57 protein-coding genes, 3 tRNA genes and 1 pseudogene (2 of these 61 cut by a window edge) are annotated in these 54,479 nt (G+C 69.3%); 24 read left to right on the forward strand and 37 right to left on the reverse strand.

Going from position 1 to position 54,479, the window contains the following annotated elements:
- Both EXE42_RS02995 and EXE42_RS03000 read right to left on the reverse strand, forming a co-directional pair.
- Positions 1-1,592, reverse strand: partial view of a DHH family phosphoesterase gene (locus EXE42_RS02995; protein ID WP_137705863.1) — the 5' portion only. Its footprint begins 601 nt before the window's first position; the window shows 1,592 of its 2,193 coding nt (coding positions 1-1,592); its start codon is at positions 1,590-1,592; the stop codon falls past the left edge of the window.
- A 74-nt stretch (positions 1,593-1,666) separates the two neighbouring features.
- Positions 1,667-2,287, reverse strand: coding sequence for a YIP1 family protein (locus EXE42_RS03000; RefSeq protein ID WP_092920397.1), 621 nt, complete (start codon positions 2,285-2,287; stop codon positions 1,667-1,669).
- A 151-nt stretch (positions 2,288-2,438) separates the two neighbouring features.
- Here EXE42_RS03000 and EXE42_RS03005 point away from each other — a divergent pair, with 151 nt between their 5' ends.
- A complete protein-coding gene (locus EXE42_RS03005; RefSeq protein ID WP_137705864.1) occupies positions 2,439-2,900 on the forward strand; it encodes a type IV pilin in 462 nt (153 codons plus the stop codon).
- Between the two features lie 102 nt (positions 2,901-3,002).
- On the opposite strand, the gene EXE42_RS03010 is transcribed toward EXE42_RS03005, so the two are convergent.
- Positions 3,003-4,127, reverse strand: a complete 1,125-nt coding sequence (locus EXE42_RS03010; RefSeq protein ID WP_137705865.1) for a Gfo/Idh/MocA family protein — start codon at positions 4,125-4,127, stop codon at positions 3,003-3,005.
- 127 nt (positions 4,128-4,254) lie between these two features.
- Positions 4,255-5,226, reverse strand: coding sequence for a sugar phosphate isomerase/epimerase (locus EXE42_RS03015; RefSeq protein ID WP_092920400.1), 972 nt, complete (start codon positions 5,224-5,226; stop codon positions 4,255-4,257).
- A 148-nt stretch (positions 5,227-5,374) separates the two neighbouring features.
- Here EXE42_RS03015 and EXE42_RS03020 point away from each other — a divergent pair, with 148 nt between their 5' ends.
- Positions 5,375-6,274 (forward strand): PspA/IM30 family protein, encoded by a 900-nt coding sequence (locus EXE42_RS03020; RefSeq protein ID WP_092920401.1) that lies wholly within the window; start codon positions 5,375-5,377, stop codon positions 6,272-6,274.
- A gap of 63 nt (positions 6,275-6,337) precedes the next feature.
- On the opposite strand, the gene EXE42_RS03025 is transcribed toward EXE42_RS03020, so the two are convergent.
- Together EXE42_RS03025 and EXE42_RS03030 are read right to left on the reverse strand one after the other, a co-directional pair.
- Entirely contained in the window at positions 6,338-7,384 is a 1,047-nt protein-coding gene (locus tag EXE42_RS03025) for a dipeptide epimerase (RefSeq protein WP_092920402.1), read from the reverse strand.
- Positions 7,381-8,499: a DUF1611 domain-containing protein gene (locus tag EXE42_RS03030; RefSeq protein WP_092920403.1), complete on the reverse strand. Its 1,119-nt coding sequence runs from the start codon at positions 8,497-8,499 to the stop codon at positions 7,381-7,383. The genes EXE42_RS03025 and EXE42_RS03030 overlap by 4 nt, the downstream gene beginning before the upstream one ends.
- 152 nt (positions 8,500-8,651) lie before the next feature.
- Here EXE42_RS03030 and arsN2 point away from each other — a divergent pair, with 152 nt between their 5' ends.
- On the forward strand, positions 8,652-9,095 hold the full coding sequence (gene arsN2 / locus EXE42_RS03035) for an arsenic resistance N-acetyltransferase ArsN2 (protein ID WP_092920404.1): 444 nt from the start codon (positions 8,652-8,654) through the stop codon (positions 9,093-9,095).
- 58 nt (positions 9,096-9,153) lie between these two features.
- Here the strand turns inward: arsN2 and EXE42_RS03040 are convergent, their stop codons facing one another.
- A complete protein-coding gene (locus tag EXE42_RS03040; RefSeq protein WP_092920405.1) occupies positions 9,154-9,471 on the reverse strand; it encodes a DUF5785 family protein in 318 nt (105 codons plus the stop codon).
- Positions 9,472-9,600: 129 nt separating this feature from the next.
- Here EXE42_RS03040 and EXE42_RS03045 point away from each other — a divergent pair, with 129 nt between their 5' ends.
- Entirely contained in the window at positions 9,601-10,068 is a 468-nt protein-coding gene (locus EXE42_RS03045; RefSeq protein ID WP_137705866.1) for a hypothetical protein, read from the forward strand.
- Positions 10,069-10,083: 15 nt separating this feature from the next.
- Here the strand turns inward: EXE42_RS03045 and fdhF are convergent, their stop codons facing one another.
- Complete coding sequence (fdhF, locus tag EXE42_RS03050) at positions 10,084-12,228, reverse strand: formate dehydrogenase subunit alpha (RefSeq protein WP_137693641.1); 2,145 nt, start codon at positions 12,226-12,228, stop codon at positions 10,084-10,086.
- 211 nt (positions 12,229-12,439) lie between these two features.
- Here fdhF and EXE42_RS03055 point away from each other — a divergent pair, with 211 nt between their 5' ends.
- Entirely contained in the window at positions 12,440-13,609 is a 1,170-nt protein-coding gene (locus EXE42_RS03055; RefSeq protein WP_092920408.1) for a glutathione-independent formaldehyde dehydrogenase, read from the forward strand.
- Between the two features lie 51 nt (positions 13,610-13,660).
- Here the strand turns inward: EXE42_RS03055 and EXE42_RS19195 are convergent, their stop codons facing one another.
- Positions 13,661-13,828: a hypothetical protein gene (locus EXE42_RS19195; RefSeq protein WP_167603307.1), complete on the reverse strand. Its 168-nt coding sequence runs from the start codon at positions 13,826-13,828 to the stop codon at positions 13,661-13,663.
- A gap of 142 nt (positions 13,829-13,970) precedes the next feature.
- On the opposite strand from EXE42_RS19195, the gene EXE42_RS19200 reads away from it, so the two are divergent.
- The gene (locus tag EXE42_RS19200; RefSeq protein WP_167603309.1) at positions 13,971-14,123 is read left to right on the forward strand and encodes a hypothetical protein; all 153 of its coding nucleotides are present in this window, start codon (positions 13,971-13,973) and stop codon (positions 14,121-14,123) included.
- On the opposite strand, the gene EXE42_RS03060 is transcribed toward EXE42_RS19200, so the two are convergent.
- On the reverse strand, positions 14,120-15,241 hold the full coding sequence (locus tag EXE42_RS03060; RefSeq protein ID WP_137705867.1) for a GTP-binding protein: 1,122 nt from the start codon (positions 15,239-15,241) through the stop codon (positions 14,120-14,122). The genes EXE42_RS19200 and EXE42_RS03060 overlap by 4 nt on opposite strands.
- A 90-nt stretch (positions 15,242-15,331) precedes the next feature.
- Between EXE42_RS03060 and EXE42_RS03065 the strand changes: the two genes are divergently transcribed.
- On the forward strand, positions 15,332-15,958 hold the full coding sequence (locus tag EXE42_RS03065; protein ID WP_137705868.1) for a hypothetical protein: 627 nt from the start codon (positions 15,332-15,334) through the stop codon (positions 15,956-15,958).
- A 31-nt stretch (positions 15,959-15,989) separates the two neighbouring features.
- Here the strand turns inward: EXE42_RS03065 and yqeC are convergent, their stop codons facing one another.
- Complete coding sequence (yqeC, locus tag EXE42_RS03070) at positions 15,990-16,721, reverse strand: selenium cofactor biosynthesis protein YqeC (RefSeq protein WP_137705869.1); 732 nt, start codon at positions 16,719-16,721, stop codon at positions 15,990-15,992.
- A 139-nt stretch (positions 16,722-16,860) separates the two neighbouring features.
- On the opposite strand from yqeC, the gene EXE42_RS03075 reads away from it, so the two are divergent.
- Positions 16,861-18,765 (forward strand): aldehyde ferredoxin oxidoreductase family protein, encoded by a 1,905-nt coding sequence (locus EXE42_RS03075; protein ID WP_137705870.1) that lies wholly within the window; start codon positions 16,861-16,863, stop codon positions 18,763-18,765.
- A gap of 37 nt (positions 18,766-18,802) precedes the next feature.
- Here EXE42_RS03075 and EXE42_RS03080 read toward each other — a convergent pair whose 3' ends face one another.
- The 10 genes from EXE42_RS03080 to EXE42_RS03125 all read right to left on the reverse strand — a co-directional run bounded on the left by EXE42_RS03080 (position 18,803) and on the right by EXE42_RS03125 (position 28,956).
- A complete protein-coding gene (locus EXE42_RS03080; protein ID WP_137705871.1) occupies positions 18,803-19,162 on the reverse strand; it encodes a hypothetical protein in 360 nt (119 codons plus the stop codon).
- Complete coding sequence (locus EXE42_RS03085; protein WP_092920414.1) at positions 19,159-20,226, reverse strand: Mrp/NBP35 family ATP-binding protein; 1,068 nt, start codon at positions 20,224-20,226, stop codon at positions 19,159-19,161. The genes EXE42_RS03080 and EXE42_RS03085 overlap by 4 nt, the downstream gene beginning before the upstream one ends.
- A gap of 45 nt (positions 20,227-20,271) precedes the next feature.
- On the reverse strand, positions 20,272-21,111 hold the full coding sequence (locus EXE42_RS03090) for an isopentenyl phosphate kinase (protein WP_092920415.1): 840 nt from the start codon (positions 21,109-21,111) through the stop codon (positions 20,272-20,274).
- The gene (gene mvk, locus EXE42_RS03095) at positions 21,108-22,124 is read right to left on the reverse strand and encodes a mevalonate kinase (protein WP_137705872.1); all 1,017 of its coding nucleotides are present in this window, start codon (positions 22,122-22,124) and stop codon (positions 21,108-21,110) included. Before mvk ends, EXE42_RS03090 begins: the two co-directional genes overlap by 4 nt.
- Positions 22,125-22,180: 56 nt before the next feature.
- Complete coding sequence (locus EXE42_RS03100; RefSeq protein ID WP_092920417.1) at positions 22,181-23,200, reverse strand: AbrB/MazE/SpoVT family DNA-binding domain-containing protein; 1,020 nt, start codon at positions 23,198-23,200, stop codon at positions 22,181-22,183.
- Between the two features lie 2 nt (positions 23,201-23,202).
- A complete protein-coding gene (phoU, locus tag EXE42_RS03105; RefSeq protein WP_092920418.1) occupies positions 23,203-23,874 on the reverse strand; it encodes a phosphate signaling complex protein PhoU in 672 nt (223 codons plus the stop codon).
- A 4-nt stretch (positions 23,875-23,878) separates the two neighbouring features.
- The gene (gene pstB, locus EXE42_RS03110; protein ID WP_092920419.1) at positions 23,879-24,802 is read right to left on the reverse strand and encodes a phosphate ABC transporter ATP-binding protein PstB; all 924 of its coding nucleotides are present in this window, start codon (positions 24,800-24,802) and stop codon (positions 23,879-23,881) included.
- Positions 24,803-24,808: 6 nt separating this feature from the next.
- Positions 24,809-26,437 carry a phosphate ABC transporter permease PstA gene (gene pstA / locus EXE42_RS03115; RefSeq protein WP_137694842.1) on the reverse strand — a complete coding sequence of 543 codons (1,629 nt, stop codon included), beginning with the start codon at positions 26,435-26,437 and terminating at the stop codon, positions 24,809-24,811.
- Positions 26,437-27,570: a phosphate ABC transporter permease subunit PstC gene (gene pstC, locus EXE42_RS03120; protein WP_092920421.1), complete on the reverse strand. Its 1,134-nt coding sequence runs from the start codon at positions 27,568-27,570 to the stop codon at positions 26,437-26,439. The genes pstA and pstC overlap by 1 nt, the downstream gene beginning before the upstream one ends.
- A gap of 159 nt (positions 27,571-27,729) precedes the next feature.
- Entirely contained in the window at positions 27,730-28,956 is a 1,227-nt protein-coding gene (locus EXE42_RS03125) for a PstS family phosphate ABC transporter substrate-binding protein (protein ID WP_092920422.1), read from the reverse strand.
- Between the two features lie 207 nt (positions 28,957-29,163).
- Between EXE42_RS03125 and EXE42_RS03130 the strand changes: the two genes are divergently transcribed.
- The 6 genes from EXE42_RS03130 (at position 29,164) to EXE42_RS03155 (ending at position 33,025) form a co-directional block, all read left to right on the forward strand.
- Entirely contained in the window at positions 29,164-30,168 is a 1,005-nt protein-coding gene (locus EXE42_RS03130; RefSeq protein ID WP_199240727.1) for a halo transducer protein, read from the forward strand.
- 6 nt (positions 30,169-30,174) lie between these two features.
- Positions 30,175-31,110 carry a hypothetical protein gene (locus EXE42_RS03135; protein ID WP_174548988.1) on the forward strand — a complete coding sequence of 312 codons (936 nt, stop codon included), beginning with the start codon at positions 30,175-30,177 and terminating at the stop codon, positions 31,108-31,110.
- Complete coding sequence (locus tag EXE42_RS03140) at positions 31,107-31,586, forward strand: hypothetical protein (RefSeq protein ID WP_137705873.1); 480 nt, start codon at positions 31,107-31,109, stop codon at positions 31,584-31,586. The genes EXE42_RS03135 and EXE42_RS03140 overlap by 4 nt, the downstream gene beginning before the upstream one ends.
- A gap of 57 nt (positions 31,587-31,643) precedes the next feature.
- Positions 31,644-32,087: a hypothetical protein gene (locus tag EXE42_RS03145; protein WP_137694800.1), complete on the forward strand. Its 444-nt coding sequence runs from the start codon at positions 31,644-31,646 to the stop codon at positions 32,085-32,087.
- An 81-nt stretch (positions 32,088-32,168) separates the two neighbouring features.
- Positions 32,169-32,384 carry a hypothetical protein gene (locus EXE42_RS20165; protein WP_137705874.1) on the forward strand — a complete coding sequence of 72 codons (216 nt, stop codon included), beginning with the start codon at positions 32,169-32,171 and terminating at the stop codon, positions 32,382-32,384.
- Positions 32,385-32,434: 50 nt separating this feature from the next.
- Positions 32,435-33,025 carry a mechanosensitive ion channel domain-containing protein gene (locus EXE42_RS03155; RefSeq protein ID WP_092920426.1) on the forward strand — a complete coding sequence of 197 codons (591 nt, stop codon included), beginning with the start codon at positions 32,435-32,437 and terminating at the stop codon, positions 33,023-33,025.
- Between the two features lie 115 nt (positions 33,026-33,140).
- Here EXE42_RS03155 and rpsB read toward each other — a convergent pair whose 3' ends face one another.
- From rpsB to EXE42_RS03220, 13 genes are all read right to left on the reverse strand, one after another.
- Positions 33,141-33,974 (reverse strand): 30S ribosomal protein S2, encoded by an 834-nt coding sequence (gene rpsB / locus EXE42_RS03160; protein ID WP_137705875.1) that lies wholly within the window; start codon positions 33,972-33,974, stop codon positions 33,141-33,143.
- Between the two features lie 16 nt (positions 33,975-33,990).
- Positions 33,991-35,193, reverse strand: a complete 1,203-nt coding sequence (eno, locus tag EXE42_RS03165; protein WP_092920428.1) for a phosphopyruvate hydratase — start codon at positions 35,191-35,193, stop codon at positions 33,991-33,993.
- Positions 35,193-35,369, reverse strand: a complete 177-nt coding sequence (locus EXE42_RS03170; protein WP_092920429.1) for a DNA-directed RNA polymerase subunit K — start codon at positions 35,367-35,369, stop codon at positions 35,193-35,195. Before EXE42_RS03170 ends, eno begins: the two co-directional genes overlap by 1 nt.
- 2 nt (positions 35,370-35,371) lie before the next feature.
- Positions 35,372-35,566 carry a DNA-directed RNA polymerase subunit N gene (locus EXE42_RS03175; RefSeq protein WP_006628058.1) on the reverse strand — a complete coding sequence of 65 codons (195 nt, stop codon included), beginning with the start codon at positions 35,564-35,566 and terminating at the stop codon, positions 35,372-35,374.
- A gap of 12 nt (positions 35,567-35,578) precedes the next feature.
- On the reverse strand, positions 35,579-35,977 hold the full coding sequence (locus EXE42_RS03180; protein ID WP_092920430.1) for a 30S ribosomal protein S9: 399 nt from the start codon (positions 35,975-35,977) through the stop codon (positions 35,579-35,581).
- Positions 35,971-36,420, reverse strand: a complete 450-nt coding sequence (locus tag EXE42_RS03185) for a 50S ribosomal protein L13 (protein ID WP_092920431.1) — start codon at positions 36,418-36,420, stop codon at positions 35,971-35,973. The genes EXE42_RS03180 and EXE42_RS03185 overlap by 7 nt, the downstream gene beginning before the upstream one ends.
- Positions 36,417-36,770, reverse strand: coding sequence for a 50S ribosomal protein L18e (locus tag EXE42_RS03190; RefSeq protein WP_092920432.1), 354 nt, complete (start codon positions 36,768-36,770; stop codon positions 36,417-36,419). The genes EXE42_RS03185 and EXE42_RS03190 overlap by 4 nt, the downstream gene beginning before the upstream one ends.
- Before the next feature lie 39 nt (positions 36,771-36,809).
- A tRNA-Leu gene (locus tag EXE42_RS03195) sits at positions 36,810-36,894 on the reverse strand.
- A gap of 149 nt (positions 36,895-37,043) precedes the next feature.
- Entirely contained in the window at positions 37,044-37,796 is a 753-nt protein-coding gene (locus tag EXE42_RS03200) for a DNA-directed RNA polymerase subunit D (protein ID WP_092920433.1), read from the reverse strand.
- 1 nt (position 37,797) lies between these two features.
- Entirely contained in the window at positions 37,798-38,187 is a 390-nt protein-coding gene (locus tag EXE42_RS03205; RefSeq protein WP_004046448.1) for a 30S ribosomal protein S11, read from the reverse strand.
- On the reverse strand, positions 38,187-38,720 hold the full coding sequence (locus EXE42_RS03210) for a 30S ribosomal protein S4 (RefSeq protein ID WP_137705876.1): 534 nt from the start codon (positions 38,718-38,720) through the stop codon (positions 38,187-38,189). The genes EXE42_RS03205 and EXE42_RS03210 overlap by 1 nt, the downstream gene beginning before the upstream one ends.
- The gene (locus EXE42_RS03215; RefSeq protein WP_092920435.1) at positions 38,717-39,238 is read right to left on the reverse strand and encodes a 30S ribosomal protein S13; all 522 of its coding nucleotides are present in this window, start codon (positions 39,236-39,238) and stop codon (positions 38,717-38,719) included. Before EXE42_RS03215 ends, EXE42_RS03210 begins: the two co-directional genes overlap by 4 nt.
- 56 nt (positions 39,239-39,294) lie before the next feature.
- Positions 39,295-39,380 (reverse strand) — tRNA-Ser (locus EXE42_RS03220).
- A gap of 838 nt (positions 39,381-40,218) precedes the next feature.
- Here EXE42_RS03220 and EXE42_RS03225 point away from each other — a divergent pair.
- The 9 genes and pseudogenes from EXE42_RS03225 to EXE42_RS03265 all read left to right on the forward strand — a co-directional run bounded on the left by EXE42_RS03225 (position 40,219) and on the right by EXE42_RS03265 (position 49,913).
- Positions 40,219-41,259 (forward strand): zinc-binding dehydrogenase, encoded by a 1,041-nt coding sequence (locus EXE42_RS03225; RefSeq protein ID WP_137705877.1) that lies wholly within the window; start codon positions 40,219-40,221, stop codon positions 41,257-41,259.
- Positions 41,249-41,599: a hypothetical protein gene (locus EXE42_RS03230; RefSeq protein ID WP_137705878.1), complete on the forward strand. Its 351-nt coding sequence runs from the start codon at positions 41,249-41,251 to the stop codon at positions 41,597-41,599. The genes EXE42_RS03225 and EXE42_RS03230 overlap by 11 nt, the downstream gene beginning before the upstream one ends.
- Before the next feature lie 83 nt (positions 41,600-41,682).
- Positions 41,683-42,261 (forward strand): (d)CMP kinase, encoded by a 579-nt coding sequence (gene cmk, locus EXE42_RS03235; RefSeq protein ID WP_092920438.1) that lies wholly within the window; start codon positions 41,683-41,685, stop codon positions 42,259-42,261.
- A 22-nt stretch (positions 42,262-42,283) separates the two neighbouring features.
- Positions 42,284-43,261 carry an RNA-guided pseudouridylation complex pseudouridine synthase subunit Cbf5 gene (locus tag EXE42_RS03240; protein WP_092920439.1) on the forward strand — a complete coding sequence of 326 codons (978 nt, stop codon included), beginning with the start codon at positions 42,284-42,286 and terminating at the stop codon, positions 43,259-43,261.
- Positions 43,262-43,284: 23 nt separating this feature from the next.
- Positions 43,285-44,472, forward strand: a complete 1,188-nt coding sequence (locus EXE42_RS03245) for a succinylglutamate desuccinylase/aspartoacylase family protein (protein ID WP_137694794.1) — start codon at positions 43,285-43,287, stop codon at positions 44,470-44,472.
- A 46-nt stretch (positions 44,473-44,518) separates the two neighbouring features.
- Positions 44,519-44,589, forward strand: a tRNA-Pro gene (locus EXE42_RS03250).
- Positions 44,590-44,815: 226 nt separating this feature from the next.
- Positions 44,816-45,109: pseudogene (locus EXE42_RS03255) on the forward strand (DUF433 domain-containing protein); the annotation flags it as partial.
- A gap of 7 nt (positions 45,110-45,116) precedes the next feature.
- Positions 45,117-45,452 carry a DUF5615 family PIN-like protein gene (locus EXE42_RS03260; RefSeq protein ID WP_137694793.1) on the forward strand — a complete coding sequence of 112 codons (336 nt, stop codon included), beginning with the start codon at positions 45,117-45,119 and terminating at the stop codon, positions 45,450-45,452.
- Positions 45,453-45,647: 195 nt separating this feature from the next.
- A complete protein-coding gene (locus EXE42_RS03265) occupies positions 45,648-49,913 on the forward strand; it encodes an Eco57I restriction-modification methylase domain-containing protein (RefSeq protein WP_137705880.1) in 4,266 nt (1,421 codons plus the stop codon).
- 99 nt (positions 49,914-50,012) lie between these two features.
- Here the strand turns inward: EXE42_RS03265 and EXE42_RS03270 are convergent, their stop codons facing one another.
- The 3 genes from EXE42_RS03270 to EXE42_RS03280 form a co-directional block, all read right to left on the reverse strand.
- Positions 50,013-50,198, reverse strand: coding sequence for a hypothetical protein (locus EXE42_RS03270; protein ID WP_092923384.1), 186 nt, complete (start codon positions 50,196-50,198; stop codon positions 50,013-50,015).
- 112 nt (positions 50,199-50,310) lie between these two features.
- Positions 50,311-52,803 carry a cation-translocating P-type ATPase gene (locus EXE42_RS03275; protein ID WP_137705881.1) on the reverse strand — a complete coding sequence of 831 codons (2,493 nt, stop codon included), beginning with the start codon at positions 52,801-52,803 and terminating at the stop codon, positions 50,311-50,313.
- Between the two features lie 456 nt (positions 52,804-53,259).
- A complete protein-coding gene (locus tag EXE42_RS03280; RefSeq protein ID WP_137705882.1) occupies positions 53,260-53,463 on the reverse strand; it encodes a hypothetical protein in 204 nt (67 codons plus the stop codon).
- A 210-nt stretch (positions 53,464-53,673) separates the two neighbouring features.
- On the opposite strand from EXE42_RS03280, the gene EXE42_RS03285 reads away from it, so the two are divergent.
- Positions 53,674-54,479 carry the 5' portion of a DUF3179 domain-containing protein gene (locus EXE42_RS03285; RefSeq protein ID WP_137705883.1) on the forward strand. 334 nt of this gene lie beyond the right edge of the window, so 806 of the gene's 1,140 nt are visible here — the first part of the coding sequence; it begins with the start codon at positions 53,674-53,676; its stop codon lies beyond the right edge, outside the window.

The raw sequence follows: 54,479 nt of genomic DNA on the forward strand, positions 1-54,479 counted from the left end.
AGGTCCGCGCGGACCTCGTCGTTGATCGCCGACGCGAGCGAGGCGACGAGCGCGCCCGTCGAGAGCGTCTCGTCGCCGTCGACGTCGGCCAGCTCCGGCGAGACGAGCGTGTCGACCGCGTCCCGGGTCTCCGGGTCCGCGACCGCGGCGTCGACGACGACCGCGTCGACCCCGTACACCGACAGCAGGTCGATGCCGTCGGCGGACTCGGTCGTCGAGCCGGCGCCGACGAGCAGGAACAGCGGGAGCTTCTCGTCGTGGCGGTCGCGGTCCTGGAGCATCCGCGTCGCGTCGTTGGTGGCCGCGTCCATCCCGTACACCGGCTCGTCGAGCGGCCGGCGGGTGAAGTAGTGGTACTCGGCGTCGCTCTTCGCGTGTTCGTCGCGGATCAGCGGGAGGACGGCGCGTTCGACCGCGGCGCCGGCGACGTAGCCGTCGGCGGTCGCCGGGTGGCGGACGACGATCGGCCGCGACTCGAGGACCGCGCGCCGGACGGCTTCGGCCGCGTCGAGGAGGCCGTCCGCGAGCTCCGCGACCGTCTCGTCGCCGGCGAGCGGCTGGAGCCCCTCGGGTCGGGCCTCGTCCGTGAGCGCCTCGGCGATGCGGCGGCGGACCGATTCGGCCGCCGCTCCGTCGAGGAGGACGAGCGCCTCGGACTCCACCTGGACGTCGCCGCGGTGGCTCTCGACCTCGCCGTCGACCCGCACCGCGTCCCCGACCTCGACGTCCGGATGCGCCCGGACGCCGGGCTCGACGAACGCGGCCACGTCGACCGCGCCCGTCTCGTCGCTGACCTCGAACACCGTCGGGCCGCCGGTCTGGCGGACGCCGACGACCTCGCCCTCGATCCGCACCGCGTCGCCGACCGCGTCTCCGAGCGTCGTGATCGGCACGCGTTCCGGGTCCGCGTCGGCGTCGTCTCCGGCCGCCTCGACCGCCTCAGATTCCGGGGTCTCCTCGGCGGCGGTCGGCGCCGCGTCACCGCTCTCGGCGGACCCCGTCTCGCTTTCGGGTTCCGCCGCATCGTCGGACCCCGCGTCGGCCTCGGGCTCTACCTCGACGGACCCCGCGTCGGCCTCGATCGTCTCGTCGACCGACTCGTCCGCGTCCTCGTCGTCGCCTGCGTCGACCGACTCCTCGGCTTCGGCGGACGCATCGCCGGTCGTCTCGGCTGCGCCCTCGCCGTCGTCGCCGTCGTCGCCCGGCTCCTCGTCCGGGAGGTGCTCGCCGTCGGACTCCTGTACGAGAACGCCCCGGAACTCGCGGTCGGCCTGGCGGATCGACCAGCCGAGGTCGACGTTGCCGTTGTCGCGGACGCCTTTCACCTGGACGAACACCTCGTCGCCCGGCTCCCAGTCGAGGCTGTCGAGCCGGCGGTCGAGTTCGGAGCGGTGGAGCAGTCCGGTGACGCCCGGCGCGAGGTCGACGAACACGCCGAACTCGGCGTACCCGTCGACGACGCCCCGATAGAACCGGCTCGGAACCAGATCGTCGGGAGAGTCGCCGCGGAAGTCGAACACGACGTCTTCCTGGTGCGAGTCGCAGACGCGACCGCCTCCGACGTCGGTGCCACAGATGATACAGGATCCCATTTGAGTACACCGAGAGCCTCGGGCCTAAAACGGTTGTCGAAAACCCGCTGGCGGCGGCGCGGGCGCCCCGCCCGTCACGCGCCGAGCAGCGTTCGCGCCGCGGCCACGGCCCGATAGCCGACGCCGTAGCCGAGCGCGGCCGGCGGGAGCGCGGCCGCGGCGGTCCGGAGCGGTCCCAGTCCGTGAACCGCCCGGAACCCGACGAACAGGAGGAGTGCCGCGTACGCGCCGCAGACGACCCTGAGTTCGGGGATCGCCGGTCCGGCCAGCGCCATCGGGGAGCTGGCGTACGCGACCGCCTGGACCGTCTCGCTCACTCCCCCGCGGTCGCGAAAGCCGACTCCGCCGTCGACCTCGAGGCTCGCCAGCACGACGGAAACGGTCGCGACCGCGGCGGTCAGGTGGAGCCCGACCGGCGCCGCCAGCGCGACCACGACGACGACGACCACGGCCTCGGACAGCACTCGCGAGGAGGGGACGACGACGGGCATCGCCGCGGGGTCCGACGCGATCCACCCGAGGGTGAACGCCGCGGCGACCGCCACCGCGAACGTCAGCGCGGGCGCCTGATCGCCGGGCGTGATCCCGTTCGCGAACGTGCGCCGCGGCCGAACGAGCACCTCGGCCCACGTGCGAGCGATGCCTCGCGGTCCGCGGGGACGACCGCCCGCCGAGCCGTCGGGACGAGACTTCACGGCCGGCGTTCGCCCGCGCGGAATAACCCGTTTCCGGTTCGGGTCGAGGCCCGGTTCCGACCCGGCCCGCCGCGCCCGGCGACCCCGAACGTATCACGACTGATACGCGGCGCGCAAACGCTTATACCGGTGCCGTCTGAGTCACGGCCGAATGGTCGCGTTCCGAGACGACAAGCGAGGGTTCACCCCCCTGGCGGGGACGGGGCTGCTCGTCGGGGTCGTCGTGCTGCTGCTCGCGCTCGTCGGCGCGGCGGTGTTCGGTCTCATCGACGGCGTCGCACCGCCGGACGCCGAGTTCGAAGGCCAACAGGAGAACGGCACACTCGTCGTCGTCGCGCTCGGCCCGGACCCGGTCCCGGCCGAGGAGCTGTACGTCCGCGGCACGGACCCGGACGGAAGCGTCCAGTTCGGCGCGTGGCCCGGCGACGGCGTCGTCCGACCCGGCGACCGGATCGTCGTGCCCAACGCCACGGGCAACGAGAACTTCGAGGTCGTCTGGGAGCCGGTCGCGTTCGACACCCGCGAGACGCTCGGCAGCTACAACGGCGAGAGCTCCAAGATCGACGAGTGGAGCGAGGGGAACGGCGGCAGCACCCCGGGCGTCGGCGTCTGACGCGGCGGCGGCTGACGGGACGGCGGCGTCGGCTGACGCAGCGGCGTCAGGTGACGGGACGGCGGTGTCTCGCGCGCTGTCTGGCCGTCGGAGGTCGACCCCCTACCCTACGGTGACCCACTCGCCGCGATCGTCGGCCCGTTGGATCGCCGCGAGCACGCGCTGGACCTCGTAACCGTCGTCGAACGACGGCTCGAACGATCCGCCCTCGTCGACCGCCGAGAGGAATTCGTAGTTCTCGTGGACGAACGTGTGTTCCCACCCAATCACGTGGCCCGGGGGCCACCAGTGGTCGACGTACGGGTCGGACTCCTCGGTGACCAACACCGTCTCGTAGCCGCGGTTCCGCCCGCGTAACACCTCCAGTTCGTTGAGCCGTTCCAAGGAGAACTTCAGGCTTCCCTCCGTGCCGTGGACCGCGATCGCGTGGTCGTTTTTGTGCCCCTCGGCCACGCGGCTGGCCTCGAAGCCGCCGGTCGCGCCCGACTCGTAGGCGACCTGCGCGTTGTAGGCGTCGTCGACCGTCACGTCGCGGTACTCCTCGATCCCCCCGTTCTCGTCGTAGACGGGGCGCTCGTCGACGAACGTCGTCAACTGGCCCGAGAGGCGCTCGATTCCCCCCACCGCGTCGCCGACGAGGAAGTTCGCGAGGTCGATGGTGTGCGCGCCGAGGTCGCCGAGCGCGCCGGAGCCGGCCATCTCGGCGTCCATCCGCCACGCCCACGGCGCCTCGGGGTCGACGAGCCAGTCCTGGAGGTACCGCCCTCGAACCTGCCGGATTTCGCCTAGTTCGCCGTCCTCGATCAGTCCCTTCGCGTAGCGGATCGCGGGGATGAACCGGTAGTTGAAGGCGGTCCCGGCCGGTGCGTCCGCCGCGGCCGCCGCGTCACGCATCGCCGCCGCCTCCTCCAGCGTCGGCGCGAGCGGCTTCTCACAGAGGACCGGGATCCCGGCTTCGAGGGCCGCGATCGACGGCTCCGCGTGGACGTGGTTCGGCCCGAGGTTGTAGAAGACGTCCACCTCGTCGAGCGCCGCCTCCCAGTCCGTCGCGGTGTGCGAGAAGCCGAACCGATCCGCGGCGTCCGCGAGCGCTCCCTCGTCGCGTCCGACGAGGGTGTGGCGCTCGATTTCGGGTGCGTCCGGGAAGAACATCGGCAGCCGCGCCATCGCGTTCGAGTGCGCCTTGCCCATGAAACGGTACCCGAGCACGCCGATACGGAGTGTCATGGCAGGGCGTTCTCCGCAGCGGGCCTTGAGTGTGGGTGGTTCCCGACCCGGATCGCTGCGGTTTCGCGCCGTCGCCGCGACCGGGGCCCGCGAGCGAGAGACGCGCCGCGGCTCTCGGGTCCGCTCCTCACTCCGCCCAGTAGGCCTCGCCCGGTTCCGTCTCGAAGACGGCCCGCTCCAGCACGTCGACGGCCTTCTCTAACCCCTCGCGCGAGGAGGTGAGCGAGTCCTCGTGTTCGATCGACAGCGCGCCCTCGTAGCCGACCATCCGGAGCGTCGAGACGACGTCCTTCCAGTGCGCCTCGTCGTGGCCGTACCCGATCGAGCGGAACAGCCACGAACGGTCGGCCTCCTCGGCGTAGCCCGTCGTGTCGAGGACGCCCTTCACGCGGGCGTTCGCGTCGTACACCTTCGTGTCCTTGGCGTGGAAATGGTGGATCGCGTCGCGCTGGCCCAGGAACCGGATCGCCTCGGTCACGTCGATCCCCTGCCAGTAGAGGTGCGAGGGGTCGAAGTTGGCGCCGACCCGCTCGTTCGTGGCCTCCCGAAGCGCGAGCAGCCCGGTCGGCTCGTACACCAGCATGTTCGGGTGCATCTCGACGGCGACGTCGACGCCGTGCCCCTCGGCGTGCTCCGCCAGGTCGCGCCAGTAGGGAACCGCGACCTCGTCCCACTGGTAGTCGAGCGCGTCGGCGTGTTCCGTCGGCCACGGCGCCGTGACCCAGTTCGGCGTCGAGTCGCCGGGCGCGCCGGCCGGGAGCCCGGAAAAGCAGGTCACCGTGTCGACGCCGAGCAGGTCGGCCAACTCGACCGCCTCTCGTAGCTCCCGGTCGGCTTCCGCGGCTCGCTCCGCGTCGGGATGGAGCGGGTTGTTGTGCGTCGCCAGCGCGGAGATCCGAAGCCCGTGGTCGTCGAGCAGGTCGCGCAACTCCTCGCGGGCCGCCTCCTCGCCGAGGAGCGTCTCGCGACCGACGTGGTCCTCGCCGGGCCACCCCCCGACGCCGAGTTCGACGGCGTCGACGCCGATCTCGTCGAGGTACGCGGCCGCGTCGTCGATCGATTCGCCGCCCAGGGGTACCGTTAGCACGCCGATGTCCATGCCCGGGGGTACGTCGATCCGCCGAATAAATCTTCAGGGAGCGTCGCGCGGCGCCCGGCCGTCGCGGACGGTGCCCGCTGGCCACGGTCCGCGACGGCCCGCCGCGAACCGCATGAGGTTTTAACGGGTGGAACGCGTACGATGTGGCATGGGAATCCTCTCGCGCGCCTCCTACGTCGTCCGCTCGAAGGTGAACGCCCTCCTCAACCGGGCGGAAGACCCGACCGAATCGCTCGACTACTCGTACGAACAGATGCGCGACGAGCTTCAGGACGTCAAACAGGGGATCGCCGACCTGACGACCCAGAAGAAGCGCCTGGAGATACAGAAGCGCAAGCTCGAAGAGAACGTCGAGAAGCACAACCGCCAGGCCCGCGAGGCGGTCCAGCAGGACCGCGACGACCTCGCGCGGAAGGCCCTCGAAAAGAAGAAGTCGAAGATGACCCAGATCGAGGAGCTGGAGGGCCAGATCGCCGAGCTGAACAACACGCAGGAGCAGCTCGTCGAGAAGAAGAACAAGCTCCAGAACCGCATCGAGGAGTTCCGCACGAAGAAGGAGACGATGAAGGCTCGCTACGAGGCGGCCGAGGCGTCCACTCGCGTCTCGGAGGCGATGACCGGCGTCGGCGACGAGATGGAGGACGTGAGCCGCTCGATCGAGCGCGCCGAGGAGCGGACCGAGGAGATGGAGGCGCGCTCGGAGGCGATGGACGAGCTGGAGGACTCCGGCGCCTTCGAGGACGCGCTCTCGGACAAGGACAGCATCGACCGCGAGCTGGAGGGCCTCTCGACCGACAGCGAGGTCGACGCCGAGCTGGAGACGCTGAAGGGCGAGCTCGGCAAGGGCGAGTCGGCCGACGACGGCGACGCCGCCGTCAGCGACGAGGACGTCGACGCCGAACTGGAGGACATCGAGTCGGAGATCGACGCCGACGACCTGGAGGCCGACCTCGACGGCGACGGCAGCTCCGGGAGTACCGACCTCGACGAGGAGCTCGACGTCGAGTTAGAGGAGTCGGAGTCCGACGCGGACGAACAGCGGAACTGATCGAGCGCGGTCGCGGCCCGGTCCCCGCGGTCCCCGCCTCCCGTCGGTCCCGCTTCCGCCCCCTCACTCCGACGCCGGGCGCGCGCCGGTCCCCGCGCGGTCCCGGTCGGCGAGCCGGATCTCGCCGTCCGCGAGGTCGACGCCCTCGTACGGGTCCTCGGCGAGCAGCAGCGAGCCGTCGAGGTCGGCGTAATCGAGGAGCGGCGCGAGCTGCGCGGCCGCCGCGATCGAGGCGTTCGACTCGATCATACAGCCGCACATCACCGCCAGCCCGTGCGCTCGCGCGGCGGCGATCACCCGGCGCGCCTCCAGCAGGCCGCCGGTCTTCATCAGCTTCAGGTTCGCGATGTCACAGCGGTCTGCGATCGCGGGCACGTCCGCGGCGGTCACGCAGGACTCGTCGGCGGCAATCGGCAGCGCCGACCGCTCGTAGACGTACCGGAGCCCCTCGGGGTTCTCGGCCGGGACGGGCTGTTCGACGAACTCCACGTCGCGGCCGGCGAGCCACGCGCTCTTCTCGACCGCCTCCTTCGGCGTCCACGCCTCGTTGGCGTCGACGCGGAGCCGCGCGTCGGGGGCGGCGTCGCGGACCGCGTCGATCAGCTCCCGGTCGCGGTCGGTGCCGAGCTTGACTTTCAACACGGAGTAGCCCGCCGCGACGGCGTCGGCCGCCTTCTCGCGCACGCGCTCGGTCTCGTCGAGGCCGATCGTGAATGAGGTCATCGGGGCGTCGCTCGGGTCGAGCCCCCACAGGCGGTAGAGGGGGACCCCGAGACGCTTCGCCGCGAGGTCGTGGACCGCGATCGAGACGGCGGCGCGGGCGGCGGGGTTGCCGTTCACGACCGCTCGCAGCTCGGCCTCGATCGCGTGGAGCGCGTGGGGGTCCCCGACGCGCTCGACCGCGTCGAGGAGGGCCGGCAACACCGCTTCGACGGTGGCGGCCGTCTCGCCGTAGTGGGCCGACGGCGCCGCGCCGCCGACTCCGGTCGTCCCCGCGTCGTCGGCCACCCGGACGACCACGTTCTCCGCCTCGGTCTGGGTCCCGCGCGCGATGGTGAACGGCGCTTCGAGCGGCATCGAGACCCGCTCGAATCCGGTTTCGAGGCTCATTCGGCAGTTCCCCCTCCCTCGGTCGCTCGGTCACCGCCCGCGGCGTCGCCCGCGTCGGGGTTCGCGCCGAGGCCCGCCTCGACGACGGCGTCGACGATGTCGCCCGCGCCGTGGCGCACCGGGTCGGTCGCCGGCACGCCGGTCTCGTCCGCGAACGACGCGACCGCCTCGGCCGCCGCCTCGTCGTCCGCGACGCCGTTCGTGTTGACCGCGCCGGCGACGACGCTCGCCTCGCGCACGGGCGCCGCCAGGTCCTCGTAGAGGTCGACGTAGTCGGCGAGCGGCGGCAACTCGAACGACTCGTACCCGTGGATCGCCTCGCGGCCCGCGGCGTGACAGAGGACGAGGCCGTCGGCCATCGACCCGTGGAGGATGCCGCAGGTGACCGCCGAGTAGGCGGGGTGGACGATGCTCCCCTGTCCCTCGACGACGAGGAGGTCGCGGTCGTCCCCGACCTCGAGGAGCATGTCCTCGACCGCGCCCGCGGCGAAGTCGGAGACGACGCGGTCGATCGGGTTCCCCCAGCCGGCGATCATGATCCCGGTCTGGCCGGTGGGGACGAACGCGGCGTCGATCCCGCGCTCGCGGGCGGCCGAGACGATCTCCAGCGAAGCGGTCATCTTCCCGACCGAGCAGTCGGTGCCGACCGTGAGCACCACGTCGGCGTCGACGTCGCCGGACGCCCCGGAAGCGACCGTGAGGTCGTCGTCGGGTTCGCGCACGTCGACGAGGTCGACGCCGTGCTCGTCGGCCAGCGCGGCCAGCTCCGCGTCCTCGTTCAGGAAGTAGTGGAGGCCGCTCACCACGTCGCAGCCGGCCTCGATCGCGGCCTCGACGTCGCCGCGCCACGACTCGTCGAAGCCGCCGCCGATGGGCGCGATCCCGATGTAGAGTGCGTCGAGGTCGCCGTCGGCGGCAGCGTGCGCGTCCGCGAACGACTCGACGATCGGCGCGTCCGAGACGTCCGCGACGTGGTCGCGCACCCGGTCGCCGGCGCGGTCGCGGTCGAGGACGGCCAAGACGTCCTGGTCGCCGTAGCGCAGCACGCCGAGCGCGGTCTTCGCGCGGTCCGGGAACTTCTCGTGGGCGAGGACGGCGATCCGCTCGTGGTCCATGGTGGGTCGCTCGCCCCGGGAGTTCTTAAAAGAGTCGAGGGATGTCGCTCTGCGTGGTCGGCGGGAGAGACCCCGTTCGGCCGCTCCCCGGCCCGTGACCGGCCCCGCCGGCCGAGGGCTGAAGTGGGTGCCGCCCCACCGTTCAGTTCGAAATGAGCGACCCGTCACTCACGCTCGCCCCGGCCGACGACGGCTCGCTCGCCTACGTCGAGGAGCTGCTGGAAGCGAACGGCCTGCCGTCTCGGGACGTCCGTACCGCGCCCGGCGCCTTCTACGTCGCTCGCGACGGCGCCGAGCGCATCGGCGTCGGCGGCGTCGAACGGCGCGGCGGCTCCGGGCTGCTCCGGTCGGTTGCCGTCGAGGAGCCGAAGCGCGGACGAGGGTACGGGACGGCGCTTTGCGACGCGCTCGAAGCAGAGGCGACCGCCGACGGCGTCGACGCGCTGTACCTGCTCACGACGACCGCTGCCGACTTCTTCGCGGCCCGGGGCTACGCAGAGATACCGCGGGAGGAGATCCCGGCCGAAATCCGCGCGACTTCACAGTTCGAGGGGCTGTGCCCGTCAACGGCCGTCTGTCTATGGGCGGAACTGTGAGCTCGCGCCCGTCACCGAGCGCGCGACGGGTGAGAAGTCGATCGACCGCAGAACGAGATCAGGCGCTGCCGTCGACGAACTGGTCGGCGCCCTCGTAGAACCAGTAGCCGTTCTCGCGCATCGCGCGGCCGAGCTCCTGGTGGAACTCGACGAAGTCCGCGAACTCCTCCTGCTCGACGCCCTCGAAGATCTCCTCGACGGAGACGACCGTCTCGAAGTCGATCCGGATCGGGTGGTCGCCGTACTGCTCGACGTACTCCGCCGCCGTGAGCGGGAAGTCCTCCTCCTCGTCGATCTTCTTCGCGAGCACGGCGTGGCCGTACTGCCGCATGCCCTCGCTCCCCTGCTCGCCGTCGGGGTCGTGTGGCCAGTCCATACCGTGGAATTCGCCGGATCGGGGATAGTGGTTTCGGATGCGGCGGTGACGCCGGTCGCACGCCGCGAGGGCCCCAACCGCACCCCCGACCGCACAAGACACTTCCCGCCAGTCCGCGTCGCCAGCAATATGCGCCGCAGAGCCCTCCTCGCGTCCGCGGCCGCTGTCTCGACCGCTTCGCTGGCCGGCTGTCCCACCCCGCCGTGGACCGACGATCCGACGACGATCGACGGCGCTGAACTGACCTTTCGACGCGAGTACGACGGCGACCTCGACGTCACCGAGTCCGGGGGGAACGACGTCGCAGAGCTGCGTCGACGCCTCGACGAAGATCCGCCGCGGCTGGTCGTGGCGGGATCGCTCCTCGACGGCCCCCGGCGTTGCTATCGAGTCACGCCGTTCGAGGCGGCGCTCGACGACGGGACCCTCCGCCTCCGGATCGTCTCCGAGGACGACCCCGACTCGGACGTTGACCGCTGCTCGGACGTCGCCGAACCTCACCCGTACTCAGTCGCGGTCGCGTTCCTCGAGGCGCCCGTCCCGGAGCGCGTCGTCGTCCGGCACGAAGACGAGACGGTGCTGGAAGAACGGGTATAAAAAAGCCGACGTCGCTCAGTCGTCCGCCGATGCCGGCGAGTCGTCGCCCGCGGCCTCGATGTCGACCTCGATCTCGGCCGAAGCGGCCTTGTACTCGGGGATCTTCGAGCGCTCGTCGAGCACGTCGTTGGTGAGGCGGTTCGCGGAGGCGGCCGCGAAGTGCGGCGTGGTCCAGACCACGCCCTCCTTGATGTCCTCGGTGACGTCGGCGCGGACGGTGATCTCCCCGCGCCGGGACTTGAGGTTGACGTAGTCGCCGTCCTCGATCCCGTACCGCTCGGCGTCGTTCGGGTGGACGTCGACGAAGTTCTCCGGGTGCTGGTTCGAGAGCGTGGGCGAACGGCGGCTCATCGTCCCGGTGTTGTAGTGTTCCTCGAGCCGCGCCGTGGTCAACACCAGCGGGTACTCCTCGTCGGGGACCTCCTTCGGCTCTTGGTGGACGACGCCCTCGATGCGGCCGAGGCCGTCCTCGGTCTCGAACTCGTCCTCGTAGAGGAACGGGTCGCCCTCGTCGCCCTCCTCGTAGCAGGGCCAGTGGAGCCCCGTCTCCCCGAGCGCGTCGTAGGTCATCCCGTGCATGATCGGGCACACCTCGCGCAGCTCCTCGAACACGTCCTCGGGGCCGTCGAACGCGAACTCGTCGCCGTCGAACAGGCGCGTCCCCACCTCACAGAGGATGTCGAGGTCGTGACGCGTGTTCTCGTGGACCTTGTGGACGCCGCGCATGCGCTGGACGCGGCGGTCGGTGTTGGTGACCGTGCCGTCGCGCTCGGCCCACGTCGTCGCCGGGAGGACCACGTCCGCGAGCTCGGCGGTCTCGGTCATGAAGATGTCCTGGACCACCATGAAGTCGAGCTCCTCGCGGAACCGGCGCTCCGTCTCGTTGCCGTCGGGCTCGCTCATGATCGGGTTCTCGCCCATGACGTAGAGCCCGTGGACGGTGTCGCCGATCGCGTGGGAGATCTCGACGTTCGTCAGCCCGGGCTCCGAGGGGATCTCGAACCCCCACACGTCCTCGACGGACTCGCGCGCCTCGTCGTCGTCGACGAGCTGGTACCCCGGGAGAACGTTCGGCATCGCGCCCACGTCGCAGGTGCCCTGGACGTTGTTCTGCCCGCGCAGGGGGTTGACGCCGGTCCCCGGGCGACCGAGGTTCCCCGTGATCAGCGCGAGGTTGATCTCGTTCTGGACGTTGTCGACGCCGCAGGTGTGCTGGCTCATCCCCATCCCGGTGAAGATGGCCGCGTCGTTCGCCATCGCGTACTTCTCGGCGGCGAGCTCGATGTCCGCCAGCGGCACGCCGCACTCCTCGGCGGCCGCCTCCTTGTCGAAGTCCGCGAGCGTCTCCTTCAGGTGGTCGAACCCCTTCGTGCGCGCTTCGACGAACGCCTCGTCGATCCAGCCCGCGTCCGGCTCTTCCTCGTGGCGCTCGAGGATCGTCTTGAGGACGATGTTCAGGAGCGGAATGTCGGTGCCGGGCTTCAGCTGGAGGTGCATGTGCCGGTCGGTGTCGTCGATCTCGAACGACCGGGTGGTCTTGTTCGCGTGCGGGTCGACCTGGATGACGGTCGCGCCCTCTAAGACGGCCTGCCGGAAGTACTGGCTGTTGGCGATCGGGTGCTGCTCGCCGGGGTTCGCGCCCTGGATCCACAGCACGTCCGCGGAGTCCTCCAGGTCGGCCATGCTGTTCGTCATCGCGCCCATCCCGAGGCTGGTGCGCAGCGCCCACACCGTCGACGCGTGACACATCCGCGTACAGTTGTCCACCTGGTTCGTGCCGTATCGGCGCGCCAGCTTCTGGATCAGGTAGTTCTCCTCGTTGAACGTCTTCGAGGAGCCGAAGAATCCCATCCCGTCCGGCCCGTGCTCCTCGCGAATTCCCTCCATCTCGTCGACGACGCGGTCGAGCGCCTCCTCCCACGTCGCCTCGCGGAACTCGCCGCCGTCCTTGATCAGCGGCTCGGTCAGTCGGTCCTCGTGGTCGACGACCTGCGTCGCCGCCCCGCCCTTGATGCAGACGCTCCCCTCGTTCACCGGCGCGTCGGCCCACGGCATAAAGCGCATCTCGCCCGGCTCGTCGCCCTCCAGCACGCGGATCCCGCAGCCGACGCCGCAGTACGGGCAGATCGTTTTGGTCGCGTCGTCCGGCTCACTGGACATCTGTCTCACCGCCTCCGTGCGCGTTCATACCACACGATCGATCGTCAGCGTCCATGAGTGTATCGGTGGATTCACACGAGCGGAGCCGCGGGGAGGCTCCCGACCCCGTCTCGCAATATTTGTTAATAGCGAAACGAACCGAGTTATTAATGGTAAAATATAATGGAAAAACATTTACTATGTATTGTTAACACGTTACAATCGCAACAACATGAGAGCAGTTGTGTACCAAGGCCCCTACGATGTGGCCGTCGAGGAGGTAGACGAACCGGAGATAGAACACCCGAACGACGTCGTCGTCGACATCACCACGTCCTGTATCTGCGGCTCCGACCTCCACATGTACGAGGGACGGACCGCGGCCGAGGAGGGGATCATCTTCGGCCACGAGAACATGGGGATCGTCAGCGAGGTCGGCGAGGCGGTATCGACGTTAGAGGAGGGAGACCGCGTCGTCATGCCGTTCAACGTCTCCTGCGGCTTCTGCCAGAACTGCGAGGAGGGGTACACGGGCTTCTGTACCAACGTCAACCCCGGCTTCGCGGGCGGCGCGTACGGCTACGTCGCCATGGGGCCGTACCCCGGCGGACAGGCCGAGAAGCTGCGCGTCCCGTACGCCGACCACAACGCCCTGAAGCTGCCCGAGGGCCGCGAGCACGAGGACGCGTTCTCGCTGCTCGCGGACATCTTCCCGACCGGCTGGCACGGCACCGAGCTGGCGAACCTCGAGTCCGGCGAGTCCGTCGCCATCTTCGGCGCGGGACCGGTCGGGCTGATGGCCGCCTACAGCGCGAAGATCAAGGGCGCGGCCGAAATTTACGTCGTCGACCAGGTGCCGAGCCGACTTGAGCTCGCGGAGGAGCACTGCGACGCCCACGCCATCGACTTCTCCGAGGGCGACCCGGTCGACCAGATCATCGAGGAGCACGGCGGGATGGTCGACAAGGGCGTCGACGCGGTCGGTTACCAGGCGACCGATCCGGACGACGTCGACACCGAGACGGAGGACTACTCCTACCAGCCGGCCAAGGAGAACCCGGCGGTCGTGATCAACAACCTGATCCGGGTGGTCCGGCCGACCGGCGAGCTCGGCATCCCCGGCCTGTACGTCCCCGAGGACCCGGGCGCACCCGACGACATGGCCGCACAGGGCCGCCTCGGCATCGACTTCGGGAAGTTCTTCGAGAAGGGGCTCAAGTGCGGCACCGGCCAGTGTAACGTCAAGGAGTACAACCGGTACCTGCGCGACATGATCATCGAGGGGCGCGCGGACCCGAGCTGGGTCGTCTCCCACCGGGTCGACCTCGAGGAGGCCCCCGAGATGTACGAGGCGTTCGACGCCCGCGAGGAGGGCGTCACGAAGGTCCTGTTAGAGCCTTGAGACCGCCGCGTCGCGCCGCCGCTTCGAACTCCGCGCTTTTTTCGCCCGCGCTCACGCCCTGAGCCACGCCTTCGGGTGGTCGCTCCGGAGGTGCGTCTGGTACTCCCGGACGAGCGCCGGGTACGTGTCGGCCACGCAGTGCCAGTCGCAGAGGTCGCACTCACGCTCCACGCCGTCGTCGTCGCCCCGAACGTACCCGCCGCGTCTGTAAGTCGGCATCTGTTGCTCCGTCGACTCGGGTCGGCCCGCGTCTGACCGGTGTAAACGCCCGCCACGCTTGAGGGTGTCGGCGGAGCAGGGGAGTCGCCCTCCCGTCCGGGCCGCCGAAACGGGTATGTCATTCCGGCGCGTGGTCACGCCCATGTGTAAGTACTGTAACTGGGCCTTCCACGACGGGTGGGGGGAGCTGCTGAAGTACGACGAGACGTACCAGTCGGCGGTCGGCGCGGAGACGGAGTCGACCCACGGCTTCCACGACGAGTGGGACGACCTCCGGAGCGAGCTGGGGATCTAGATCGGGAACACCGCGTCCGGGTCCGCCGTCGTCTCGGCGTCGCCCGCGACGAGTCCGGCCAGCTCCTCGCGGATCCCCGACTCGTCGAGGTCCTCGCCGATGAACACCAGCCGCGTCCGGCGGTAGTCGTCGGACCCCCACTCGCCGATCGGTCCGGCCTGGACCGACGGGCCGGCCTGGCTCACGCCGATCACCTCGTCGGTGCCCGCCACCCGGACCACGCCCTTCGCGCGGACGATCGACCCGTCCCAGTCGTCGAGCCACGCCGCGAGCGCCTCCGGGTCGAGCGGCTCGCTCGACCGGTAGACGAACGAGCCGACGCCGTGCGCGGCGGCCGCACCCTCCGGATGCGCGTGATCGTGGCCCTCTCCGCCGTCGTGGTCGTGACCCGCCTCCTCGTCGGCGATGGCGCGCTTCCACCCCGCCGACCCCTTCGCCGACTCGAAGTCGAACCGGCCGGTGTCGAGCACCTCGCCGGGGTCGACCGCGGAGTAGGTGGTCCGGATCCGCTTCGCCCTCGGGCCCAGCCGCTCCGCGACCGCCTCGATCCGGTCGAGCACGTCGTCGGGCACCATGTCGGTCTTGTTCACCAGGAGGACGTCGCAGAACTCGATCCCCTCGACGAGCACGTCCGCGAGCGGGCGGTCCGTCTCCGGCTCCGCCCCGCCGGGGAGGCTCTCGCCCGCGTCGAACTCCTTCCAGAAGCCGTAGGCGTCGAGGACGGTCACCATCGTGTCCAGCCGGAACCGCTCCCGGGGGTCGACGTCGCTGTCCTCGGTCCCCTCGGTGAACGCCCGGGCGATCGGCACCGGCTCCGAGATGCCCGACGACTCGACGAGGAGGTAGTCGAACTCGCGCGACTCCGCGAGCGCCGCGGCCTCGCTCAGCAGGTCGTCCTGGAGCCGACAGCAGATACAGCCGTTCGAGAGGTCCACGACGCCCTCCTCGTCGTTCTCGCGGGCGATCTTCTCGGCGTCGACGTTCACCTCGCCCATGTCGTTCAGGATGACGGCGATCCGTCTGTCGCCCGGGTTCGAGAGCAGGTGGTTCACGAGCGTCGTCTTCCCGGCACCGAGGTAGCCGCTGAGGACGGTGACCGGGATCCGGTCGTCTGACATGTGTGGTGTCAATGCCCACACCGATATGAAACGATCGATCGGGATGATTGGCACGAACGTTCATCCGTCTCACCGACGTACCACGAGGCGATGGACCTGAGCGAATCGACCGTCCGGGACCGCGCCCGGACGTACGCGGAGCGGGAGCCGTTATACGACGTGGAGCGACAGCACGTCGAAACGGTCCCGGAGACGTTCGCCGGCGACGAGTACGGCCGCCGGGACGCCCAGTGGATCGTCCGGTGGTACTTCCGGCGCTACCTCGGCGAGTACCCCGACCGCGAGCGGCGCGAGCGGGAGGAGGCGTTCCGCGACAACGACTTCGGCGACGTGATCGACGCCATCGACGCCGCCGTCGACGCGCTCGGTGTCGGGGAGAACGAGGGGGCCGACGCGGCGGAGAGGGGCGACGCGGCGGAGGCAGACGCCGCCCTCGACGCGCTCACCGCGCTCGACGGGGTCGACGTCGCGGTCGCGTCGGGGTTCTGCCAGTTCCTCGCCCCCGAGCGGTTCGTCGCGGTCGACCGCCGGACGTGGGCGGTGCTCGCCGCGGCGGGCGAGCTCGACACCTCCTACCCGGAGCCGCCGTCGGCCGCCGACTACCGGCGGTTCGACGACGCCTGCCGGGCCGTGATGGAACGCACGGGCGTCGACGCGTGGACGCTGTACCGGGCGCTGTGGGTGTCGTACGAGCAGTTGCCTGACGCGGACGCGTGAAGAGATCCGTTCGCCGGCCGCACGGAACTACTCACTCCACGACCTCGACGACCGGGTCGTCGGAGACGAGCCGCGTGAGGACGACGCGCGGCACGTTCGCGCGGTAGAGAATTTCGCGGGCGACCGCCCGGGCCGCGGTCGCGTCCGCCTCGTCGTCGACCTTGTTCACGACCGGGATCGCGGTCGCGTCGCCGGGGACGTCCTTCAGCCCGCCGGCGGGACTCGCGAGGACCGTCGCCACGTCGGCGGGGGTGAGCTCGTCGCCGATCCCCCGGCCGGTGATCGCGGCGACCGCCTCCGGCCGGTGGACGCGCTCCTCGGTGAGCGGCTCCCCGACGACGTGCGCGCTCGCGATCGGCACGACGATGTCCGCGTTCCGCGGGATCTGCGGCTCGCGCTCGCTCGGCGCCTTGAACTCCCGGAGGCGCGCCCCGTCCGCCTTCACGAGCGTCGCGCCCGGCGCGGCGTCGGCGATATCGGCGACTACGTCCACGTCGTACCCGAGGTACCGGTCCGACCGGTCGCGCTCGGGGACGAGCCCGAGCGGCCAGTCGCCGGCGTCGGCGTCCTCGATCGCTCCTATCGGGTCCTCGGTCACGCGCACCGTCGCGACCCGGTCGTCGAAGATCGGTATCCGGACGCTCGCCGTCACCACCGACCGGTCGAGTCGGTCCGCGAGCGCGAACAGCGTCGACTTCTTGCCGCCCGCGCCGACGACGCAGAGGGTCGCGTCGCGGGCGTCGAGCGCGGTCGTCAAGTCCATGCCGCCGCGTTCGGGCGCCGCGTCCCTCACTCTGGCGGTCGGTGACGCGCTCCGCGGGCCCAACTGCGCTCGGAGCCGACGCGGGGGCCGACCCCCCCGGCGAACAGATTGATACGTCCTCGCCGCGCAGGGCCTCCAAATGAGTCGCCGCCGCACCCACGTCCTCCGCGTCGACCTCTCGGCGGGCGAGACGGCCCGCGAGCGCGTCCCGCGGGACCGGCGGCGCGACTACGTCGGCGGGAAGGGGCTCGGGGCGCGCTACCTCTACGAGGAGCTGCCGCCGGGGACGGAGCCGACGGGTCCGGAGAATCTCCTCTGCTTCCTCGTCGGCCCGCTCGCGGGCTACCTCCCGGGCGAGACGCGCTACGCCGCGGTGACCAAGTCGCCGCTCACCGGCGGCTTCCTCGACTCGTACGCGGGCGGCGAGTTCGCCGACCGCCTCGCGGGGTCGCTGGACGACTGCCTCGGGCTGCTCGTGACGGGCGCGGCCGACCGACCGGTCCGGATCGAGGTCGAGGACGGCCGCGCCCGGATCGAGGCGAGCGACGCCTGGGGCGACGACGCCGCCGAGACGGCCGAACGGTTCCCGGCCGCCGGCGTCGCCTGCGTCGGCCCGGCGGGCGAGCGCGAGGCGGCCTACGCGACGGTCGCGAGCGACGGCGGCGCCCACCACGCGGGCCGCGGCGGCGCCGGCGCCGTGATGGGGTCGAAGCGGCTGAAGGCGGTCGTCGCCCGCGACCCCCCGCCGAGCGTCCCGGACGACCTCGCCGCGCTCCGCGACCGCGACGCGGCGGCCTACGGCCGCGACCCGACCGGCGAGTGGCAGGCGGCCGGCGAAACGGTCGAGACGGTCGATTACGCCAACGAGGTCGGGATCCTCGCTGCGGAGGGGTGGACGGGGACCGGCTTCGACGGCGCCGACGACATCGGCGTCGAGGCCGCGCTGGAGCGCGCGACGGGGCGCGAAGAAGTTACCGACGCCGGCCAAGGCGAGGACCCCGCCGTCCCCGGCGGCTTCCGGATCGACACCCCGGACGGCGAGGTGGTCCCGCGCGGCGCGGCCCCGATCACGCTCGGCGCGGGCCTCGGCGTCGACGACTTCGACCGCGTCGTCGAGCTCTGCGGGGTCTGCGACCGGCTCGGCCTCGACGTGATCGGCGCGGGCAACGCGGTCGCGTGGGCGGTCCGCGCCGGGGAAGCCGGTGTCGTCGACTGCCCGGTCTCGTTCGGCGACGCCGACGGGGCAGAGCGCCTGTTAGCGGCGATCGCGGCCCGCGAGGCGCCGCCCGACCTCGACGTCCACCCGGATCTGCCGAACGCGCTCGCCGACGGGATCGACGCCGCGGTCGAGCGGTTCGGCGGCGAGGCGCTCGTGCCCACGGTGAAGTCGATGGCGCTGCCCGGCTTCGACCCCCGCGCGGCGGTCGGGGTCGCGCTCGCGTACGCGACGAGCGACCGCGGCGCGTGTCACAGACGCGCGCGGCCGCAGGACAGCGAGCCGCTCGCCCGGCCCGACCGGTCTCCGACCGACCGGGTGCGGGACGTGGTCGGCGAGCAGAACGCGCGCTCCGTGCTGTGGAGCCTCGTCGTCGACGACTTCGTCGGCGAGGCGGTCTGGGACGACCTCGGCGCGGAGTGGCTCGCGGCGGTCGACCACCCCGCGGTGACGGACCGCGACGGCGACGCGCCGGAGCGCGGCGACCGCGCCGAGGACCGCTCGGACCCGGTCGCCGCGCTCGCGACGACCGGCGAACGGATCTGGACGCTCACCCGGCTGTTCAACGCCCGCGAGGGGTTCGACCGCGACGACGACGCGCTCCCGGAGCCGCTCCGCACGGCCGCGGCGGACGGGACGCCGGGGGTCGACGTCGACGCGTTCGACCGCCTGCTGGACCGCTACTACGCGGCCCGGGGGTGGGGCGACCGCGGCCTCCCGACGCCGGCGGCGCTCGACCGCCTGGGCCTCGCGGAGGTCGTCGACGACGCGACCCCGCTGGACGAGCGCCCGATCGACCTCGCCGAGGCAACGGATTCGGACGACTGACGCGAGTTACAATCGACTTCCGGCGCTCGCGCCCGCCTCAGCGGCGCAGTCCGCCCTCGGCCTTGATCCGCATGATGTGCCGGACGTTGAGGTAGATCTCCTCGGGCGAGGTCTCCTCGTCGGCGTCGTAGAGGTCCGAGACGCGGTAGAGGATCGCCGAGAGCTGCCTGCTCTCGGAGCTGTCGCCCCGCACGTCCTCGGCGACCTCGCGGAGGAACTCCCGGACCTCGTCGTCCGCGGGGAACTCGGCGTCCGACGCCTCCTCGGGGACCACCGGGTCGACGCCCGCGGCCGCGAGGGGGTCCTCGCGGTCGTCGCCGGCGCCGTCGTCGTCGGGCCCGGTTCCGGTAGCGGCGTCGGACTCCGCCCCGTCGGTGCCGCCGTCCGCGTCGGTCATCGCCCCTCGCTCACCCCGCGGCGGCGGACGACGCCGGCGTTGTTCGCGACGTTCTCGACGAGCACCCTGAACGCGTCCGCGGTCTCGCCGTCCTCCAAGACGACGGGCTCGCCGTCGTCGCCGCCGGTGCGCACGTCGGGGTCGAGCGGGATCCCGCCGAGGAACGGGAGGTCGTGTTCCTGCGCGAGCGCCTTCCCGCCACCGGAGCCGAATATCTCGTGGAACCCGCCGCAGTCGGGACACCGGAAGCCGGCCATGTTCTCCGCGATCCCGAGGACGTTCGTGTCGTGTTTCCCGAACATGCGGAGCCCCTTCACCGCGTCGTCGAGCGCGACGTCCTGCGGCGTCGTGACGATCACGGCCCCCGTCAGCGGCAGCGTCTGGAGGATCGTGAGCTGGGTGTCGCCGGTGCCCGGCGGGAGGTCCATCACGAGGTAGTCGAGCTCGCCCCACTCCACGTCCTCGACGAGCTGGGTGATGATCTTGTGGACCATCGGCCCGCGCCAGATGACGGGGTCGTCCTCGCCGGTGAGGAAGTCCATGCTCATCAGCTTCACCCCGAACCGCTCCGGGGGAACGATCGTCTCGCCGTCGGTCTCGGGGCGCTCCTCGGCCGACACCATCCGCGGGACGTTCGGCCCGTACACGTCGGCGTCGAACAGGCCGACGCGCGCGCCGAGCGCGGAGAGCCCGGCGGCGAGGTTCACCGCGACCGTCGACTTCCCGACGCCGCCCTTCCCGGAGGCGACCGCGATGACGTTCTGGACGCCGGGGAGGACCTGCTCGTCCGCCGAGAGGTCGTCCGGGATCGACGCCGACAGCTCCACGTCGAGGCCGGTGTCCGCGAGCGCCTCGCGCACGTCGTCCGCGACGGCCGACTCGGTCGGGGAGAAGGGGGCGCCGAGCGCGAGCGACACGCGGACCGTTCCGGCGGTGCCGTCTCCGGTCCCCTCCCCGCCCTCCTCGACCTCGACGTCGTTCACCAGCCCGAGCGAGACGATGTCGCCGCCGAGGTCGGGGTCGCGCACGTCCGCGAGCCGCTCCCGCACGTCCGATTCGTTCATGCCCGGGGGGAGGGCCGTGGGTCGAATAAGGGTTCTGTCACCCGGTCAGTCGATCCGGGTTCCGGCGCCCTCACCGCGCAGGAACGGGGCCAGTCCCGCCGCGCCGAACACGTACGCTGGCGCGTCGAGGTCGAGCAGCTCGCGCACCTTCGCGGCCATCCCGCCGGAGACGTCCGTCGCGTCGCTCGCGCCGAGCGCGTCCGCGACCGCGCCGAAGTCGTCGATCTCGTCGATCACGTCGCCGTCGCCGTCGAGGACGCCAGGGACCGTCGAGCAGACGCCGACGCGGCGCGCGGCGAGCCCCGCGGCGAGCTCCGCGACCAGCTCGTCGCCCGAGACCACCGTGACGCCGTCGCCAGCCGTCGCCACGCCGTCGCCGTGGAGGACGGGGACGAACCCCTCGTCGAGCAGCGTCGCCGTCGACCCGAGCGGGAGGTCGAGCCGGCCGTCCGCCCCCTCGGTTCGCGCCGCGAGCGACAGCGGGTGAACCGGGACCGCCGGTACGCCGCGTTCGCGGAGCCGCTCTAGCACGTGCGCGTTCAGCCGCTTCATGGCGCCGTGGACCGCGGCCACCGCGTCGGCGTCGCGCGTCCCGTCGGTCGTCGACACCCCGCGTTCGCTGGCGTGGTGATGGCCGAAGCTCCCGCCGCCGTGGACGACGACGAGCCGGTCGACGTCGCCCGCCGCGAGCGCGTCCGCGACCGCGTCGCAGGCCGCGTCGAGCGCGGCGTCGTCGAGCGTCTCGGGACGGTCCTTCTCCGTGATCAGGCTCCCGCCGAGCTTGAGGACGACCGGGGGCGCGTCGGTCCCGGCGCCGTCGGCGGCTTCGTCGCCGCCCGCGCCCCGTGCGTCGCCGCCGTCTGCGGTCGGGTCGGCGCCCGTCACGCCTCCACCACCCGGACGCCCTCCGTCGCCAGCTCGGCGCGGAACGCCTCCTCGCAGCCCTGCGTGAACGAGAGGGCGGTCTCCGTCGCGTCGCTCGCGTCGAGCGCGACGACGCAGCCGCCGCCCCCCGCACCGGTGAGCTTCGCGCCGTGGGCGCCCGCGTCCCGCGCGGCCCACACCATCGCGTCGAGCGACCGGGCGGAGACGCCGAGCGCGGCGAGCAGCCCGTGGTTGAAGTCCATCAGCTCGCCCAGCCCGGCGAGCAGCTCGGACGACGGCGGCTTCTCCGGGTCCGCGTCGGCGAGGAGGGCTTCGCCCTCCCGAACCAGGTCGCCGATCGATTCGACCGTGTCCGCGGCGAACCCGTGTTCCTCGCGCAGCGCGCGAACGCCCGCGACGAGTTCGCCGGTGTCGCCCGCGCCGCCGTCGAAGCCGACGACGAACGGGAGGTTCGGGGCGTCGATCGGCTCGCAGTCGTCGCCCTCGACGCGGACCGCGCCGCCCATCGTCGAGCAGAACGTGTCCGCGCGCGAGGCCTGCCCGTCCTGAACTTCGAACTCGGCACGATACGCCCGCTCCGCTAGTTCCCGGCGGTCGAGCCGCTCGCCGAGCGCGCGGGTCGCCGCGTCGATGCCGGCCACCACCACGGCCGCCGACGACCCCAGTCCCGCACCGAGCGGAATGTCGCTCTCGACGGTGATGTCGAAGCCGGCGTCGGGGGCGTCGGCGGCGTCGCGCGCCTGCTCGACCGCGGCGTCGACGTACCCCATCGCGGCCTCGACGAGCGGCGTCGGCACGTCCACGTCCGGGCGGTCGCCGGTGCCGCCGGCGTACTCCACGGTGAACCCGTCCAAGGTGAGGTCCTCGGCCTCGACGCGCACGTGGTCGTCCTCGCGCGGCTCGACGCGCACGGTCGCGCGTCGCTCGACGGCCGCCGGCACGGCCGGCTCGCCGTAGACGACGGCGTGTTCGCCGAAGAGGTACACCTTCCCCGGCGCCTCGCAAACGGTCATACGAACTCCCTCTCCCCCCGCGCTTACAGGCGTTGCGCTTGCGGGCGCGGGGCGGACTACCGCTCCGCCCCGGCGTCGCGCGGCGACTCGCCGCGGCGGGCGGCCCGGCGGAGCCCGATCTCCGCGACGTCGTCGCCCCGGTCCGCGCTCCGGCGCAGCGCGCGCGAGACGCGCCGCAGCTCCGGCGCGCTCGCGCCCGCCTCGTCCAACCGCCGGTCGAACGCGTCGATCCGTTCGCGCACCTCGCGCAGGTCGCCGAGCGCCCCCCGGGCGACCCCGGCGTCCTCGTCGCCCAGCACGACGCCGACGCCGTCGGCCACGGCGCCCCGAACGGCCCGCCCGATATCGCGGCACGACTCCAGCCGCCGCTCGGCCGGCGGCCCGTCGAGCGCCGCCGCGGCCGCGCCGACCTCCACGGCGGCGTCGCGGAGGCGGCACAGCTCCCGCATCGCGGTCCACGACTCGAACAGCTCCGAGCGGGTCGTCCCGAGCGCGTCGACCTCTCCGAGGTCCGCCATCCCCCGCGACACGGAGCGCTCGATCATCGCCGCGAGGCGGTCGACCTGCTCGTCGCGAGAGCCGACCGGCGACGCGCCGGGCGGGGCCGCCAGGGCCTCGACCGCGTCGCGGTGTATCGCGCGCACGGTGAACGCGAGCTGGCGGAGCGACTGGCTCACCGACACCTCCTCCGAGTTGAGCATAATCTGTACCGTCGTCGCCGCCTCCGACTCCGCGGCCACCGACATCCCGATCCGACCGCGGGCGACCCGCTCGACGGCGCGGCGCCGCTGCGCGGTGAGCGGCTCGTCGGACTCCAGCGTCACCTCCCGGACGCCGGCCGCGTACGCCGCCCGCAGTCCGCGCTCGATCACCGCCGGATCGGCCGACTCGATCCGGGCGGCAGTCGGGACGTCCCCGCCCGACCGGTCGCACGTCTGGACCGCCAACACCCCGTCGACGTAGTCGTGGAGCGTCACGGTGTCGCCGGCGGTGACGCCCTGCGACTCGGCCCACTCTTTCGGCAGCGAGACGGTGTACGTTCCGTTTCCGACGGTCTGGACCTTGCGGGTTTCCATGTTCAGTAGAGTAGCTCCGGGTCGTTCTCGACCATGTACAGCGTCCGCGCCGCGATGTTCACCGCGTGGTCCCCGATCCGCTCTAAGTCTCGGACCGTCAACAGCACCCGCGACACGTCGTCCAACAGCCGCTCGGCGGCCCAGCCGTCGTCGTCGGTCCCGGCGATCAGCTCGCGGGTGACGCTCTCGCTCGCGCGCTGGCAGAGCGCGTCCACCTCGTCGTCGCCGGCGGCCACCGCCCGACACGCCGCGGCGTCGCCGGTCTCGTACGCCGCGAGGCTCCGTTCGAGGAGCCCGCGCGACGCCGCGCCGATCGCGTCGATCGCCACCTCGGGGGCCACCGTCTCCCGCGCCGCCAGCGAGTAGTTCGCGAGGTTCACCGCGAGGTCGCCGATCCGCTCGAGGTCGGTGATGATCTTGAACGAGGCGGTGACGAACCGGAGGTCGCCGGCGACCGGCTGCTGGAGGGCGAAGAGGTCGACGCAGCGGTCCTCCAGGGCGAGGTACGTCTCGTTGACCTCGTCGTCGCCGTCGGCGACCGCCCGCGCCAGCGACTCGTCGCGGCGTTCGACGGCCGCGAGGCTGTCCCCGAGACGCTCCGTCACCAGGTCGCCCATCGAGAGCACGTCAGACCGGAGCTCGTCGAGCGAGTCCTGATAGTGTTCTCGGGGCATACGGTTATCCGAACTTGCCGGTGATGTAGTCCTCCACGCGCTCGCTGTGCGGGTCCTCGAACACCTGGTCGGTGTCGCCGTACTCGACGAGCTCGCCGCCGGTGAGGAACACCGCGGTCTGGTCAGAGATGCGCGCGGCCTGTTGCATGTTGTGCGTGACGATGACGACCGTGTACTCCTCGGCGAGGTCCTCGATCAGGTCCTCGATCTTCGCGGTCGCGATCGGGTCGAGCGCCGACGCGGGCTCGTCCATCAGGATGATCTCCGGATCGACGGAGAGGCACCGGGCGATACAGAGGCGCTGTTGTTGGCCGCCCGAGAGGCCCAGCGCGTTGTCGTCGAGCCGGTCGCTCACCTCGTCCCACAGCGCCGCGTCGCGGAGGCAGCGCTCGACGAGCCGGTCGCGCTCCTCGGCGTCGCTCCGGTTCAGTAACCGGGCGAGGAGCCCGGTGTCGAGGTCGCCGTGCTTCTTCGGCCCGTAGGCGATGTTCTCGCGGATCGACTTCGGGAACGGGTTCGGCGACTGGAACACCATCCCGACCCGCTTCCGCAACTCGACGAGGTTGACCCCGTCCTGATAGATCTCCTGGCCGTCAAAGCGGACCGACCCATCGATTGTCGCGGACTTGATCCGATCGTTCATCCGGTTGAGGCAGCGTAGATACGTCGACTTTCCGCAGCCGGAGGGACCGATCAGGGCGGTGACGCTTCTCTCGGGGATCTCCATCGAGACGCCCTTCAGCGCGTGGTCGTCGCCGTAGTAGACGTCGAGGTCGTCGACCGTCATCTTCGCCTCTCCTCGGAACTCGTAGTCCGTCCACTCGTCACGGGTACGCTCGTCCGTCTCGCCGGTGGTCGTCGTGAGGGGCTGGTCGGTGTCCGTCGTCGCGGTACTCGTCTGGGTCTGTGGGTTTTGGTTCTCGCTCATCGGTGATCAGGTGTGTTTGAGCCGGCGGCGGAAGTAGTAGCGCGTCGCGATGCCGATCGCGTAGAAGGAGAGCACGACCATCAGGAGGATGAGCGCCGTTGCCCACCGGAAAGCGTCGGGGTCACCGACGTTACTCCCGAGGCCGACGCCGGCCGTAATCAGCGCGAACAGCTGGTACGGGAGCGCCGATGTGGCTTCGAGTAACGCCGGGTTGGCGACGAACGGCGGCGTCGCGGTGAACTGGAAGCCGCCGATGACGTCGACCGTCTGCGAGCCCGGCAGGAACGTCCCGCCGGCCATCGTCAGCAGGATCGGCGCCGTCTCGCCCGCGATGCGGCCGACGCCCAGAATGACGCCGGTGACGACGCCCGGGAGGGCCGCGGGCAGCACGACGCTTCGGATCGTCTGCCACTTCGACACGCCGAGGGCGGCGCTCGCGTCGCGGTACTCGTCGGGGACCGAGAGCATCGCCTCGCGGGAGGTGATGACGACGAGCGGCAGCAGCATGAACCCGAGCGTGATCATCCCCGAGAGCAGCGACTTCCCGTTGCCGAACCGCGGGATCAGGAACGCGAACCCGAACAGTCCGAACACGATACTCGGCGTGCTCCACAGCCCGTTCGTCGCGACCTCCACGACCTGCGTGAACCGGCCGCGCTCGGCGTACTCGGTGAGGAAGACGGCCGCGCCGACGCCGAGCGGGACCGCCAGCAGGACGGCCCCGATCACGAGCCAGAACGTGCCGACAATGGCGGGCAACACGCCTTGGAAATCGTTCAGCAGGGCCACGCCGTTCATCACGAACGGAACGGAGACCGGGAGCGCGACCGAAACGCCGAGGATCGTCGTCTCCGGACCGGTGCCGAGGCCGACGTCGACGCCGGTCAGCAGGCCGGGAACGCCCTGAACGACCACGTAGGCGACGAGGATACAGAGGAAGGCGACGATGGAGAGCGCGTTCAGGTAGACGAGCACGTACGCGCCCATGTGCCGCCCGCGGGCCCCGAAGCCGCCGTACGCCTTCGCGGACGCCCACCCGCCGTAGAGGGCCGCGAACAGCGTCGCCGCGGGGATGAGGAACTCGGCGGTGATCGCGGCCTGCTGTTCCCAGTCGAGCTCCCACGCCCACGCCGGGTCGATGACGCCGGTGAGGAAGACGAGCCCCGTCAGCGCGAGGAGGGCGCCGAGGGGGAGCGTCGACCCGACGTCCTCGCGCGGGAGGACGGTGAGCGCGAACGCGACGGCGCCCACGGCGACCCCGGCGACGACGCCGACCCCGGTGCCGAGGCCGAGCGTCTGGCTCGCGACGCTCCCGCCGATCAGGACCCACGGGACCGCGGCGCCGAAGCCGGCCACGAGGCCGGCGCTCGGGTCGGGGTCGGTCTCGACGTAGCCGAGCCGCGAGCCGGCGCCGAAGGCGATCACCGCGACGCCGAGCGCGGCCAGGAGGCCGCCGAGCAGCGTGACGGTCCCGACGCCGAACAGCGAGCCGGTGAGGCTGACGCGCTCGAACAGCGCCGTGACGGCGAGCGCGAACAGCACCGCCGAGAGCCCGACGGCCACGCCGGCGACGGCGTCCGTCTCCGTGGTCTCCGACTCGACCAGCTTCGCGTCCGTTTCGCTCGCCCCGGCCATCAGACCTCACCCCCGAGCCGCTTGTGCATCCGCCACTCGATGTACTGCGCCCCGATCGAGATGACGAGGACGGTGACGAACAGGATGACGCCCGCGACGAACAGCGCGTCCATCTGGAGCCCGTCGGCCTCGCCGTAGTTCCGCGCGATGATCGAGGTCAGGGTCTCCTGGCCGTAGAAGACGTTGACCAGCGGATCCGTCAGTCGCGGCACGCCGCGGAGCATCACGGTCGCGGCCATCGTCTCGCCGATGGCCCGGCCGACGCCGAGCAGGACCGCCGCGGAGACCCCCGAGAACGCCGCCGGCAGGGTGATCGAGGTCATCGTCTGCCAGTCGGTCGTCCCCATCGCCAGCGACCCGCTCTTCATCGACTCGGGGACGCTGCTCAGCGCGTCCTCCGCGACCGAGACGACGGTCGGGAGCGCCATCAGGCCGACGACGATCCCGACGAACAGGTACGACCCCTGCCCGGTCGTCTGGAACTGGTCCGAGGCCCACGGGCCGAGCACGGTGAAGCCGATGAACCCGTAGACGATCGACGGGATGCCCGCGAGGATCTCGACGCCGGGTTTGACGACCTCGCGGACGGTGGCCGGAGCGATCTCCGAGAGGAACAGCGCCGCGGAGACGCCGAGCGGCGCGGCGACGGCCGACGCGATGAGCGTCACCATCACCGTGCCGTGGATCATCGGGACCATCGAGTAGCGGATCGGCGGCGAGACCGCGTCCCAGTTCGGCTGGATGAACATCCGGAGCCCGGGGACGGAGACACCGAACACCGTCGCGCTCTCGTACCGGATCACCGGGATCGACTCCCGGAAGATGAACACGATGATCAGTCCGAGGATGAGGATCGTCGAGGCCGTCATCATCAGCGCGATGGTGTACGCCGTCTCCTCCTGGTACCGGACCCACCCGATCGCCGACGAGCCGAGGAAGGCGACGAAGGGGAGGACGGTCCAGTTCGAGACGGCGAGGAACCCGACGAGCGCGCCGAGGAGCGACACCGCCATCACCGAGATGATCGCCAGCGCGGCCGTCTCGGTCTCGTCGGCGAACCGTTTGGTCCGCCGGACCTGTTCGCCGATCGCACCGCGGATCCGTCCGTCTCGGGAGTCTGTTACCTGTGCCATGGGGTTGGTATGAGTGGCATGTGTGTTCCGTATGTCGTAGAAACGTCGTTCGCGTCGAGGGCGGGTTCCGAACGCCGCGGGGGAGCAGGCGTCCGAGGGGAAGTGCCCCCTCGGGGAGCGCGGCGGATCCCGACGGCGCGCGACCGAACTCCCTCCGCGCTAGGGCATCAGGAGGTCTTCCGTGGCGACGGACGAGACCTTCTCTTTCATCGCCTCGAGGTCGCTGGTCGGGAGCGGGATGTAGTTGCTCCCCTCGACGAAGACGGTCTGCCCGTACTCGTTGAGGAACATGTTGATGAACGCCGCCTCGCGCCGGTCGTACCCGCCGCCGTCGGGGTTGCTCTCCTCGATGAGGGTGTACATGTGGAGGTCACGGTTGAGCGGGTACTCGGAGTCGAAGATCGTGTTCTCCGCGTCTCGGCTGGTCTCGTACAGCGTGCCGTCGAAGTTGATGGCGATGGGCGTGACCTCCGGACCGGTGAACGCCAGCGCCATGTACGCGATGGCGCCCTCGTTCTGGGCGACCGCCTGCGCGACCTGCTGGTTCTGCCCGAAGCGCGTGTCGACGCCGGACATCGAGGCGTCGGCGCTGCCGAGCATGTTCAGGCGGAACGAGGTGTCGGTGCCGGACCCCTCGGCGCGGCCGATGGCGTAGATCTCCTGGTCGTAGTCGATCCCGTCGATCTGGTTCCAGTTGGTGATCTCGTCCTGGTAGATGCCGCGAATCTCCTCGCCGGTCAGCTGGCTAACGCCGGCGTCGACGACGTCGGAGCTGACGACAACCGGCTGGCCGTCGCGGCCGACGACGTTGTCGACCACCGTGTTCTGCGCCTTCTCCTCGCTCCAGTCCAGTTCGGCCGTGATCGGCCCGGAGGAGTTGCCGATGTCGACGAGCCCCTCGGTGACGGCCTCGCAGCCGGTCCCGGAGTGGCTCAGGCCGACCGTCGTCGGGAACGGCGGGGAGGAGCGCTGGTCGGTCGGCTCGAAGCCGAACTTCGAGGCGAAGTAGTCGGCGAGGAGCATGTCGTCCGCGCCGTCGGACGCGAGCTGCTCCCAGCCGGGCACCGAGCCCTCGTCGTTCGCACCCCAGTACTCGCCGTCGCTCGGCGGGGCGTTGGAGTTCCAGTACGAGCTCCCCGTGTTCGAGATCGGGTACACCGTCGAGGAGCCCTCGGCGTTGAGCAGCGCCGTGTTCGAACCCGAACCGCCACCGCTGCTGTCGGACATCGTGTTGCCGCCGCCGGAGCCCCCTCCGCTGCCGCCGGAGGCGTCGCCGCCGTCGGTGCTGCCCCCGCAGCCCGCCAATCCGGCGGTCCCGAGCGCCCCGGACGTGATGAGCACTTTCCGCCGCGACACGCCGCCGTCGACCCAGTTCCGGTCTGACATCGAGTAGTCACACGGACCAGCTCATTAAACTGTTTTATATTTCTGATATTTTCGAGTCGGTACTCGTAGCGAGTGCGCGGTACCGATACGTTGCGCTCCGGAGAACGATGTCTTCTATATAGAACGCAATATCGCTAAGTTGAGAACTATCCGTCAACGATCGGCTCTGACGGAAGGTATACACCGCCCTGTACAGAAGGGCGCGGTATGAGCCAACTCGCGCTCGGGGAGCGCCCCCTCGACGAGCTCGTCGACGCCGTCACGGAGCGGACGGACGAGGACCCGGAGTCGGTCCGTCGGTGGCTCGACCCGTTCACCGACGGCGGGACCGTCACCCCCGCGGCGGTCGAGGCGACCGTCACCGACGTGTCACAGATCATCGCGACCGCCGAGACGCGCGCCGACCTCGCGACGCGGGCCCGCGAGAGCGCGAGCGACGCGGTCGCCGACGCCCCCGACCTCGACGTCGTCGACGTCCGCGACAGGGAGTTCGACGAGCGGCTCGCGGACCTCCGCGAGGAAGTCCAGGCGCTCAGCGCGGCGCTCGGCGCGGCGACCGACGACCTCGACTCGCCGGTGCGCGTCTACCGGGCCGCCGTCGAGCTCCACGATATCACGACGGACGCACAGAACGTCGTCCGGACCGCTCACGACCTCGAAACCGAGCTCGAGGCGTTCGAGGCGTGGCTCGGCTCCGCCGACCGACGGCACGGCGGACTCGCCGCCGACGTCGACGCCGCCGCGGAGTCCGCCGAGTCCGTCGCGGAGACCGTCGCGTCCCTTCGGGAGGCGACCGATCCCGACCGAGCGCGACGGTTCGACGCCGCCGTCCAGACGCGGGTCCTCGACGTCGTCGTCGACGACCTCCGGGCGGAGGCGGCCGACCTCCGCGCGTGGGCCGAGCGCGACGGCGCCGACTTCCCGACGGACGTCGACGCCCGGATCGACGAGGTCGAGACCGAGGTGGCGGCGAGCGCCTCGGCGCTCGCCGACGGCCCGAGCCTCGACGGCGAGTTCGGCGACCGTCTCGACGAGCTCGACGCGGCGCTGTCCGACGTCGAGCCGCCAGTCGCGTGGGGGCTCGTCGACGAAACGGTCGCGGAGGCCCGGGCGTCGGCCTCGGCGGACGAGTCGGCGACGGGCCCGGCGGCGAGCGACGACACGGGGCCATCGGAGAGCGGACGGGCCGTCGACCGGAACGGCGCTCGATAGCCGCCGATGCGGACCGCACTCACCAGCCCCACCGAGGGCTCGCGACCGGTACGCGCGTCTCGCAGGCCTCGGGCCGCCGCCGCGGCCCTCTTGGTCCTCCTCGCGGGGTGCGGAGGGGTCGTCCCCGGCGGATCGCCCGCCGGCGACTCCGCCCCGCAACTCCAGTCACCGGCGGGCCCGTCGAACGCGACGCCGAACGAGAGCCTCGCGGACGCCGAGTTCCCGGCGGGGTTCTCCCGCTCCGGGGTCGACCTGACCGTCGCGCGCGAACGGTCCGTCGCGTTCCTCCGGACGGGGCCGGTGTCGGGCACCGCGCTCGAACGGTTCCGGGCCGGGGCGTACGCCGACTACCGGTACGAGGCGGACTCGAACCGGACCCGGTTCCGACTCGACGTCCACAACGGCTACGTCGACATCACCCGCAACGACGTGTACGTGGACGGCGGCGTTCGGTACGTCCGCAGCGCGCGGAACCGCCGGGCGTCGTTCGACGCCGAGAACGGGTCGGTGGCCGAGACCAGGCACCGGGCCGCCGACTCGATGTGGGCCGTCGCCTCGCGGATCCTGACCGTCGGCGACTTCCGCGCGGTCGACGCCGGCGGCGAGGGCGACGAGCGCCGCATCCGGTACGTCGCGACCGGGGTCGCGGTCCCGAACGCCACCGACGTCCGGGGGTCGCTGACCGTCGACGGCGACGGGGTCGTGCGGGAGGCGCGCCTCCTGTACGTCCGGGCCGGCGAGCGGAAGCGGTTCGAGTACGCGGTCAGCACCGGGGCCGGCGACGTGGCGCCGCCGCCCTGGCTCCCGGCGGCGCGCGCGGACGCGAGCCCCCCGGCGAGCGCGGAATCGCCTGCGGCGGCCGGGGCGACGGCGCCCGCGCTCGCGGCGGGGAGCCCGGCGCGGCGGGCCGACGGAGCGGCCGCCGGAGGGGGTCGGCGATGACTCGCCGTCGGGCGCTCGCCTGCGTCCTGTTGCTCGTCACCGCCGGGTGCGCGGGCCTCGGCGGCACCGCCGCCGACGTGACCGTCGAGAACGCGCAGGCGACCGAGTACCGGATGACGGCGTACCTGATCGAGGAGCCGGTCGGCGCCGGCAACGTCACCTTCCGGGCGACGAACGAGACCGGCGCGCGGACGACGGTAGAGCGGTTGCGGTTCGAGACCGACGGCCCGTACTACAATGCCTCGCTGAGCGCCGAGTGGAACGCGACCGAGCGGCGCTTGGTCGTCTCGCCGGGCCAGACGCGGACCGCCACGTTCGACGCCTGGGAGCCCGGTACGGCGGTCGTGTACGTGTTCGAAGCGCCGGACGGGCGAGTGGTCCGGACCTCGTTCGCCGACTGTCCCCGCGACTCGCTGAGCCACACGTTCGTGTTCTCCGACGGCCCGGAGAACGGCTACCGGTCGACCTGCTCGTGACCGGACCGCACGACCGGAGGCGATCATTTAACTCGGTATCCGGACAACGAGTGACCGATGCCCTCCGCAACTCGCCGCACGTTCGTCGCCGGACTGTCGACGGCGCTCGTCGTCGCCGCCGCCGGGTGCGCCGGAAGTGGCTCCGACTCGGCTCCCGCCCACTGGGTGAGCGTCTACCTCGGAGAGCGCGAGGAGACTCACGACGTGACCGTCGCGGTCACCGACGCGAGCGGCGCGACGCTGTTCGAGGAAGCGTATCGCCTCTCGGACGACAACGAGGCCGAGGAGGACGAGCCCATTCCCGGGTCGTCGGAGCCGGAATCCGTCGTCGTGACCGTCGACGGCGTCAGATTCGAGCGGGACTGGCCGGGGGTCGAGCGGCCGGGACTTCCCTGCGGGGATCCGAACCGCAGCGGCGTCGAACTGTGGATCGAGTCCGCCTCCGACGGGACGCCCGCGTTGCGGTTGGAGACCGGGTGTCAACGCGTGGCAAACGAGTAGGCTGCGCCGACGACCGGTATATATATCCGTACATACGGCTCTTAGCGGCGTTTAATATCGTGTCCGTCGCACGGGCAGGTAATGGGTCGCTTCCACTCGGACGTCGAACCGCACCACCTCGACATCGACATCGACGAGTACGAGAACGCGTACGTCGTCGGTGACGTCCACGAACGACTGATGCGACTCGCGAGCGAGCGGGTGCCGGACGACCGGTCCGACGGCGACTCGGAGCCGCGGCGCGAGCCGAGCGTCGACCTCGACGGCGTATTCACCTCCGACACCGACGCGAACTGACGCGGCGGTCGTCCCGTACCTTTTCCATCCGGGCGCGTGTTCGGGTCGGCATGACGCGGATCTCGTCGCTCGTCGCCCGCTCGCTCACCGACTTCGTCGAGGGGTTGGCCGTCGCGATACCGCGGCTGCTCTCGGGGGTGGTGTTCCTCGCGCTGGCGTACGTGACGGTGAAGGTCGTCCTCGCGCTCGTTCGGGGGTCGATCGACCGGGTGTACATCGGTGACCGCGAACTCGTCGGCGACCTGATCGCCACGCTCGTGGCCATCTTCCTCTGGTTCGGCGTCGCGCTCACCTTCCTCAAGGTGCTCGGGATGGGCGACATCGCGGCGAGTCTGGGCACCGCCGTCGGCTTCATCGCCCTCGGGGTCTCGTACGCGCTCTCCGAGATGATCGAGGACACGGTGGCGGGCGTCTACCTCCTCCGCGACCCCGACTTCAACGTCGGCTATCGCGTCGAGGCGAAGGGCGTCACCGGCACCGTCGCCGCCATCGAGCTCCGGAAGACGCGGATCGACACGGACGCCGGCGACCGGATCGTGATGGCCAACCGCGAGATCGAGCCGCGCTGGACCCACGACGTGCCGGCGGCCGACGCGACGGGTGACGACGAGCCCTCGTCGGCGGACGGCTCAACCGCGTAACAACGCGCAGACGTGAGGACGGCGTTGGGGGTGATCGATCCCCGCGAGTCGAGATACCGGCGGCTCGCGGACGTCGAACGGGCGAACGGGAACCGAAACGCGAAAAACGACCGGCCTACAGTTCGTCCTCGAAGTCTTCGAGGGCGAACACGGTGTCGGCGCCGCGGCGGTCGAGCGTCTCGTTGGCGAGGAGCCAGTAGACGACCGACAGCGCGCGCCGACCCTTGTTGTTCGTCGGGATGACGAGGTCGACGTTCGACAGCTGGTTGTTGGAGTCGCACATCGCGATCACCGGGATGCCGACGGTGATGGCCTCCTTGACGGCCTGCGCGTCGCCGATCGGGTCGGTGACCACGACGACATCCGGCTCGATGTAGCCGGCGTAGTCGGGGTTCGTCAGCGTGCCCGGGATGAAGCGACCGGTGCGGGCGCGGGCGCCGATGGCGTCCGCGAACTTCTCGGCCGGGAACCGACCGTACTGCCGCGAGGACGTGACGAGGATCTGCTCGGGATTGTAGTTCTCGAGGAAGTCCGCGGCCGTGCGGATTCGCTCGTCGGTGAGGCTCACGTCGAGGACGTACAGCCCGTCGTCGCGGACGCGGTGGATGAACCGCTCCATGTCCTTCGTCTTCTGCTGGGTCCCGATGTGGACCCCCGCCGAGAGGTAGTCCTCGACGGGGATCAGCAGGTCGACGTCGTCGTCGGGCATGACGTCGTCGTCGAACGGGGAGGCGTCGTCGTCCTCCTCCTCGGTCTCCTCCGCGGCCGCGGCGGCGGCCTCGCTCTCGGCGTCGGCGGCTGCTTCGGGTCCGGCGTCGGCGGACGCCCCCTCGGCAGCCGCGTCGGCGGTCGGTTCCTCGGTCGTGTCGGCCTCCTCCTCGACCGCCGCGTCGACCGCCTCGGTCTCCGCGTCGTCGTCGAGTTCGACCGCGTCGTTGTCTTCGCTCATGCGTGGTGTCGGTCCGTCATACCGCGTCGTCCGCGATGCGGACCAGTTCGTTCAGCTTGGCCGTTCGCTCGCCGCCGACCGTGCCGGTCTTGATGTAGCCGGCGTCGGTCGCCACGGCGAGGTGTGCGATGGTCGTGTCCTCGGTCTCGCCCGAGCGGTGCGAGATGACCGTCTCGTACCCGTTGCGAGCGGCGAGCTCGACGGCGTCGAACGCGTCCGACAGCGTCCCGATCTGGTTCGGCTTGATCAGGATGCTGTTGGCCGCGCCCGCGTCGATCCCGTCTTCGAGCCGCTCGACGTTGGTGACGAACAGGTCGTCGCCGCAGATCAGCGTCCGGTCGCCGACCCGGTCGGTCAGCGTCGCGAACGCCTCGTAGTCGTTCTCGTCGAGCGGGTCCTCGACGTACGCGAGGTCGTACTCGTCGACGAGGCCGGCGACGTACTCGATCTGTTCGTCGGCCGACTTCGTTTCGTCGCCGTACACGTACGCCTCTCGGTCGTCGTCGTACAGCTCGGCGGCCGCCATGTCGAGGCCGAAGCGGATCTCGAATCCGACGTCGTCCTCGACGCGATCGACCGCCTCGTCGACGACCTCGAACGCCTCGGCGTCCGAGATGGGGGGCGCCCACGCCCCCTCGTCGCCCTTCGCCGCGGGCACGCCGCGCTCGTCGAGCACGTCCGCGACCGCCGCGTGGACCGCGGCGTTCGCGAAGACGGCCTCCGAGACGCTCGGCGCGCCCACGGGCGCCGCGAGGAACTCCTGAATGTGGGTCGCCTCCTTGGCGTGTTCCCCGCCGCCGACGACGTTGCCGAGCGGAACGGGGAAGTTCTCGCCGCGGAACGCGCCGCCCAGGTGCTGGTACAGCGGCGCGCCCAGCACGTCGGCGGCCGCCTTCGCCGCCGCCATCGAGACCGCGACCGCGCTGTTGGCGCCGATGGCCGAGAAGTCGTCCGTCCCGTCGGCGGCCCGCAGGGCGTTGTCGACCGCGCGCTGGTCGCCCGCGTAGACGCCCTCGAGGCGCGGCACCGCGTGCTCGCGGGCCTTCGCGATGGACTCGCTCGCGGGCAGTTCGATCGCCTCGTACTCGCCCGTCGAGGCCCCGCTTGGGGCCGCGCCCCGCCCGAAGCCGCCGGACTCGGTGAGCACGTCCGCCTCGACCGTCGCGTTTCCGCGCGAGTCGAGCACGCGGCGGAGCGAGACGCTCGTGATCCGCGTCATCAGCTCTCCCTCCGGACGGTGAACGGGAGCGCGCCCGCGTCGTACTCCTCGGCGGCGACGAGGATCGGCTCCGTCTGGTCCGTCTCGATCAGCACGGGCGCCCCGTAGGACACCTGTAGCGCTCGCGCACCGAGGATGCGTGCCTTCTCGTATCGATTGTATCGCTGTCCTGACATAGTTACTGGTACGGCGAGACGACGTCGACGAGGTCGCGGTGGCTGACCAGCATGCGCCGGCAGCAGTGCCGGTCGACCCCGAGGTCGTCGAGGACCTCGCCCGGGTCTTCGTCGCCCTCGCGAGCCCGCTCTTTGAACTCTTCCCAGTGTTCACCCACGACGTTGCCGCACGTGAAACACCGGACGGGGATCATCATGACTGGATCACCTCAGCGGTAGGACTTCTGGTAGCGAGCGCGCGCGCCGGGTCCGCCCCACTTCTTGGGTTCGGACTGGCGCACGTCGTTGACCAGTAGGGTGCGGTCGAAGTTCATGTACGCGTCGCGCAGCTCGGCGTCGCCGAGGTGCTGGACGAGTCCGCGGGCGATGGCGGTCCGCGTCGCGTCCGCCTGGCCGCTGAAGCCGCCGCCCTGGACGTCGATGTCGATGTCGACGCCGTCGCGGAGCTCCTCGCCCGCGATGCGGAACGGCTCCAGCATCTTGAGCCGCGCCTGTTCCGGTTCGACCAGCTCGACTGGCTGGGAGTTGATTCGCACGCGACCCTCGCCCTCGCGCACGGTGGCGCGGGCGACGGCCGTCTTCTTCTTGCCTGAGGTGTTCGTTACCATGTGACGTTGGCTCCCAGAGACTCGGAGATGTCCCCGAGCGTGGTGAATTTGATGTTCGAGAGGCGGTCGAGCGAGGTGCCGTCGAGGACGACGCTCTCGACGTCCTCGTCGCGCTCGTAGGGGTTCCCGACGTACACGCGCACGTTCGAGAACGCCTCGCGGCCGTCCTCCGACTTGTACGGCAGCATGCCCCGGATGGCGCGCTTGAAGATCCGGTCGGGGCGCTTGGGGTAGTACGGCCCGCTGTCCGAGCCGAGCTCCGCGCGCTTGTGGTACGTCTCCATCGTCGCCTCCTCGTTGCCGGTGATGACGGCTCGCTCGGCGTTGACGACGGCGACGGTCTCCCCGGCGAGGACGCGCTGGGCGACCTCCGAGGAGACGCGACCGAGGATGCAGTCGCGGGCGTCGACGACGACGTCCGCGTCTATCTTCGCGAGACTCATCGGACCACCCGGACGTTGCTTCCTTCGGGGTTCTGTTCGATGAACTGTTCCAGCGTCACCGCCTCGCCGGTCTGATCGATCTTCGTCCGGGCGGTCCCGGAGAAGTCGACCGCGGCGACGGTGACGTTCGTTTCGAGCACACCGCTGCCCAGCACCTTGCCGGGGACGACGACCGTCTCGTCTTCCTGAGCGTACCGTTCGATGCGGCCCAGGTTGACCTCAGCGTGCGTGCGCCGTGGCTTCTCCAGTCGGTCGGCGACGTCCTGCCACACGTTGGCACCGGAGTCACGCGAGACCGACTTCAGATCGGCGATGAGGTTCTGTAGTTTCGGATTCGTCTTGCTACTCATGGCTGTCCCTCCTGAACGGAGAGTTCGTGGAAAACGGAGTGCAGGGAGCAGGATTTGAACCTGCGGACCTCTACAGGACAGCGCCCTGAACGCTGCGCCGTTGGCCTGACTTGGCTATCCCTGCGTGCACTCCACCGTATTCCGGCTCCCTTCAAACCACTTTCGGTCCCGCCGTCCACCGCCTCGGCCGCGGGCGCTCCGGCGCTGGGAGCGGGGCCGCGGCTGGCGGCGGGGGCGACGGTCAGGGGGGTGGTTCGAAGGGCCGTCATTTCCTTATACTGCGACTTTCGTCTGTAGTTCGTCCGCGCGCGCCTCGATGGAGTCGATCGCGCGGAGCAGCAGTTCCTCGACGTCGAACGAGCCGTCCGTCTCGATGTGGAAGACGAACGCGCCCGGCACGTCCTCGACCGCGACCTCCTTCCCGGGGAACCGTTCCGAGAGGTCGTTGTCGAACTCGTCGGTGAGCTCGATGTCGCCCTCGGGCGTCTCGATGACGCCGCGGAGGATGTTCGGCTCGTCCTCGTCGAACTCGCCCCGGTCGCCCTCGACCGAGACGCGCTGGAGGTGGCGGTAGCCGACGGAGACGCCGCCCTGGTGTTTGGCGTGCTCCTTCCCGGTGTCTAACACCGCCGTCGCCTCGAACTCGAGGCGCTGGCCCTCCTTCAGCTCGATGATCGGAACGTTGTCGTCCGCGACCCCGACCAGCGGGTCGGCGCACTCGATGTCCCCGGAGTACGCGGTCGCCGGTCCCTCGACGTCGAGCGCGAGGGTGACCTCGTCGCCGAGTTCGAAGTCGTCGAGCGGCGTCGTCAGGGGAACGAGCCCCAGCCGAAGCCCGATCATCTCGTCGAACATGACCGAGGAGTTCTCGACGAACTGGACCGTGTCTATCGAGAACGTCGGGACGTCGGCGATCATCGCCCGGCGGATGCCGTTGGCGAACGCCGGCGTGAGCCCGCGGATCAGCACCCGCGCGCTGCGTTCGTCCCGTTCGACGTACTGGACGTCGAATTCGTCTTCGGTCATGTCAGACTCGCTTGTTCTTCGGCGCCTTCGTCCCGTCGTGCGGGATCGGCGTGACGTCCTCGATGCGACCGATCTCGACGCCCGCACGCGAGAGCGCGCGGATCGTCGCCTGCGCACCGGGACCGGTGGACTTGTTGAGGTTGCCGCCGGGGCCGCGCACGCGAACGTGGACGCCCTCCAGACCGGCGTCCTTCACGCGCTCGGCGACGACCTCCGCCATCTGCATGGCGGCGTACGGCGACGCCTCGTCGCGGTTCTGCTTCACCACGGTGCCGCCGGACGACTTGGCGATCGTCTCGGCGCCCGTCTCGTCGGTGACCGTGATGAGCGTGTTGTTGAACGACGCGTACACGTGGGCGATGCCCCACTTTCCGTCCTCGGATTCACTCATTAGTTGCTCTCCTGTGACTCCGCGCGCTCGGGGTGGAGATCGTCCGCGAGCGGGCTCGTCTCGTCGAAGGCGATGGCGCCCTCGTCGTCGACGTCCACCTTCACCGACGGGCGCGTGACGCGAGCGCCGTTGACGGTGATGTGGCCGTGGACGATGAACTGGCGGGCCTGCTGGGTCGAGGAGGCGAATCCCTGGCGGTAGACGACCGTCTGAAGCCGGCGCTCCAGTAAGTCGGTCACGTCGAGCGACAGGACCGTCGAGATGTCGTCGTTGTCGCCGAGGATGCCGATGCGGCGGAGCCGTGCGACGAACTCCGCGCCGGCGTCCTGGGCGGCGTCGACGTCGCCCTGCGCCTCGCCGAGCAGCCGTCGGGCCTCCCGGCGCATGTTACGCAGTTCGGACTGGGCGCGCCAGAACTCCTCTTTGTTCTTCAGACCGTACCGCGAGAGGAGGTCGGACTCCTCGGCGATGCGCTCGCCCTGGTACGGGTGGTTCGGCGTCTCGTAGCCCTTGGTGTTCTTTCCGGTGCTCATTCGTCGTCACCCTCCTCTTCGTCGGCCATCTCCTCGCGGATCTCCTCGACGTTGACCCCGATGGTCCCCTCCGAGCGACCCGTGGACTTGGTGCGCTGCCCGCGGACCTTCTGCCCGCGCTTGTGGCGCACGCCCTTGTACGATTCGATGATCTTCATCCGGTTGATGTCGTGACGGCGCTTCTCGCTGACGTCGGTGCCGACGAGGTGCGTCGTCTCTCCGGTGAAGAAGTCGTTCTGTCGGTTCGTCATCCACGACGGGACGTGGTCTTCGAGGTTCTCGGCGATGTCGACCACCGCGTCGATGTCATCCTCGTCGAGGAGCCCGAACGTGGCGTTTCGGTCCACGTCGGCCTTCTCGGCGACCAGCCGCGCCGTGCGCGTGCCGATGCCGTCGAGTTCGGACAGGCTTCGCTCGACCGTCTTCGTCCCGTCGAGGTCCGCGCCCCCGATCCGAACGAAGTACTGGAGGTCTTCCTCCTCCTCCGGCGAGTCGTCCTGTGATTCTTCCGTGCTCATGTGTTGGTTGTGGTGAGCCCTACCGGCGCGAATCCGGCGGTACTCGTCCGTTCGAGCGTTGCGGCGGGGATTCGAACCCCGGAGGCAGTGACGCCACAGAGTTAGCAACCCTGCGCCTTGGGCCAGGCTTGGCTACCGCAACCCGCGTTGTATCATCGCCCTCTCGGACTCGGGGCCCGACGCCCCTACAGTTCGTGCGTTCGTTACCTCCCGCTTTCGGTACTTAAACATCACGAAACGGTCGGGGTGCTGTGGGGGTCTCGCACGGTCGTCGCGTCGGGAGTATCGAGGGGCGACGAGGTCGCGAAGGACGCGTAGAATCCGTCGAGACGGCGCTGTTGGAGCCCTGTTTTTCAGATGTTTTCCCGTCTGAAACGGCCGATCGGTGAGTTGTGCTTCTTGATCGATCGCGGGAGTGAGTATCGCAGATCGGCGGTGGCGGGAGCGTATTTAAAAGGCGATGAGCGACGGCGACGAGCGCTTATAAATGGCAGGCGGTGGCGCGCCTGCGAGCGGCCGCCCTCGGCGGCCGCGAGCCAGCCCGCGAGGGAGTCAGTCGCCGGAGCGAAGCGGAGGCGACTGACGAGGTTGGGGAGGCGTGAGGTGCCGTGCGGGGCGGGACTCAAAGGGGCAGTCGCGAGGCGGCCGCAGGCGACGTAAGCACCGCAGCGAAGGAGCGCCAGCGACTGAGCGAGGAGCACAGCGAGCGTGCGTCCGCCTCGCGACTGGGGCTTTGGAGGTACTCACCGCAGTAGCGTCAATCACTTATAAACAGCCGACAGCAACACCGCAATCTGAATTATAAACGACCGCTCTCAAGACGTACTACACTCACTCCCGAAATCGCTCGTCGCTACGTCTGTGTTGACCGAGACCGGGTAGAACGTGTCTCTCTCAGAGGGTTTCACCAGAGCCATCGAGGCGCACCGCCCGTTTCCGTGAGGCGTACTGTTTAGTGGATCCCGCGGGAGAGTCCGACCATGAAGGCCGTTCAGTTCGCCGACCACGGCGACCGCGACGTGATCGAGTACGGCGAGTTCCCCGACCCCGAGCCGGACCGCGGCGAGGTGCTCGTCGACGTCAAGGCCGGCGCGTTGAACCACCTCGATATCTGGACCCGACGCGGGATGCCCGGCATCGACTTGGAGATGCCGCACGTCCCGGGCAGCGACGCGGCCGGCGTCGTCGAGGCCGTCGGTGAGGGCGTGACGCGGTTCGAGCCCGGCGACCGCGTCGCCGTGAGCGCGGGCGTCTCCTGCGGCGAGTGCGAGTTCTGTCGCAACGGCGAGGAGTCGCTGTGCGTCTCCTTCCACATCATCGGCGAACACGTCCGCGGCGTTCACGCCGAGAAGGCGACGGTCCCGGCGGCGAACCTCGTTCCGGTCCCGGACGGCGTCGACTGGGAGGTCGCCGGCTCCGCCTCGCTCGTCTTCCAGACCGCGTGGCGAATGCTCCACACGCGCGCCGAAATCGAGGCGAGCGAGAAGGTCCTCGTCTTGGGCGCCTCGGGCGGCGTCGGCCACGCGGCCGTCCAGATCGCCGACCACGCGGGCTGTGAGGTGTACGCGACCGCCTCCACCGAGGAGAAGCTCTCGCACGCCGAGGAGTGCGGCGCCGATCACGTCATCGACTACGAGGCGAACGACTTCGCGGACGAGATCGACGAACTCACCGGCAAACGCGGCGTCGACGTCGTCGTCGACCACGTCGGCGAGGCCACCTACCCCGACTCGCTGAAGTCGATGGCGAAGGGCGGCCGGCTCGTCACCTGCGGCGCGACGACGGGCGGGAATCCGGGCGCCGGTCTCAACCGCATCTTCTGGAACCAGCTGTCGGTGCTCGGGTCGACGATGGCGACGCCCGGCGAGGTCGACGACGTACTCGAACTCGTCTGGGACGGCACCTTCGAGCCCCGCGTTCGCGAGGTCCTCCCGATGAGCGAGGCGGCGCGCGCACACGAGATGATAGAGAACCGTGAGGGCTTTGGCAAAGTGGTGGTAAAACCGGACAGTGAGTTCTGAGACCGACGCGACCGACGCGGACGGCACCACCGACGGCGGCTACGTCCACGTTCCGGATGCCGACGGCGGCGAGGGCGACGAGCCCGTCGGCCTCGGGTCGTCGACGGCCGACGACCCTTCCGCCGACGGCTTCGGTCGCAAGGGGTGGGCGCTGACGGCGGCGATCTTCACCTGCGCCCTCGTCATCCCGGGGATCATCTACGTCTACCCGTACGCGGCGGGCTGGTTCGGCCTCCCCTTCTTCGCGACGTACCTCGCGCTCCCGCTCGTCCCCGCGCTCCTGCTCGGCCTCGTCGCGGTCTGGTCGATGACGGCTGCGACGGCGGACGGCGAGGCGTGAGCGAGTCGGCGACGCGGTCCGGGAGTCGACGCCCGACGCGACCGAACGACAACCGTTTTGAACGACACCCGCGCAGTGACGATATGTTGATCACCGTCTCCGGCCCGCCCGGCAGCGGGAAGAGCACCAACGCCGCGCAGCTCGCTGACGCGCTCGGTCTCGGGCACGTCTCCGGCGGCGACATCTTCCGCGAGATGGCGGCCGAACGCGACATGACGCCCGTCGAGTTCAACGAGTTCGCCGAGGAGGACCCCCAGATCGACCGCGACCTCGACCGTCGGCTCCGCGAGATCGCCGTCGACCGCGACGACGTCGTCCTCGAGTCGCGGCTCGCCGGGTGGCTCGCGGCCGACCACGCCGACTTCCGGTTCTGGTTCGACGCGCCGCTTTCGGTCCGCGCGGAGCGGATCGCGGAGCGCGAGGCGAAGCCGGTCGACCGCGCGCGAACGGAGACGGAGCGCCGCGAGGCCTCAGAACGCAAGCGGTACGAGGAGTACTACAACATCGACATCGAGGACCTCTCGATCTACGACGCCGCGTACAACACCGCCCGCTGGGGGCCCGAGCGCTTCCTCGACGTCCTCGTCGCGACCGTCGAGGCGTACGACCCCGCGGACGACGAGGGGAAGTCCCCGGTCGAGGGCGTCGTGTACGACTTCTGAACCGCCCGCCACCGCACCACCCATGACAGACGCCTCCGACGCCGACGCCGACGAACGCGCCGACGGCGAGGACCCCCTCAGAGCCCCGCCCGAGGAGCGGTCGGTGTCGGAGTTGCTCCGGTTCGGCGTCGTCAACCTCGACAAGCCAGCCGGCCCCTCCTCGCACCAGGTGTCGGCGTGGGTGCGCGACGCGGTCGACGAGACGCTCGCGGCGCTCGACCCCGAGGGCCCCCCCACCGGCGGCGTCGCGCACTCCGGCACGCTCGATCCGAAGGTCACCGGCTGTCTCCCCACGCTGACCGGGGACGCGACGCGCATGGCGCAGGTGTTTCTGGAGGGTACCAAGGAGTACGTCGCGGTGCTGGAGCTCCACGGGTCGCCCCCGGCGGACTTCCGGGACGTCGTCGCGGAGTTCGAGAGCGAGATCTACCAGAAGCCGCCGCGGAAGAGCGCCGTCAGCCGCCGGCTCCGCACGCGGACGGTTCACGACCTCGACGTGCTGGCGGTCGACGACCGGAAGGCCCTCCTCCGGGTCCGATGCGAGTCGGGAACGTACGTGCGGAAGCTGTGCCACGACATCGGGCTCGCGGCGGGCGTCGGCGCGCACATGGGGCACCTCCGGCGCACCGCCACCGACCCGTTCGACGACCGCGACCTCCGCACGCTTCAGGACTTGGTGGACGCGCTCGCGTGGGCCGAGGACGGCGACGACGCGCTCCTCCGCGAGGTGGTCCGTCCCGCCGAGGACGCCCTGACACACCTCCCGGCCGTGAGGATCGCACCGTCGGCCGCGCGCAACGTCGCGACCGGTGCGCCCGTGTACGCGCCCGGCGTGATCGACGTCGACGACGCCGCTCGGCCGGACCGCACCGGCGACGGGGATCCCCCCCTCATCGCGTGTTTTACCCCCGACGGCACCGCGGTCTGTCTCGGGCGAGTCGTCGGCGATCCGGACGCCGACAGCGGGGTCGTCGTCGACTTAGAGCGCGTTCTTTTATAACTCCACTACCCTCGAACCCGGGTATGGACGAGTCTGACGCGGACGGGGACGAGGGCGGCCGAATAGCACTCGGGAGCGCGAGCGCGGGGCCGGGGACGCTCGACCGCGGCCGGCTCCCGGTCGCGGACCTCCCGACCGGGGGCTCGGAGGCGCTGCCGGTCGCGGTCGCGAACGGCGCCGGCGACGGGCCGACGCTGTGGCTCACGGGCGGCGTCCACGGCGACGAGGCGACGGGCGTCGCGGTCGTTCAGGACGCGGTCGCGGCCCTCGGCGACCGCCTCGCCGACCTCGCGGGCGCGGTCGTCGCGGTGCCCGTGGTCTCCCCGGCCGGACTGCGCCGGAACGCGAGGGAGACGTACTACGCCGACGAGGACCCGAACCGCCACTTCCCGGACGCCGACGCGGAGTCGGCCCGCCCGCCGAAGCTCCAGGAGCGGATCGACGCCCGGCTGTACGCCGCGATCACGGGTGACCCTCCGAGCGACGCGGGCGAGTTCGCCGTCGAGACGGTCGGGACGAACGCGGCCGCGGACGCGCTGATCGACTGTCACACCGCGGGCGTCGGCAGCGACCCCTTCGTCATCCGGGACCGTGTCCTCCACGGTGACCGCCGGAGCGCGTCCGAGGCGACCGCGCTCTCCGAGGAGCTCGGCCGGCTGGTCGACGCGTTCGGCCTCCCGGTCGTCCGGGAGTACCCCGCGGCCGAGTACGTCGAGGAAAACCTCCAGCGGTCGACCGCCGGCGCCGTGCTCAACGAGGCGGGTATCCCGGCGTTCACGGCGGAGTTAGGCGCGCACAGCGTCGTCGACGACGCGCTCCTCGACGCGGGCGTCGCGGGCGCGTTCGGCGTCGCGGTCGAGATGGGCCTGCTGGCCGCCGGCGACGTGCCCGCGTCGGTCGACGAGTCCGGCGTCGGCGTCGATCCCGCGCCCGTCGAGTTTCCCGTGCGGCGCTTCCGGAGCGCGACGACGGACGCCGCCGGACTCGTCCGGCACCGCGTCGCGGCCGGCGACGCGTTCGCCGAGGGCGACGCCCTCGCTGACGTGGTCGACGCGGCGGGCACGGAGCGCGCGACGGTCCGCGCCGACGCGGACGGCTACGTCCTCGGCCGCTGCGAGGGGCTCGCCGTCTACGAGGGCGACCCGATCGGCAGCCTCGCGGTCCGGGACGACGGCGACCTCGTGGTCCCGCGGGACGCCGGCGAGGAGTGAAGCGAAGTCCTTAATTACCGGACCGTCGTTTCTCGTCGTGTAGTCAGGGACCGTGGGGTAGTGGTATCCTATGCGGATGGGGTCCGTATGACCTGAGTTCGACTCTCAGCGGTCCCATCAGATTCTTTACAGATTGCCGTTATCGGCAGTCTCAACGCCTTCTAACGCCCGAAAAACGCATTCGAGGGTGCGCTATGAACCGCCAAATCGGCGGTTCCGACGAAACCGCGCAGTGCCAGTACCGTGATGATGATATCTCTGACATAGACCGAATAGTACTCGCTGAAGCCAGCGATGGCCGCTAGAGCGACGTTGTATGTTTTCTCGGCTAATACGCGCGGGTATGGCACAGTCGTCGGTTCGGATCGCGACCGAGGTCCACGACGAGCCGCATATCGAGGGGCGGCGCGTGACCGTCCGGCGGATTCAGGGGCTCGTCGAGGGGGCCGGAAAGTCGGCCGACGAGGTGGCCGACCAGCTCGACCTCGACGTGGCGGACATGTACGGCGCGCTCCAGTACTACCACAGTCACCCCGACGGGATGGCGGCGGTCGAGCGTCAGCGGGCTGACCGCGAGGCTGCGGCGCAGGAGGCGGGTGCGGTGTCGCTGTCGGAGCTGAAAGGCGACGAGGGCGCGAAACCGGATGGAGTATCGGGTCCTCGTCGACGAGGACACGAGTCCGCGGGTCGCGGAGTCACTCCGGGGAAAGGGCGTCGCCGCGGAACACGTCCACGAGGCGCTTTCTGAAGGCGTCGACGACGAGTCGATCGCGGCGTTCGCTCGCGAGGGCGGCTACGTCGTCCTCACGCACGACACCGATTTTCTCGACGCGGAGACGCGAGGGGACGTGCCGGTGCTCTACTACGCCGACGATACGACGGACACCTACGCGATCGCTGACCGCGTCGCGGCGGTGGTCGAGTCGATGCCGGACCCGACCGACCTGCGCCCGATCGTGAAGCTCAACGAGCGGGGCTGAACGTCGTGGTCGAAACGCGCCAGTAGGTCGAGACGGCGCTGATCGGCGGGCGTTGGGTGCGACTGAGGCGGCGTCGGGAGATCGGTTCTAATCGCTACCTGAGAGTGTTGTCTCGGTGTCGGCCCGCGACCGTTCGGAATCTGTGACTATCTCCGTCATCTATTTAATTGCGCTGACGTGTGGGTTTGATATTCAATGAGCCAAGCGACGCTCGGAAGCGGTCCCTACCGGAATTCCAGCCTCTTCTCTGGCTACTATCTCGACGAGCGCGTTGCCGACCTCGACGCGTGGGACTGTGACGCCGAAGCCGAGGAAGCGTTCGAGCAGATTCGTGACCTCTGGAACCGGGAGGGAGCGCTCTTGCCCTCCTACAAGGAGGACGAACTGATCGACACGTGGATCGCCGAGGTTCTCGACATCCTCGGGTACGGCACGAGTTCCGAGGTGACGCTCCCGGACGGCGGGGGCTACGTCGACCGGCTACTCTTCGAGAACAAGGACGTACGCCGCGAGAGTGCCCGGCAGGCGCTTGACAGCGGCACGGAAGGGCACTTCTCCCGGGCGCTGTCGATCCTCGAAGCCAAGCAGTGGGACGCCGACTTTGAGAAGTTCTTCTCCGAACAGCGGTCCTATCGCGACGCGTCTCACCAGATCAAGTTCTACCTCGAACGGACTCCCGGCGATCTGAACTGGGGGATCCTCACCGACGGGAAGAAGTGGCGGCTCTACGGCACGAAGGACTACGAGACACAGACGTACTACGAGGTCGACCTGCCGGAGATTCTGGAGAGCGGGAACCTAGAGGCGTTCAAGTACTTCTACGTCTTCTTCCGGCCCGGAGCGTTCGTCGAGACGGCCGGGAGTTCCTTCCTCGACGACGTGTGGTCCGAATCGGAGACGGCCGCACAGGAACTTGGAGAGGACCTCCAAGACAACGTGTTCCGAGCGCTGCGGGTCCTCGGAAAGGGGTTCGTCGAGTCGAACGATCTGGAAATCGATCCCAACGACGAGGACGGACTCAGCGCCGACGAACTGAAAGAGCAGTCGCTGGTGCTGCTCTACCGGTTGATGTTCGTCCTCTACGCCGAGTCGCGGGGGCTGATCGACCCCGACGACCCGGCCGCCAGCGAGGAATATCAGGAGTACTTCAGCCTCGAAGCGAAACGCGAGGAGATACTCGACGAGGTCGACGGGCTTGACGTCGAGTCCGGCGCGGCGTTCGAGCAGGAGTTCAGTCAGTACTCCTCGTCGATCTGGGGTCGGCTCTCGGAGCTGTTCGAGCTGATCGACGAGGGCGAAGAGGACCTCGGCATTCCGCCGTACAACGGCGGGCTGTTCAGCCGTGAGGACCACGAGTTCCTCGCGGAAAACTCGGTCTCGGACCCGGCGATCGCCGAGGTCATCTTCCGGCTGTCGACCACGGAGAACGACGAGGGCGAGTACGTCCCGGCGGACTACGCCGACCTCGACACGCGGCACCTCGGCTCGATCTACGAGGGCCTGCTGGAACACGAGTTCCGGATCGCGCCGGAGGCGGGCATGGCCGCGGTCGCGGAGGACGGCGGACAGGTGTGGAAGCCCGGCGACGAGGTCTCCGTGGCGGACGCGGTCGAGGTCGTCGACGAGGGCGGGCTGTACGTCGTCAACGACGAGGGCGAGCGCAAGGCCACGGGGGCGTACTACACGCCGGACTACGTGGTCACCTACATCGTCGAGGAGACGATCGACCCGCTGATAGACGAGATTCACGCGGACCTCGAAGCCGACGGGCTCTCCCGGAGCGACGGGGAGTACTTCCGGCGGTTCTACGACCGCGTGACGGACCTGACGGTTCTCGACCCCGCGATGGGCTCGGGGCACTTCCTGACGAAGGCGACGGGCTACCTCACCGAGCACGTCATGAGCGTCGTTCGCGAGCAGGAGATTCAGTCGTACGACGAGCAGGACATCCGCCGGACGATCTCGAAGGAGGTCATCTACGGCGTCGACCTGAACGGGATGGCGGTCGAGCTCGCGAAGCTCTCGATGTGGCTGGAGACGCTCGCGGCGGACCAGCCGCTCGCCTTCCTTGACCACCACCTGAAGGACGGGAACTCGCTCGTCGGCAGCGACATCACGGAGGTCCTCTCCGACGACACCGAGGAGAACGACGGCCAGCTAACGCTCACACAGGCGTTCGCACGCGTTCGGCAGGACACCCTCGGGCACGTGATGGACCTGATGGCGGACCTGCTGGCGTACGACAACGACTCGCTGGAGAGCGTGAAATCGATGGAGGAGCTGTACGACGAGATCCGCGACGACCCGCTGTACACGCGCCTCTTCGAGTTGGCGAACGTCCACACCGCCGAGGAGTTCGGCGTCGACGTGCCCGAGGACGCCTACGAGCAGATGGCGGGGGCGATCGAGGACGAAGCCGATTGGGCAGAGATCCGCGAGGAGCCGTGGTTCAAATCGGCACAGGCGACGGCCGCCGAGCAAGACTTCTTCCACTGGGAACTGGAGTTCCCTGAGGTGTTCTTCGACGCCGACGGTGAGCGGATGCCTGAAGCCGGTTTCGACACCGTGATCGGGAATCCGCCTTATGTGCGAATCCAAGAGCTACAGACAAATGTGCCAGAACGGGCGGAGTATCTCTCTAGATATCGATCCTCCGAGCAGAATTTCGATCTCTATGTAAACTTCACCGAGAAGGGGTACGAATTGTTATCCCCGAGGGGGCTACTCGGGTTTATTGAGCCTCACAAATTCTTCCAAAATGAATTTGGAAGAGGTATCCGCGAGTTCCTCGCAGACAATGATTCCCTCGATAAGATCCTCTCATTCGGTCACAAGCAGGTGTTTGGGAACGCCTCTGTCTATACCTGCGTCCTTATATTGAGCAAATATGACGAGGACGGACTCGAATATGCTGAAGTCGATCCTGCGGATCTAGCAACTGGGAAAGATCCTAATTTCCGTCACATCAATCCTGAACTTGACGGAGATGCTTGGGTATTCCAATCGCCAGAAGTTCTAGAGATTATTCAGGAAATCGAGGATAACCCACTAAGTCTAGCTGATGCTACGAAGAAAATATATCAGGGAATCATAACGAGTGCTGATAGTATTTTCTTGGTGGAAACCACCGAACAGATGGGAGATCTGACAGTTGTAGAAAACGGACATGGTGAGCAATTTAAGGTAGAATCAGAGCTTCTACACCCCTTTTTGAAAGGAAAAGACGTGAAACGATATGCTCCCTTAAATCCGCCTCTACAAATCATCTTACCATACCGGGTTGATGACAACGAACTAGACTTCATACCAGAAGAATCCCTTCGTTCAGAGTTCCCACGAGCATTTGAGTACTTCAAGAGTCACGAGTCGAAGCTTCGATCGCGTGACAGTGGTAGTATGGACACGGAACGGTGGTATGACTTCACTCGGGCCCAGAACATGGGTGAATTTCTGAATGACAAAATAGTCACTCCCGAGATCAGCTACGGGGGTAACTTCACGTTAGACGAGACTGGTGTACTCCATAAGTCGAAAGTTTACGGCATCGTGTCGGAAGAAAACATCGACAATGAATACCTTCTGACTTTACTGAACAGTAAGCTGTTCTGGTTCTACCTAAGGAGTACTGGATACGTACTCCGCGGCGGCTACTTTACCTTCAAAACGGACTACTTGGAACCGTTCTGTATCCCGTCGATCGGAGCGGCGAGCAAAAAGCTGAATTCAGAACGCCTTGTTGAAAGAGCGAATAATCTGTTCGCTACCGGAAACGCAGTGGATTCTGGAGATGGCCCGTCTTATCAGGAAATTCTCCGAGCTCTGGCTGCGGAACGGATTACTCAAGAAAAAGAGCAGTCAGTACTCAATACAAATCTTACAGACCATCTTGGGACCTATACGAATGGGCCTGAGCTAGGAGATATTGGTTTTGAACAACCTCCAGAAGGCTCGACGCCGACAATACTCCAGCAGACATCTGACGAGAAGACAAACCTGCGGACCGGTGACTCGACGATTAAGCGGGTCTCAAGAAACACGGTTGAAATCCACCTCACTGCTCGCTACAAGCCCGACGATGAGGACGCACACGAGACGGACCAGTGGGGCTACACGGAGACGGAGTACCTGCCGGCGTTCCGTATCACGGACCTCACGGAGCGCGAGGCGGACCTGATCGAGCACTTCGTCCCGGTCGCGGTCGACGAGGCGGGCGGCTTCGCGAACTTCCGCGAGACGGCGACGAAGACGAACTCGCTGATCGACCGGCTGAAGGCGATCGAGGTGCCGGACGTCGACGACGTGGCCGACGACTTGGAGAACTACCTGGACACGAAGGAACGCGCCGCGGAGCTCGACGCGAAGATCGAGCAGACGGACCGGCTTATCGACGAGATCGTGTATGAGCTGTACGGGCTGACCGACGAGGAGATCGAGATCGTCGAGGAGGCTGTTGAAGACTAGATCTACGAAACGAAGTGCGGACTACCGGACGTAGTGACCGAATCAGGACGTTTCGGACGGCCGACTCTGCGACTTCGGGGCCGATACCGGACGGGACCGCTACGGACTGGCGCGGAACTCGCCGTGCTTCATCCCGAAGAAGTACGCGACCACCGAGAACGCGATCATCGAGGGGAGGACCATCATGAAGACGGTCGAGGGTGTCATCACCGCGGTCAGCGCGACCGTTGCGACGGCGACGATCGCGGCGAGCGGAACCACCGAGCGCGTGAAGTCGAATTCCATGGGTGTGGTTGTGCCTAGACAAGGATAGTCCTTTAGAAACGAACGCGATGCGGATCCGGACAACGACCTCAACGATCGGATCGACGATGCTCGGGTGACAGATAGCGACTCTTCACCCGAGCAGCTTCCGCCGAGTATTCGCGGCGATCACCCCGCCGCCGGCGATGACCGCAGCCGCTGCTGTCAGCGGATTGAAGAACCCGACGGCCAGCGCCGCGAGGGCGATGCCGTTGTAGGAGAACGCGAGGAGGTTGTTCTGTTTCACGCGACGACGGGCCGCTCCCGCGAGGTCGAAGGCGGTTTCGACGGAGCGGATGTCGTTGTCGACGATCGCGATGTCGGCGGCGTCGGCGGCCAACGCCGTCCCGCCGCCCAGCGAGATGCCGAGGTCGGCGGCGGCGAGCGCCGGCGCGTCGTTGGTGCCGTCACCCACCATCGCGACCCGGCCGTCGGATTCGAGCCGCCGGATCGTCGCCGTCTTCCCCTCCGGCGGAACCGTCGCAAAGACGTGCGTCACGGCGTCGTGTCGCTTGAAGAAGTCCGTCGCCTCCTCGTCGTCGCCCGTCAGGACGACGACCTCCGTGCCCCGTTCCCCGAGCCGAGAGACGGTGTCGTCCCAGCCGTCCCGCGGCTCGTCGCCGACGACGATCAGCCCCTCCGCCGTCCCGTCGCGACCGATCACGACCGGCAGCTGACCGAACCCCCGAGCGTCGGCGACCCGAGACCTGATGTCGTCGTCGACGGTCCATCCCCGCTCCGCGAACAGGTCGAGGTTCCCGACGAGATACGACGTGTCGCCGATCACGCCTTCGATACCGGACCGATGGGTCGTGAACTCGCGTATCCGATCGCCGCCTTCCGTTCCGGTGGCGTCGTCCGCCGAGTCCGACTGATCCCCCGTGTCGTCGCCCCCGTCCCTGCCGGCGAACGCCGTCGCGATCGCGTTCGCAGCGGGGTGTGACGCCCGTCGTTCGAGCGCGGCGACGGCGTCGAGCAGCTCGGGGGGCGCGTCCGCTTCGATCACCTCCATCTCTCCGGTCGTGAGCGTCCCCGTCTTGTCGAAGACGACGACGTCGACCTCGCGGAGCCGTTCGAAGACCGTCTCGTCGAAGATGATGATCCCGCGACGGAGCGCACTGGAGAGGCTCTTCGCGACCGACAGCGGCGTCGCGAGTCCGAGGGCCCACGGCGAACCGGCGAGGAGGACCACCAGCGCGAGGCGGACGGCGTCCGGCGGGCCCATCCCGAACGCGAGCGCACCGACGCCGCCGACCGCGACGGCGGCTCCGGCGACGACGAACACAGCGTACGACGCGAGCCGGTCGGCGTGCCGCTGGACCCCGTGCGTCGCGCTCTGTAGGTCCCGGACGGCGGTCGTTATCCGGTCGATGCTACTCGTCACGTCCGGGCCGACGCGGACCAACGCCGCGCCGTCCGTCACGATCGACCCCCCGATCACGTCGTCGCCGGCGCGTTTCGACACCGGAAGCGACTCACCGGTCACGATCGCTTCGTCGACGGTACAGCCATCTTCGACCAGTTCGCCGTCGACCGGCACGCGCTCCCCCCGTCGAACGAGGACGACGTCGCCCGCCTCGAGGTCCTCGACGCGAACGTCCCGAGTGGTTCCGTCCGAGTCGTACGTCCGCGCCCGCTCGACCTGCGATATCGTGAGCTCGGTGAGCCGGTCGAGCGCGCGCTGTTTGATCGACGACTCGTAGAACACCGACGCGGTGACCGCAGCCGTTACGACGATCGCGAGGTCGTAGAAGATGTCGTTCTGTCCGAGGACGACGGCCGCCGTACTGTACAGATACGCGCTCACCGCGGTGATCGCGACCAACAGGTCGGTGTTCGGGCGCCGCATTTTGAGACTGATGTACGCACCCCGCAACACCGGAAGCCCGGTGAACACCAGGATGAGTCCGGTCATCACGAAGTACAGCCGGAGGAACACGAACGCGCCCTCGCTGTTCAACTGAAACGCGCCCTCGAATATCGCGAGCGCTTGCCAGTCGAATATCGACGCGAGGTGTGCGGGATACAGGATCGCGACGTACGGGACCAACAGAAACGCACCGAAGAGGAACCCGAGCGAGTACCGCATCCCCAGGAGCTGGTCGTCCCGCCGCTTCCGAATGCCACCCATCTCCCGTGACCGGCGCGTCGTCCCGCCGGCTGTGTCCGCCTCTGTCGAGGCGTCGTCACGGAGGTACGCCGTGTACCCGAGCGTACTCAACGCGTCACGCAGCGCGCCCTTCGAGACGGTTCCTGGGTCGTGGTCGACGCGGATCGTCTCCGTGACGTAACTCGCCTCAGCGGCGGTCACTCCCGCCCGGTTCTCGGCGAGCGACTCGAGATACGCTTCACACGTCGCGGAGTACATCCCGTCGATCCGCAAGAACGTCCGGGAGTCATCCGAGTCGGGCAGACCGTGTCCGTCCGGTGTCCGCTCGGGTGTGGACCGGTCGACGTCGGGCGGGTCGGCAACTCCGAGCGTCGCATACACGTCGTGACACCCGCTCGAGCAGAACGCGCGCTCACCGGGTGCTTCAAAAGAGGACGACTGAATCGATCGACCGCACAAGGAACACTCGTTGCTCATACTGCGACGGGCGCGACTCGTTTCCTCAGTCGGACAGCGCGCAGACCCGAGCGAGCATCACGGCACATGCTTCTTTCATACAGTAGTAGTGAACTTGTAATGAGACGGTTGATCGTACCCACGTACGAGGCTCACGTTTATGTGACCATCGCTCTCTATCGAACGGCACTCCGTCCGGAGATCGATGCGAAATCAACGGGTCATATATCCGATCTCGTCGTGCGCCTGGGAGCGTGCGACCACGTCTCGTCTCGACTGCTCGTCCCGGGGTTCGTCCGTCGCACCGCTCGCAACGGCGTATTCACGACGAGTGGAACGAACGGGCCCCGTGGTCGTCCTGCCACGCAAACGCGTGGAGACGGCGGGTTTCGACGCGCCGGAGCCGGCGACCGTCGTCACTTTCGCCCGTCGTGAGCGTCCACGCCGCACCGTCACATACCCACTCGTACTAGGCTACTACATGTAACTGTGAGCGAACTCGAAATCGACGCCGACACCACGGCCGTCCCGATCGCCGGTCCGCAGATCGACGTCCCGAAGCCCGAGAGCGAGGCGTGAGACGAGGTCGGCGAGACCGTCGTGGAGAACGCCGTCGTCGACGAGTTTCGTCGGATCCGCGACGCCGCTCCCGACCCTCGTCTCGGCTCGCTCGTCGGTCACCTCCTCCGGGGCGGACTCGTCGGCGCGCTCTCGGCGCCGCCGCCGCTTCCGGATCGGCAGACGATCCGAGACCAGGTGTCGGGAGCCATCGTCGATAGCGGATCGATCGCCGCTCGCCGGTCGAGCACGTTCTCGGTTCGGTCGAACCGCCTGTGCGCTCTCGACGCACGATCTGAACGCTGTTAACATCCGTTGACCCCGACTCATTGTATGGTACAGATTGGCAGACGGTCCCTCCTCGGCGCCCTCGGGGTCGGGATGTCGTCGGTTTCGGGGTGTCTCGGCTCCTCCGACGCCGGCGCCGAATCGGGGTCGATCGACGGCGGCTCCGACGGATCGACCGGTTCGGTTGCCGAGGGGCCACCGACGGTCGAGCGGTCGCTCCCGGCGGCGTACACCGCCGAGGAGCTCGCGGCGGCGAGCCGGTCCGGCGGGCCGCCGCCCGACGGCATTCCCGCGATCGAGGACCCGCAGTTCGCCGAGGCGACGGACCCGCCGGCGTTGCTCGACGACGGCGATCCGGTGTTCGGCGTCGTCCTCGACGGCGAGGCGAAGGCGTACCCGCAGTCCGTCCTCGTGTGGCACGAGATCGCCAACGACGTTATCGCCGGGACGCCCGTCTCCGTGACGTACTGTCCGCTCACCGGCACCGCACAGGGCTTCCACCGCGGGGAGACGACGTTCGGGGTCTCGGGACAGCTGATCAACGCGAACCTCGTCATGTTCGACCGGGCGACGGGGGCCCGGTGGCCGCAGATGCTCGCGACGCGGATCACCGGCGACGACCCCGGAGACCACCTGAAGGAGTTCCGGGTCGTCTGGACGACCTGGGAGCGGTGGCGGTCGGCTCACCCCGAGACGGTCGTGCTCACCGACGACACCGGATTCGCCCGGAATTACGGGAGCGATCCGTACGGCGGGTACAACCCCCGGAGCGGGTACTACGCCGATGGCTCCCTCCTGTTTCCGCCGCTCGCGGAGGACGACCGGCTCGCCCCGAAGACCGTCGTGATCGG

Source organism: Halorubrum sp. SP3 (assembly GCF_005435195.1).
GTDB classification, from domain to species: Archaea; Halobacteriota; Halobacteria; order Halobacteriales; family Haloferacaceae; genus Halorubrum; species Halorubrum sodomense.

Excerpts from the sequence above, each read along its gene's own strand:
- EXE42_RS03005 (WP_137705864.1), top strand. The coding sequence starts at position 2,439 with ATGGTCGCGTTCCGAGACGACAAGCGAGGGTTCACCCCCCTGGCGGGG.
- EXE42_RS03010 (WP_137705865.1), bottom strand. The coding sequence starts at position 4,127 with ATGACACTCCGTATCGGCGTGCTCGGGTACCGTTTCATGGGCAAGGCG.
- EXE42_RS03015 (WP_092920400.1), bottom strand. The coding sequence starts at position 5,226 with ATGGACATCGGCGTGCTAACGGTACCCCTGGGCGGCGAATCGATCGAC.
- EXE42_RS03020 (WP_092920401.1), top strand. The coding sequence starts at position 5,375 with ATGGGAATCCTCTCGCGCGCCTCCTACGTCGTCCGCTCGAAGGTGAAC.
- EXE42_RS03025 (WP_092920402.1), bottom strand. The coding sequence starts at position 7,384 with ATGAGCCTCGAAACCGGATTCGAGCGGGTCTCGATGCCGCTCGAAGCG.
- EXE42_RS03030 (WP_092920403.1), bottom strand. The coding sequence starts at position 8,499 with ATGGACCACGAGCGGATCGCCGTCCTCGCCCACGAGAAGTTCCCGGAC.
- arsN2 (WP_092920404.1), top strand. The coding sequence starts at position 8,652 with ATGAGCGACCCGTCACTCACGCTCGCCCCGGCCGACGACGGCTCGCTC.
- EXE42_RS03040 (WP_092920405.1), bottom strand. The coding sequence starts at position 9,471 with ATGGACTGGCCACACGACCCCGACGGCGAGCAGGGGAGCGAGGGCATG.
- EXE42_RS03045 (WP_137705866.1), top strand. The coding sequence starts at position 9,601 with ATGCGCCGCAGAGCCCTCCTCGCGTCCGCGGCCGCTGTCTCGACCGCT.
- fdhF (WP_137693641.1), bottom strand. The coding sequence starts at position 12,228 with ATGTCCAGTGAGCCGGACGACGCGACCAAAACGATCTGCCCGTACTGC.
- EXE42_RS03055 (WP_092920408.1), top strand. The coding sequence starts at position 12,440 with ATGAGAGCAGTTGTGTACCAAGGCCCCTACGATGTGGCCGTCGAGGAG.
- EXE42_RS19195 (WP_167603307.1), bottom strand. The coding sequence starts at position 13,828 with ATGCCGACTTACAGACGCGGCGGGTACGTTCGGGGCGACGACGACGGC.
- EXE42_RS19200 (WP_167603309.1), top strand. The coding sequence starts at position 13,971 with ATGTGTAAGTACTGTAACTGGGCCTTCCACGACGGGTGGGGGGAGCTG.
- EXE42_RS03060 (WP_137705867.1), bottom strand. The coding sequence starts at position 15,241 with ATGTCAGACGACCGGATCCCGGTCACCGTCCTCAGCGGCTACCTCGGT.
- EXE42_RS03065 (WP_137705868.1), top strand. The coding sequence starts at position 15,332 with ATGGACCTGAGCGAATCGACCGTCCGGGACCGCGCCCGGACGTACGCG.
- yqeC (WP_137705869.1), bottom strand. The coding sequence starts at position 16,721 with ATGGACTTGACGACCGCGCTCGACGCCCGCGACGCGACCCTCTGCGTC.
- EXE42_RS03075 (WP_137705870.1), top strand. The coding sequence starts at position 16,861 with ATGAGTCGCCGCCGCACCCACGTCCTCCGCGTCGACCTCTCGGCGGGC.
- EXE42_RS03080 (WP_137705871.1), bottom strand. The coding sequence starts at position 19,162 with ATGACCGACGCGGACGGCGGCACCGACGGGGCGGAGTCCGACGCCGCT.
- EXE42_RS03085 (WP_092920414.1), bottom strand. The coding sequence starts at position 20,226 with ATGAACGAATCGGACGTGCGGGAGCGGCTCGCGGACGTGCGCGACCCC.
- mvk (WP_137705872.1), bottom strand. The coding sequence starts at position 22,124 with ATGACCGTTTGCGAGGCGCCGGGGAAGGTGTACCTCTTCGGCGAACAC.
- EXE42_RS03100 (WP_092920417.1), bottom strand. The coding sequence starts at position 23,200 with ATGGAAACCCGCAAGGTCCAGACCGTCGGAAACGGAACGTACACCGTC.
- phoU (WP_092920418.1), bottom strand. The coding sequence starts at position 23,874 with ATGCCCCGAGAACACTATCAGGACTCGCTCGACGAGCTCCGGTCTGAC.
- pstB (WP_092920419.1), bottom strand. The coding sequence starts at position 24,802 with ATGAGCGAGAACCAAAACCCACAGACCCAGACGAGTACCGCGACGACG.
- pstA (WP_137694842.1), bottom strand. The coding sequence starts at position 26,437 with ATGGCCGGGGCGAGCGAAACGGACGCGAAGCTGGTCGAGTCGGAGACC.
- pstC (WP_092920421.1), bottom strand. The coding sequence starts at position 27,570 with ATGGCACAGGTAACAGACTCCCGAGACGGACGGATCCGCGGTGCGATC.
- EXE42_RS03125 (WP_092920422.1), bottom strand. The coding sequence starts at position 28,956 with ATGTCAGACCGGAACTGGGTCGACGGCGGCGTGTCGCGGCGGAAAGTG.
- EXE42_RS03130 (WP_199240727.1), top strand. The coding sequence starts at position 29,164 with ATGAGCCAACTCGCGCTCGGGGAGCGCCCCCTCGACGAGCTCGTCGAC.
- EXE42_RS03135 (WP_174548988.1), top strand. The coding sequence starts at position 30,175 with ATGCGGACCGCACTCACCAGCCCCACCGAGGGCTCGCGACCGGTACGC.
- EXE42_RS03140 (WP_137705873.1), top strand. The coding sequence starts at position 31,107 with ATGACTCGCCGTCGGGCGCTCGCCTGCGTCCTGTTGCTCGTCACCGCC.
- EXE42_RS03145 (WP_137694800.1), top strand. The coding sequence starts at position 31,644 with ATGCCCTCCGCAACTCGCCGCACGTTCGTCGCCGGACTGTCGACGGCG.
- EXE42_RS20165 (WP_137705874.1), top strand. The coding sequence starts at position 32,169 with ATGGGTCGCTTCCACTCGGACGTCGAACCGCACCACCTCGACATCGAC.
- EXE42_RS03155 (WP_092920426.1), top strand. The coding sequence starts at position 32,435 with ATGACGCGGATCTCGTCGCTCGTCGCCCGCTCGCTCACCGACTTCGTC.
- rpsB (WP_137705875.1), bottom strand. The coding sequence starts at position 33,974 with ATGAGCGAAGACAACGACGCGGTCGAACTCGACGACGACGCGGAGACC.
- eno (WP_092920428.1), bottom strand. The coding sequence starts at position 35,193 with ATGACGCGGATCACGAGCGTCTCGCTCCGCCGCGTGCTCGACTCGCGC.
- EXE42_RS03170 (WP_092920429.1), bottom strand. The coding sequence starts at position 35,369 with ATGTCAGGACAGCGATACAATCGATACGAGAAGGCACGCATCCTCGGT.
- EXE42_RS03175 (WP_006628058.1), bottom strand. The coding sequence starts at position 35,566 with ATGATGATCCCCGTCCGGTGTTTCACGTGCGGCAACGTCGTGGGTGAA.
- EXE42_RS03180 (WP_092920430.1), bottom strand. The coding sequence starts at position 35,977 with ATGGTAACGAACACCTCAGGCAAGAAGAAGACGGCCGTCGCCCGCGCC.
- EXE42_RS03185 (WP_092920431.1), bottom strand. The coding sequence starts at position 36,420 with ATGAGTCTCGCGAAGATAGACGCGGACGTCGTCGTCGACGCCCGCGAC.
- EXE42_RS03190 (WP_092920432.1), bottom strand. The coding sequence starts at position 36,770 with ATGAGTAGCAAGACGAATCCGAAACTACAGAACCTCATCGCCGATCTG.
- EXE42_RS03200 (WP_092920433.1), bottom strand. The coding sequence starts at position 37,796 with ATGACCGAAGACGAATTCGACGTCCAGTACGTCGAACGGGACGAACGC.
- EXE42_RS03205 (WP_004046448.1), bottom strand. The coding sequence starts at position 38,187 with ATGAGTGAATCCGAGGACGGAAAGTGGGGCATCGCCCACGTGTACGCG.
- EXE42_RS03210 (WP_137705876.1), bottom strand. The coding sequence starts at position 38,720 with ATGAGCACCGGAAAGAACACCAAGGGCTACGAGACGCCGAACCACCCG.
- EXE42_RS03215 (WP_092920435.1), bottom strand. The coding sequence starts at position 39,238 with ATGAGCACGGAAGAATCACAGGACGACTCGCCGGAGGAGGAGGAAGAC.
- EXE42_RS03225 (WP_137705877.1), top strand. The coding sequence starts at position 40,219 with ATGAAGGCCGTTCAGTTCGCCGACCACGGCGACCGCGACGTGATCGAG.
- cmk (WP_092920438.1), top strand. The coding sequence starts at position 41,683 with ATGTTGATCACCGTCTCCGGCCCGCCCGGCAGCGGGAAGAGCACCAAC.
- EXE42_RS03240 (WP_092920439.1), top strand. The coding sequence starts at position 42,284 with ATGACAGACGCCTCCGACGCCGACGCCGACGAACGCGCCGACGGCGAG.
- EXE42_RS03245 (WP_137694794.1), top strand. The coding sequence starts at position 43,285 with ATGGACGAGTCTGACGCGGACGGGGACGAGGGCGGCCGAATAGCACTC.
- EXE42_RS03260 (WP_137694793.1), top strand. The coding sequence starts at position 45,117 with ATGGAGTATCGGGTCCTCGTCGACGAGGACACGAGTCCGCGGGTCGCG.
- EXE42_RS03265 (WP_137705880.1), top strand. The coding sequence starts at position 45,648 with ATGAGCCAAGCGACGCTCGGAAGCGGTCCCTACCGGAATTCCAGCCTC.
- EXE42_RS03270 (WP_092923384.1), bottom strand. The coding sequence starts at position 50,198 with ATGGAATTCGACTTCACGCGCTCGGTGGTTCCGCTCGCCGCGATCGTC.
- EXE42_RS03275 (WP_137705881.1), bottom strand. The coding sequence starts at position 52,803 with ATGAGCAACGAGTGTTCCTTGTGCGGTCGATCGATTCAGTCGTCCTCT.